Source organism: Halomonas sp. AOP27-A1-41 (assembly GCF_052378605.1).
GTDB classification, from domain to species: domain Bacteria; phylum Pseudomonadota; class Gammaproteobacteria; order Pseudomonadales; family Halomonadaceae; genus Vreelandella; species Vreelandella citrativorans.
In genome coordinates this window covers 57,181-113,853 of sequence record NZ_JBQSXT010000012.1, presented here as the reverse complement: position 1 = coordinate 113,853, position 56,673 = coordinate 57,181, and the positions used below count along the sequence as shown (strand labels likewise).

Below are 56,673 nucleotides of genomic sequence, written 5' to 3'. Positions count from 1 at the left end.
AACCGTAGGCTCGAACCGCGATGAGTTCGTGCTGGTACGCAAGATGAAGCATATCGAATGGCTGGATGGTGAAGGCCAGGATGACGTTCAGGAGGCCGTGAAATGAAAATTCGCTCTCAGGTAGGCATGGTCCTCAACCTTGATAAGTGCATTGGTTGTCACACCTGCTCAGTAACGTGCAAAAACGTCTGGACTAGCCGCGAAGGTGTCGAGTATGCCTGGTTCAACAACGTTGAGACCAAGCCGGGTATCGGCTATCCCAAAGAGTGGGAAAACCAGGCCAAGTGGAAGGGCGGCTGGATGCGCAGCCGTGATGGCAAGATCGAGCCACGCATTGGCGGTAAATGGCGTGTATTGGCCAATATCTTCGCCAACCCCGACTTACCCGCTATTGATGACTACTACGAACCTTACACCTTTGATTACCAGCACCTGCACACTGCCAAGCCCGGCCAGCACCAGCCGGTAGCCCGCCCGCGTTCACTGATCTCTGGCGAGCGCATGAAGAAAATTGAATGGGGCCCTAACTGGGAGGAAATTCTGGGCACCGAGTTTGCCAAGCGTCGCAAGGACATCAACTTTGAACAGGTGCAGGCAGATATCTACGGCCAGTTCGAAAACACCTTCATGATGTATCTGCCACGCCTGTGTGAGCACTGCCTTAACCCTACCTGCGTGGCAAGCTGCCCCAGTGGCGCCATTTATAAACGTGAAGAAGACGGCATCGTACTGATTGACCAGGATAAGTGCCGCGGCTGGCGGATGTGTATTTCCGGTTGCCCCTACAAGAAGATCTACTACAACTGGAAAAGCGGCAAATCCGAGAAGTGCATTTTCTGCTATCCGCGTATTGAGTCGGGCCAGCCAACCATCTGCTCAGAAACTTGCGTGGGGCGTATTCGCTATTTAGGTGTCCTGCTTTATGACGCCGACCGCATTGAGGAAGTCGCAAGCTCCGCCGACGAGCAGGACTTGTACCATCGCCAGCGCGACATCTTCCTGGACCCTCACGACCCTGAGGTCATTGCCCAAGCCAAGAAAGACGGTATTCCCGACAACGTCATTCAGGCCGCTCAGGCATCGCCTGTCTACAAACTGGCCATTGATTGGGAGCTGGCGCTTCCGCTGCACCCTGAATACCGCACGCTGCCCATGGTCTGGTACGTACCGCCGCTGTCGCCCATTCAGTCTGCGGCCGAAGCGGGTAAGGTCGAGTTCGATGGCGTGATGCCAAAAATTGAGTCGCTGCGCATCCCGGTGAAGTACTTGGCCAATATGCTGACCGCCGGGGAAGAAGCCCCCGTTGTGCTCGCGCTTAAGCGTTTGATGGCGATGCGCCTTTATATGCGCGGTAAGCATGTTGAAGGAGAAGCGGATATCAGCGTGCTGGAAGATGTGGGTCTAAGCGTTGCTCAGGTGGAGGACATGTACCGCTATCTGGCAATCGCCAACTATGAAGATCGGTTCGTGATTCCAACCAGCCACCGCGAGATGGCGCGCGACGCCTTCCCGGAACGGGGTGGGTGCGGATTCACCTTTGGTGACGGGTGCAACGGCGAGAGCACAGCGAACCTGTTCAACGGTCGGCCTGTTGAGAGCACGATGGTGAAGCCGGTCAATGTTTTTGATCCGCAGGCGCAATCCGAGGAGGCTCGTCATGAGTAATCTGGCAGAACCGCTCTTGACCCCAGAGCAACAGACCATGCGCAGCCTGCGTGTACTGTCGCGGTTGCTTGACTACCCAACAGCTGAATTGCAGCAGGCCGTAGGGGAGCTTGTCGAGATCGTGGCCGCGGAGAATCGCTGGCCCGCTTCGTTACGCCAACGTTTGATGAGTTGGTGTCAGCAAATTGCCGATAGCGAGCTTTTAAGCCTTCAAGCCGAGTATGTCGCGCTTTTCGAACAGGGTCGGGCTACATCGATGCTGCTGTTTGAACACGTACACGGAGAGTCACGAGAGCGTGGCCAGGCCATGGTGGATCTCATGGATGAGTATCGAAAGGCGGGTTTTGAGCTAGACGCCCGGGAGCTTCCTGACTATTTACCGCTGTTCCTGGAGTATCTCTCCACGCGAAGCGATGCGGAAATGGCCCGCTGGATTGGCAATATTCGCCATATTCTGGCGTTACTTGCCGCTCGCCTGGAAGAGCGTGATAGCGACTATGCCCTGGTGACCCATGCGCTGCTGGCGCTCATCGGCGCCGAAGCGGACATAAACGCGCATCGCCCCGTTGTGAAGGCGGAAAAGCCTGACAATACCCCCGAAGCGCTGGATGCCGTATGGGAAGAGGAAGCCGTACGCTTTTCTGCGGCATCCGACGAGGACTGTGCGTTGCAATCTGCCGAAGGGCGTCGCTTGGCTGAACGCAAGCAGGGTGTTCAACACGATGCCGTTCGCATTCTCTCTCCCGGAGCCCAGCCTCCGGCAATGGGTCGTTAACAGGAGAATCTCAATGTCCGCTATTACGACTTACCTCGAGCATTTTATCTACGGCTACTATCCCTATCTCGCCGGTACCGTATTTCTGTTTGGGAGCCTGGTGCGTTTTGACTACGGGCAATACACCTGGAAGACCGGCTCCAGCCAGATGCTGTCGACCAAAAACATGCGCCTGGCCAGCAATCTCTTCCATATCGGCATCATTACCATCTTTTTTGGCCACTTGGTTGGTCTGCTTACTCCACACTGGATGTATGAGCACTTTCTTCTCCCTAGCACCAAGCAACTGCTTGCCGTGGTGATTGGTGGTATTGCCGGCGTGTTGTGTGTGATCGGCGGGGCGATGCTGCTTTATCGGCGGATGTTCAATCCACGTGTGCGCGCCTCATCGAGTAAAATGGATACGCTGATTCTGGCTATTTTGCTTATTCAGGCATGCCTTGGGCTGACGACCATTTTCTTCACGCTGGGCCATATGGATGGCGAAATGATGCTGACATTGGCAAGCTGGGCACAGGCCATTGTGTTCTTTAACGGCGGCGCAGCGAACTATCTGCAAGATGTTTCCTGGATATTCAAGCTGCATATCTTTTTGGGGCTAACCATTATCCTGTTGTTCCCTTTCACTCGGCTAGTGCATGTATGGAGCGCGCCTTTCGGTTATCTGACCCGGCGCTATCAATTAGTGCGTAAACGCGGCTAAGCGCTAATTTATCAGGAGAGTTGTTATGCAAATGATTGATATCGAAGCGCTGCCAAGTGAAGCCACGCTACCATTGATACAGGTGGGCAGCCGCGCTATTGAAGAAAGCGACATTGCCCATGAAATGCAGTATCACCCGTCAGACAGTGCGGGGAGTGCCCAGCTTAAGGCTGCGCGGGCGTTGGTTGTCCGTGAGCTGCTGTGTCAGCAGGCCCAGGCGCAAGGGTTATTGGCTGATAATGAAACAGCGGATGACAAGGTGATTGCACAGCTTCTAGAGCAAGCGCTGAACGTGCCGGAGCCCAGCACCGAAGATTGCCAACGCTTTTATGCGCACCACCCCGAGCGTTTTAGTGAGCCCACACGCTTAAAGGTGCGTCATATTTTGCTGGCTGCGGCGCCTGAAGATGCTGTGGCTCGGGATGCACACTATCAGCAAGGCGTAACACTGCTGGAAACATTGAAGGACGATCCTGCGCGCTTTACGGAGTTTGCCCAGCGCCACTCAGCGTGTCCTTCCAACACCCAAGGTGGGGAGCTCGGCTGGTTGGCCCAAGGGCAAACGGTTGCTGAACTTGACCGAGTGCTACACCACTTACCCAACGGCCTCCATGAGCGGCCCATTGCCTCCCGCTATGGTTGGCACTTGGTGGTGGTTGATGCCCGCGAGGAAGGGCAGTTGCTGCCTTACGAAGCCGTTACCGAACGTGTTCGCCATCACCTGGAGGAACAGGCAACGCGGCGCGCATTGCGCCACTACCTGTTGTCATTAGAGGCGGAGATAGGCGTCCAGGGAATCGCGCTTGACGACGACGCGGGCGGTAGTCTGATGCAATAGGACCACTCTGCGTGGTTATCGGCTTGCCCGGACTTTATGGAACCATTTCTTTCTTCTAAGGTTGAAGTGATATAGGAAAAAGGAGAACGGTCATGGAACATGTCGATAAGTGTCAGAAATGTGGTAAGGAATATATCGCCGACGCAAACGATACGGAAAATGCCCTCCCAACGTGTGGCACTTGTGGTGCAGAAATATACAGCGGGGGGGCGAACTCAGAGTTTAGCGTGACAGGTGATAATGATGATGAGCATCCGATTGAAAGGGGATTGCGAAAAGTCACCGATGAAATTACCGGAGATAAAAAGAAAGTTTGATTGAACCGCTTGTGGCTGAAAACTCTCATAGACTCCGCCACCCTTGGCCTAGACGTCGTTACGGCTAGCCAAGGGTCGCAGAACTAAATATCACGCTACATCGTTATAAGCTGGTTGATAACCAAACGCCGGTAAATAGCTGAAAACGCAATTTTGGTACCCTGATGAACAGCGATCATCACTTTCTCCTCCATGAGTTATGTATCAACCCGAATACAGGTGATGAAAGACTATAGGCCTTTTTTCATCTAATGTTACATACTATTTTTAAATCAAAAGAACGTTTCTTATTGTTAATTTGTATTAGAGTGCATGGCGTCCTCAATAAGTATGATAAATAAGATTATAGTTATAACTACTTATGGCTAAGTTTCTACTACTTAACCCGAAGTGGATTAGCAGGTGGCCTCATTGTTTGGCTAGTTGGCTAACTAACAGAGTTACTGCAGGTTAATAAATAAGTGCGTTTTTACTATCAATTATACTATGTTACTTACAGGCTATTTTTAGTGTGGCAATCTCAACCCACTGGACAAGGATGTTCAGCAAGGAGTAGTGAGTCAGGAAGACTCCCTAAGGATGGGCAGGCAGGAAGCTTGCGGAGTGTACAAGGATGCAACGTTAAAGCCCGGCCTCTGGTCGGGCTTCTTGCTTTAAGCGTAAAAGTAAATAACGTATAGCTAGATTATATCGTCGGTTACGTTGGGTTCGCCTTGCCCAAGTGTAAAATAGTTGGCATTGAAATCACTAAATTCTTCTCAGGTGCGAGGCATACATTTCGTTATGGTGGGTAATCCATGAGAATTAAAAAATGAACATGACCGTTTAGCAACCAAACTAGCCTACTCTACAGGTTGTTGTTTAATAATAATTAACAAAAAGCCCTGCCAAGTTGACCTTTGCTGATACCCGTATCTATACCTATAGGCCTAGTGAACATTTATATGAAAGTGACGAGCTAAGGCGTAGCTTTGCCATGGAGGCTTGAATGAGTAAGCAGCTGGTAGGTGATTTTCTGGTTCAACGTTTGGGTGAGTGGGGTGTTAAACGTATTTTCGGGTATTCGGGGGATGGCAGCAACGGCATCATGGGGGCATTACAACGAGCGGGTGACCAGTTCGAGTTCGTGCAAGCCCGTCATGAAGAGATGGCGGCATTCATGGCGTGTGCTCATGCCAAGTTTACGGGGGAAGTTGGTGTGTGTACCGCGACTTCCGGGCCTGGTGCCATTCATCTGCTTAATGGCTTGTACGATGCCAAAAAAGATCATCAGCCAGTCGTTGCCATTGTTGGCCAGCAAGCACGTGCGGCCCTGGGTGGTGAATATCAGCAGGAAGTCGACCTGGTGTCGCTTTTCAAAGACGTCGCCCATGAATTCGTGCATATGGCGACCAGCCCAGCTCAAATACGCCACCTTATTGACCGCGCTATCCGTATAGCACTGGCCGAGCGGACCGTAACGGTTATCATCATTCCCAATGACCTTCAGTCCCAGCCAGCGGTTGAAACACCTGCGCATGCTCACGGTACTGTGCATTCGGGCGTGGGCTACTCAAGCCCCATTACCGTGCCTCATGACAATGATTTGCGCCAAGCCGCCCAAGTGTTAAATGAAGGAAAGAGAGTGGCGATGCTAGTGGGTGCTGGGGCTCTGAATGCGACCGATGAGATTATTCAGGTGGCTGACAGGCTAGGCGCTGGTGTCGCTAAGGCGCTACTGGGGCGTGCAGTGCTTCCTGACGACTTGCCTTTCGTTACCGGATCTATCGGGTTACTGGGTACTAACCCAAGCTGGGAGTTAATGGCCAACTGCGACACGCTATTGATGATTGGCTCAAGCTTCCCCTATTCGGAATTCTTACCGGAGGAGGGGCAGGCCCGGGGTGTACAAATCGATATTGATGGGCGCCAGGTGAGTATGCGTTACCCAATGGAGGTGAACCTCGTGGGTGATAGCGCGACTACTTTACAAGCGCTGTTGCCCTATTTAGAGCAGAAAACAGATCGTGGTTGGCGTCAAGATATTGAGAAAAGTGTTGCCCAATGGTGGGAAGTGCTTGAAGAGCGTGCCATGGCGGAGGCTGACCCGGTTAACCCGCAGCGTGTTTTTTGGGAGCTGTCGCCGCGCCTGCCTGATAACTGCATTCTCACCACCGATTCCGGTTCCGCTGCTAACTGGTACGCACGTGATCTCAAATTACGCCGTGGCATGATGGCATCGGTTTCTGGCGGACTTGCCACGATGGGAAATGGCGTTCCCTATGCGATAGCCGCCAAGTTCGCTTATCCCGAACGGGTGGCCATTGCATTGGTTGGGGACGGGGCCATGCAGATGAACGGTAATTCGGAGTTAATTACCATTGCCAAGTATTGGCAGCAGTGGGCGGACCCACGCTTGATCGTTATGGTGCTTAATAACCAGGACCTTAATCAAGTCACGTGGGAGATGCGGGTAATGGAAGGCGACCCGAAGTATGAAGCCTCGCAGGATCTCCCTGACTTTCCTTATGCCGAATATGCTGAGCTTATTGGGCTCAAGGGCATTAAGGTCAGCGATCCCGAGATGCTAGCGAATGCTTGGGAGCAGGCCTTAAGTGCTGACCGCCCCGTTGTGCTGGAAGTTATAACTGACCCTGATGTTCCGCCGATCCCGCCGCATATAAAGCCCGAGCAGGCGAAAGCCTATATGTCAGCGCTTTTGCACGGCGACCCCGACGCGCTGGGTACGGTTAAAGCCTCGTTTCGGCAGTTCGCCCGGCAGGTAACCCCCAAGCTTCGCAAGCACTGACACCCCAAGCCGCATAAAAGGAGAGTCTCATGCCGTTAAAAGCCTTGGCTATCAACTGTACGCTTAAAGCGTCACCCGCAGCGTCTTCTTGTGATCGACTTATATCCGAGGCCTTGGCAGCGCTTGAGCGCCATGGCGTCACTGGCGAGAAAATCCGTGCTGCGGATTTTAATATTAAGCCCGGTGTGACATCGGATGAAGGTGAGGGTGATGATTGGCCGCAAATACGAAAGCAGATTCTGGATGCCGATATCTTCATCCTGGGTAGCCCTATCTGGTTGGGCCATCACTCCAGTATCTGTCAACGTGTATTAGAGCGACTGGATGCGTTTCTTGGCGAAACCGATGAGCAGGGACGAATGGTCTCGTATGGTCGGGTCGCCGGTGTCGTGGTGGTAGGTAATGAAGATGGCGCTCATCATATTGTTGCCGAGCTGTTTCAGGGGCTAAACGACGTTGGTTTTACCCTTCCTGCCAACGCATGCACCTATTGGGTGGGTGAAGCCATGCAGGGAGTCGACCTCAAGGATTTTGAGAAGACACCAGAAGCGACTCAGAGCGCTACGGCAGGCCTGGCGCTTAATTGTGTTCACTTGGCCACGTTATTAAAGCAGAACCCGTATCCACCACAAGAGAGCTAGGCGCTGAATGTGCTATAGGTGCACATACGCAGTTAATTCACTTCTCAGCTAAGCTGTAAAGGTATGTCGCACACAACACAAGGAGTAAGTTTAAATGGCATTTCCGAAACGATGTGCCCAATGTGGCAGCGAAGACTACCGTTTCCCTGAAAACACAGACGAAGATGACAATATCTACTGCAGTGCCTGCAATGCCGTCGTGGGAAATAAAAAAGAGCTGGCGAAAGAGGAGTTGGATAATGAAGGCGAGGGCGACCACCAGGTTGAGACGCTGCTTAGATCGTTAACGGGTAAAAAATAGCGGCCTCCTTCTGCTTGCTACATTATTATCGTCCACCAGCCTGTTAGCTGTCAGGCTGGTGGATGTTCAGCCGTCGTACTGTTATCGATACTACTAAGTCGTTGCATATTTTTTGTTAAGTTCATTAACGGCTTCATCGGCTTCAGGCTTGGTCGCACAACGTTTGCGTACCAAATCGCCATCTCTTTCTTCCTCCTCACGCAAGTCTACGACCCACCACTCAGGCTGGGCATCAATTTCAGCGCCTTCCTGAACCGCTCGATACACCATAAACGTCGCCATCATCCGCTCCCTGGTTTGAAATCCTTTTATAACGTAGCTGATGGCGTGCGGCTTGAATACGATGTCAGCCACCTGCCAATCAGTTTTAAAAACCTTCTTAACATGTATTAGGTCACGGGCTGTTAGCTTGGAAATACCGGTCAGGCGAGCTAGCTTGAAATGGAGCTGGCGGCTCATGGATTCTGAATAAGAGGGAGAGAAGGGTATGGATAACCACACGCAAGGCCAGACAGGAAACGGGTTGGACGTCATCAATATTTTAACGACTGACCACCAGGAAATGCTGGAGCTACTTGCCCAAGTAGAAAGCAGTAACGACCCCGAGCAACGTCGAGTCTTGATAGACGCCGCTATTGCCGAAGTGATGCGCCATGCCGTTGCTGAGGAAATGTATGTTTACCCTGCTATGGAGAAACATATTCCTAATGGGCGTGATGAAGTTGAGCACGATAAGAGAGAGCATGATGAATTGGTCAACGTGATGAAGAAGCTAGAGGATGTCGATGCGTCAGACCCCACGTTTATGCCGTTGACTAAAGAGATGGAAAAGCAGCTTCGCCACCACATTGATGATGAAGAGTCCGACCAATTTCCCAAACTACGTAATCATATACCCGTTGATGAACTTATCGACTTGGGGAATAAAGTCGACGCTGCCAAAAAGCTAGCGCCGACACGGCCGCACCCTAGCGCACCTCATTCTGAGCTATTTCATAAGAGCGTCGGGCCGGGCGTCGGCATGGTTGATCGGCTACTGGATAAGCTTCAAGGCCGTCATACCGGTTAATAGGCTTTTGAAAACCTGCCATCTGAAATTTATGGTTCGTTGCCGAAAGCCCCATGGTGTGCCGTGGGGCTTTCGTTCGTTGAGTTGTTAACTATTATACGGCATAACGGTACTGCAGAAATTTTCTTTCAGGGAATGCCTATGTCGATGTTTTTCCAGCGTCTTAAAGAAGTGTCTTCGCCTGCTGTTGGCCTTGGTTGTATGAACTTGTCTCATGGTTATGGTCAGCAGGTATCTGAAAAAGACGCCCTGCGAGCATTGCATGAAGCGTTTGAAATGGGGTATCGGCACTTTGACACCGCGACACTGTATGGGGCCACGGCGAATGAGCGCTTACTGGGCAATGCCTTAAAAGACAAGCGCCAAGCGCTGTTGTTGGCCAGTAAATGCGGTATGGCGATTGATGCTGAGACGGGAAAGCGGGTTATCAATGGTCGACCAGACATACTACGCCAACAGTGTGAGGCAAGCCTGACACGTTTAAAGACCGATCATATCGATATCTATTACCTGCACCGGCTTGATCCCGGCGTACCCGTCGAGGAGAGTGTCGGCGAACTGGGTAAGTTGGTCGATGAAGGCAAGATAGGCGGTGTGGGGCTGTCGGAGGTTTCAGCAAAAACGCTTTCCAAAGCGCATAAGGAGTATCCCGTAGCAGTAGTGCAGTCAGAGTATTCCCTCTGGACACGCAACCCCGAAATTGCGCTCATTAAAGCCTGCCAAACACTGGATGTGGCGATGGTTGCATTTAGCCCCTTGGGTCGTGGTTTTTTGGCAGGAGCGATTCAGGTCGATACAGTGTTTGGTGAGGGCGATATGCGGGCTAACATGCCTCGTTTTAACGCTGACAATCTGCCTAAAAATCTAGCGGTGCTTTCACGCTTTCAGGCGCTAGCCCAAGCGCTTGACGTGACTACCGCCCAATTGGCACTGGCCTGGGTAAAAGCACAAGGTGGCCATATAGTGCCCATTCCTGGGACTTGCTCAATCGCTCATATGCGTGAAAACCTGGCAGCCGATAGTTGGGTGCTCGATAAAAACTATCTCAGTGACCTCAACTCAATGATGACACCTGATCAGGTAGCCGGTGAACGGTATAGTCCAGCGCAGCAAGCGGACATCGATACGGAAGAGTTTACTCAGTAGACTAGAGATAGGGCGCTATTTTTCATGGCAGGTTTTTATCGAATACCGCTATTGCTTTCAGCCTGCTTTAAGCTAGCATTCAGCAAAAGGCTGGCTATCGCCAGCCTGGTTCAGGAAAGCCGCCATGATCAAAGCTTTAATCATCTGTTTTGCAGTGCTTTTCGTACAACTTGCGGTGCTGCATGTGGTTGATGCCCGGTTATATGCCTCGCAGGATATTCGCCAAACCGCCAGCAGCGCGGTGACTCCGCTGAAAAAAGATGAAGAAATAGAGAGCTAGAAATCGAGCATTAAACACCACGACTGGCGATGACAATATCGTCAGTCGTGGTTTTTTCTGCAAGATGCCGCTATTCAAATCCGTCAATTCTTTCGTTAGAAGAAAGTTGAGTACTTTACATGAACGAAGCGATAAGGACTTGCGTCTGGAACTTGGTAACGGCATGCTGGTCTATTGTTAGCACTATTATTTGGGGAGCATACGTAGATGGCTTATAACGATCTAAACACGGCACAAACACGATCCAGTGGTGTTGCCAACAGCGTCAGCACCAATAAGGTACTGCGCAATACCTACGCATTATTGGCAATGACACTGCTTTTCTCAGCAGTGACCGCTGGCGCATCAGTGGCTATGGGTATCCAACAAATGAACATCTTTGTGTTCTTTATTGGGGCCTACGGCTTGATGTTCCTGGTGCATAAAACGGCAAATTCTGCGGCTGGTTTGCTGGCCACCTTCGCTTTTACCGGTTTTATGGGATTCACACTGGGCCCCATCATTTCAGCCTATTTAACGCTCCCTAACGGTGGCGCGCTGATTATGAATGCGCTGGCAATGACAGGCCTTACCTTCTTTGGCCTTTCAGCGGTTGCGTTAACGACCAAGAAGGATTTCAGCTTCTTAAGTAACTTCCTGCTGGCTGGCGCTATTGTGCTAGTGCTTGCGATGGTTGCTGGCTTGATCTTCAACATTCCTGCCCTGTCACTGATGGTATCAGCAGGCTTTGTTCTGTTCGCCTCAGCGGCCATCCTGTATCAAACCAGTGAAATCATTCATCGCGCTGGTGAAACGAACTATATTCTGGCAACCGTTACGCTGTATGTTTCTATCTACAATCTGTTTATCAGCCTGCTTTCAATTTTAGGTATCATGAGCAACGACTAACCAATAGCGTTGTCAGCTGGTAACCGGACAGACCCTACTTGTAGGGTCTGTCTTTTTTTGGCTATCCGATTCGAGAGACGATAATGGAGTATGGTTTATTGGTGATGGGTGCGCCGTATACCAGCCCCGCACCACACTCTGCTTTAAGGTTTGCTCGTACGCTGCTGGCACAGGGGCACCACTTGTCGGGCGTATTTTTTTATCATGAAGGGGTGCACAACGCGTCTTCACTCATGGCCCCACCCCAGGATGAGCTTAACCTGCGCGATGCCTGGGTCGAATTACACCGCGCGCATAACGTTCCCCTGGACGTATGCATAGCGGCGGCACTAAGGCGTGGCTTGGCAAGTGAAGCGGAAGCGCTGCGTCATGGTAAAGCATCGTTTAATATAGATGCGCCCTTTGAGTTAACCGGGCTAGGGCAGTTGTTAACCTTACAGCAGCGCTGTGATCGTTTTATTACGTTTGCCTAACAGGAGAGCTAATGGCTGAGTCAAACAGCTTGCTGGTTATCATTCGTCATGCTCCTTACGGCTCCAACCTGCTGCGAGAAGGGCTGGATACAGCGCTGGTAGCAGCCGCATTTGGACAGCCTGTAGACCTGCTGTTCCTTGGGCAGGGCGCTATGGCGTTATTAAAAGAGCAAGGCAGAGGGGCGCCAGGGCAGAAAGCCAGCCTCCCCACCATCGATATGCTGGAGATGTACGATATCGAGCAGCTTTGGACCACCGAAGAGACCTTGGTTACTCTAGGAGTGCCCGCATCCACGTTGCGAGACGATGTGCAGTTTTTGAAAGCTAAAGTACTACCCGGGTTTCTTCAGCAGTACGCGCAAATACTTAATTTTTAGTGGGATGCTCAGTATGTTGCATATTTTAACCAAGGCGCTAAATAGCGACGCTGCGCAACAGATGCAGCAAGCCGTTGGTGAAGAGGATATCGTAGTACTGACGGAAGAAGGTGTACAAGCGGCGCTGAAAACGCACTGGGAAGGTTGGCAGGCGTATCAGTCACGCATCTATCTGTTAGCCGAAGATGTCGCGGCGTGGGGCTTAAATGCTGCCGTTACAGCGAATGGCTTACCTACGGTTGATATGAACGGATTCGTTACGTTAACTGGGCACCACCCTCAAATCGTTACGTGGTATTAATATGTCGGATTCAAAAATATACCGTTATCTTGATTCAGATAAAGAAATTGGATTAGACCCTGAGGGATACTTGGTAGAGCAGTCGAAATGGTCAAAAGCTGTAGCTGAAATGCTGGCCAGTGATGAAGGGCTCGTATTAACTGAAGCACATTGGGAATTAATTGGTGTAATGCGTGATTTTTATAACCGCTATGAAATGGCGCCGGCTATGCGTCCCTTGGTAAAAGCCACGAAGAATGCGCTGGGAGAAGAGAAGGGCAAGTCGATGTATTTAATGTCACTTTTCCCCGGCAGCCCTGCGAAACGTATAGCGCGGCTTGCCGGGTTGCCTAAACCCACCAACTGCCTGTAGAAGCGGTAAGTTGAAGATTAAGCCAAATCGCCTCGGGTACAAACGGACAGAACAACCGCATCATCAGCACTGGTAGACACCAGTGCATGCCCCATATCACTATCAAAATAGATGCTGTCACCTTCAACAAGCAGCAGCGGAGCATAAAACTCGCTGTACAGCATGATATCGCCATGAAGCACCATCAAAAACTCTTCGCCATCATGACGCACCCATTGGTGGTATTCGTCAAAGTTGCGTGCGCGCACAATGGTCTTAAAGGGAATCATGCGCTTTTGAGCCAACTGGTGCCCCAGTAACTCATGCTCGTAAGTAGGCGTTGGATGTAGCTGCCCTTTGTCTTTACGCGTTAAGTCGCGTCGTCCCATGGTATAGCGTTCACGTTTGGGCGGCGTAAAGAGCTGGGGCAGGTCGATATTAAGACCAGTGGTGAGTTTTTGAACGACGCTAAACGTAGGCGAGACTTGATCATTTTCAATCTTTGAAAGGGTAGAGCGCGCTAGCCCGGTACGCTGGCTGACATCTTCCAGCGTCCATTGGTTAGCCAAGCGAATCTGCTTGAGCCGCGCACCCAAGAGAAGCGGTTCTACAAACGGTTTGCTGCCGGAGGCAATACGCAGTGCGGCATGTTCTTCAGAAGTGGCGGTCATAATGGTCACATAAGAGACAGCAATAGGGACCATAGTAACATAGCGTTAGCGTCTGCCAGGGTATTCGCGAGTACAGAATATTTAACCTTCTTCTGAAAAAGGTAGCCCCAGCAAGGCTCTAATATGCGCCTCCACACCTCTTCCTAATGATTTAGGGTCGTAGCCACCTTCCAGTACAGAGACAACGCGGTTATCCGCATAAAGCGCCGCGATCTCCATTGCCAAATGTGTTATCCAATAATAGTCTTCATCATCCAGGCAGATATCGGCCATCGTATCGTCGCGATGAGCATCAAACCCTGCCGATATCATCACCAGGTCCGGTTTAAACGCATGAAGGGCGGGTAGCCACTGATGCTCAATGAGGCGTCGAAATTCAGCGCTGTCAGTGCCTGATTCTAGCGGCGTATTAACAACGTTGTGCCACTCACTACGCAGATAACGCCACGGGTAAAACGGGTACTGAAAGCTTGTACAGATCAGGACATCTGATCTGCCCTTAAAAATATCGATAGTTCCATTACACTGGTGGACATCAAAATCGAGGATAGCGATACGCTTGGCACCATATACGTCACGTGCATGGGCGGCACCTACGGCGATATTGTTATAAAAGCAAAAGCCCATCGCCTCGCTTGCTTCGGCATGATGGCCGGGAGGCCTAACGGCACAAAAAACATTATCAGCGTGACCCTTAAACACCTGATCGACTGCTTTTATAGTGGCCCCGGCAGCAACCCGGGCAGCTTTTAAGCTATCCGGATTCATGAGTGTTTCGCTGTCCAGGGCGACAATGTCTTCAGTAGGCACACATTTCTCTAAAGCATTAAGGTGCCGGGGCGGGTGTACTTTTGCCAACGCCTCAAAACTGGCTTCTTTGGCATCAGACTGCATGGTCTGCTGTAATAAACCGGCAAGTGAAAGGCGAGCGCGAATTGCTTCCAGACGCTGTGGACTTTCAGGATGTTCTGGTCCCATATGATGCAATGAGCAGTCTGGATGGGTAAGGTAAGAGGTGATCATTCAAGCGCTCCATTGTATTGAGGCCACCTTAATCGCCTCTGGGGCTTGCGCGACAGTGTCAATAAGTCGTACACCGTCGTTATTTACTTCAGGGGAGGCTCAATTTTGAGTACGCGCTTTTTGCATCATTTTTTTGAACCTCGCACGCTAGCCGTGTTTGGCGCCTCTGAAAAACCGGCCTTGCTGGGTGGGTTAGTGCTGAATAACCTGCAAGAGGGGGGCTTTAAAGGCACCCTGTGGGCGGTCAATCCAAAAGGTTATGACCAAGTATTCGGCGTGCCCTGTTTCAGCAGTGTAGCGGATTTGCCCGAAGTGCCGGACCTGGCGGTTGTTTGCTCGCCGATTAAAGGCGTTCCAAAATTAATTAAACGCTTGGGCGAGTCTGGTGTGAAAGCCGCGTTGGTGCTTTCCGGAGGCGCCTACCTGGACCGCGATAGCGACAATACCGGTTCTATTCGTGAGCGGATGTTAAAAGCCGCCATCGCCTCAGGTATTCGAGTGTTGGGCCCAGAGTGCATGGGTGTCATCGTCCCAAGCAAGCGTTTGAATGCCTCTTACGCCAGCCAGCCTGTCAAAGCGGGTCGTGTTGCATACCTGGGGCAATCGGGCATGCTTGCCAACGCCATGATTGATTGGGCCGCTGGACGCGATGTGGGGTTCTCTCACTTGATTACGGTGGGGGATAGCGTCGATGTTTTGTTGCCGGATTTAATCGACTACGTGAACCAGTTTTCACCCGCTCAGGCCATCTTATTACACCTGGAAAGGGTGAATGACGCACAACATTTTATGACCTCTGTGCGCGATGCTTCGCGTAACCGCTTGGTACTTGCCATTAAAAGCGGCCGTACGCCGCAATCCGATATTTCGGGGATGGCACCTACGCCGGGTATTGCTAACCGTGATGTCGTTTTCGATGCGGCGTTTGCACGCGCTGGGGTGGTAAGAGTCGATGATTCCGATGAGCTATTGGATGCTCTGGAAACGCTCTCGCGCATGAAGCCACTACGCGGTGATCGGTTAGCCATTGTTTCTAATGGCTTGGGTCCAGCCATGCTGGCGATTGATAAGCTGGTTAGCGCAGGTGGTAAGCTTGCCGTGTTTAGCGAGGAAACCCAAGCGGCGCTACATAAAAGCCAAGTCGATATAAGTAAGCCCGGCGAAAACCCGGTTGACCTGGGTGGCAACGCAACCCCTGCACGCTTTGTTGAGGCGCTGGAAATTGTGGCCGCCGATGCCAATGTCGATGCGGTGCTGGTGGTCCATGCTCCAACACGGTTGGCACCTTCAGCGATGACGGCTCAAGCACTAATTGATAATCGCAAAAAATTTCGGCGTAACTTGCTGACCAGTTGGATGGGGCTGAAGGAAGCCCTTAATGCACGCCACCTCTGCAACATCGCGGGTATACCGACCTATATTTCCCCGGAAAAAGCCGTTAAGGCCTTCATGCACATGGTAATTTACCAGCGTGTTCAAGCCTTGCTGCATGAAATTCCACCTAGCCTGCCATTTTCAACGAGCTCGGAAATACGTGCCCAGTGTCGGTCACTGATCACCCAGGCAAAAGAGCAGGGGAGAAAGACACTCAGCCACTCAGAAACAGCCCAGGTACTTAAAGCATATGGTATTCCTACGGCGCCAAGTGTGTATCTGAGCAACCCTGAAGAGGCCGAATCCGCAGCTCAAAAAATCCAAGGACCGATGGCTCTGAAAGTGGTTCATGAAGGTAATTGTCGGCCTTACCGATACCGTAAACACCCCCATAAAATGTCTGCCGGGCTGCTACAAGACCTGGAAACGCCTGCTGAAGTGGCGCTAGGGGTACGTCAGCTGGGTGATAAAGTACATGAGAAATTTCCCCAGTACACTATTCGCGAGTTCTGCTTACAGCCTATGCAGCGGGGTAAGCACTCCATGCAGATTTGTGCCGGAATTACCCGCGACCCGGTTTTCGGCCCGCTGATTGTGTTTGGTATTGGCGGCTATAAAGTCAATATTTTGGCAGACCGCCAGGTCGCTCTGCCGCCGTTGAACATGAGCCTGGCGGCCGACGTCGTCGGCAGGACGCACGCAGCCTCTTTAATTCGTGAGCACTCCGCTGAACCTGAGCGCGACATTCAGCGGCTATGTCAGCTGTTAGTCAAGCTTTCGCAAATGGCATCTGATTTGGGGGATCTGCGAGGGTTGGAGATCAACCCGTTACTGCTTAATCGTGATGGCATGCTGGCGGTGGATTTTGCGATGGATTTAGGCACGCCTGCGCGCTTTGCCATCATGCCATACCCGGAAGAGTTGCGAGAGTGGGTAACGCTGAAAAACGGCTGGCAGGTAGAAGTACGCCCCATCAGAGCCGAAGATGCGCCTTTAATTACCGCCTTTCACCGTCAGCTATCGGAAGAGAGTATTCGTTTCCGATATTTCCACAATAAGTCCAACCTCACTCAACGCGATTTATCGGTTTTGTCACATATTAATTATGATCGACAAATGGCATTTATCGCCGAGCACCAGCACGCAGATGGGAGTAAAGAGATGTTAGGCGTTGTGCGTGTGTGGAACGACCCTGACAATATACGCACCGAGTTTTCGGTGATTATCCGTGATGATTTACAAGGGCTTGGGATTGGCAGCCTGCTGATGAAGAAGATGGTCAATTACTGCACGCATATCGGTACGCTCGAAATGATAGGCAAAATCATGGTCGATAACCACCCAATGCGGGCGTTAATGAAACACTTGGGGTTCACGTGCCGCTATAACATGGAAGAACAGGTGATTGATGCTGTCCTGCGCTTAAATGAGCCCGAAAGCGAGTGGCAGCGCCTTCGCCTGAAAAGTCTGCCCGATTAACCCGGCCAAGTGCATCACCACACATCACCACTACAGCAGGCCTGCCTAATTAACGTATCACCGAAACAGACCTGCGCTGAACAATAATGAGCGATCTTTATAGGGGTTATGGGGCCAAGCGGAACTGGCTCCACTCTCCACCATCGCGACGCTCGAAACGTATACGGTCATGTAGTCGGCTGGGCTGGCCCTGCCAAAATTCAATCATGTCAGGTTGCAGGCGGTAGCCGCCCCAATGGATGGGCCGCGGGATTTCTTGCCCCTCATAGGCCTGTTCAAAGCGTTTCTGACGCTCCTCAATCCAGTTACGATCAGGAATGACAACGCTTTGCGTTGCAATCCAGGCGCCTAACTGGCTACCGCGAGGGCGGCTGGCAAAGTACTCATCCGATTCATCCGGCGCAACCTGTTCGACGGAACCTTCAATACGCACTTGGCGAGCAAGTGATGGCCACCAAAACGTCATTGCCGCAAACGGCACGTTGCTCAGCTCACTACCTTTATGGCTATGATAATTGGTGTAAAACACCATACCTTGCTCATCAAATCCTTTCAGCAATACAACGCGTGCATGCGGCCGCCCTTGGCTATCCACTGTTGCCAGCGTCATGGCATTGGCGTCTTTGTCCTCCTTCTCCATGGCCAGGCTAAACCACTCATCAAACAGCACGAAAGGCCCTTGAGTGACATGGGTTTCATCAAGCCTGCCACCTTCGTAATCACGCCGAATGTCGGCTATGTTGCGAGTCATTAGCGGAACTCCCTAAGTTTTAATAACGCCCTGAATTTTAATAATGTTCGTCACTCTTTAGATAACGCCCAAAACATTCACTTACCTGTTTGGCGCTGTTGTTGGCTACGAAAACGTGCGTACCCCATGCAACCTACAAAAAGCGCCAGCGATACGAGCGCTTCCACAATGCCATGCACCGTTTGCCCGGGTACAGCGGCTAGCATGACACCTTGTGTAACGTAGAGAAGGCTGACAAAGGCGAGCCAGGCATGGCCACGTGCACGCTGGCCAAGAATGGAAGGTAAAAAAAGCACCAGCGGTAAAATAAAGGCCACCACAGGCCGCCAATCAAACGTATCGCTTTGCAATGTAAAGCCACGATAAATAACCAGCAGCAAGAGCAGCGTAAAACTGATCAATACACACTGCCTAGCACGCAGTGTTAACGTATTTATGCCGTGGCGCTGCTCCAGGCTAGTTAGCCACTGCTTCATGATGTCCCCTGGCGCATGGCATTAAGCGCTACTGCTAGTTTAGCCAGTCGTTTGCCTTGTGCTACGCATAGTGCTCGTTCATGTTCATCTACCGAACGGTCGCTACGTGGGCCTGCCAAATGGCTGGCACCGTAAGGCGTGCCTCCGCCTTGGGTGCTTAACAGGGCCGTTTCACTATAGGGAATACCTGCATAGACCATTCCGTGGTGCAACAAGGGCACTAACATGGTCAGCAACGTACTTTCCTGGCCGCCGTGTAGACTGGAGGTCGATGTAAATGCACAAGCTGGTTTATCGACCAAAGCACCGTTCATCCATAAGCTGCTTGTGCTATCCAGGAAATACTTTAAGGGAGCGGCCATATTGCCAAAGCGCGTGGGGCTGCCCAAGGCAAGCGCGCTGCAGTTACGCAGGTCATCAAGTTCAACATACACCGCTCCCTCCTCAGGGATTTCCGGCGCGACGGCCTCGCAAGTTGTTGAAACTGGAGGCACCGTGCGTAAACGCGCTTTAATACCTGCAATGCTTTCAATACCTGCAGCCAATTGACGGGCCATGTCGGCCGTCGCCCCTGAGCGAGAATAATAAAGAACCAATACGTAAGGGGTGGTGTTACTCATAAATTTTCCTTGGTCCTGGAAGAACGCCGATAAAAGCCCTGCCTGATACCTTATGGTATCAGAGCTATGTACTTGGCAGGAGATGGCTTTAAAAGATGGTAGCTGGTTTCGGGTAACCTGACGTAAACCCAGACGTCGCTTCCATCGGCTAACCGTTTTTTAACGCGCTCGTACCGAACGCCCAAGCGTTCATAGCGATCAAGCCGCCTTAACGCTTCCGGCGTCACGGTTAATTTTAGGCCTTCGACGTGGCTACCTGGCTGGGGAGCGACGTCCAGATCGTGACGCTGATACCCTGGAAGAACCGCCGGTTCTGGACTGCCTAAACTGCCAGCGACTAACCAGCGAATCAGTGGATAACGTAGCGTTCCATACACAAACAGCTGATGTGTGCGTTGCTCTACCGTTTGTACCTCATCAGGCGGGGAATAGAGCCAGGGACTTAACAGGGTTAGCCATAGCCATGTGGCCGCTGACAGCAGTAATAAACCTGCCAGAGCGACTGTTTTTTTAACCCAGCCCATCCGTTGCCCTTTTAAAAACGTGAGTGGGATAGCCTGGCGTGCCGTTCTCCCTTAAGCAAGTGTTGAGCAATCTGCTTAAGCAATACGATATGGTTTGCTAGGATAGAGGTAGACCTTATCGGAGGAGCCTGCAATGAACCAGCCACTTCGTGATGATATGGATTTCCGAGCCTCTGTGGGTGATGTAACGCCGTTGGCACGTAGTAATCAGGCCGACGCAGGTAATCACCGGAGGAAGCCTTCTGCAGCACAGCTTGCACGCAGAGAAAGCGCTCAAGAAGAGCTTAGTGAACGTAATTTTCTATCCGATGACTTTGTTGATTTACTGCCCCCTTTTGATCCTATCGAATACCGTCGAGAAGGCATTCAGCAGGGCGTTGTCGATAAATTAAGGCATGGAGGATATAGCGTACAGGCACAACTTCATTTATTGTGTCGGCCGTTGGCTGAATGTCGCCGCATGCTGTTTCCGTTTATTCAGGAAGCCTATGCGCATGACCTGCGTTCGGTCATGATTGTGCATGGAAGAGGGCGCGAACTGGACAGCCCAGCCAACGTGCTGCGCTCTTACCTGGCCAAGTGGCTTGACCAGTTTGAAGAGGTCCAGGCGTATGTCTCTGCCCAGCCTTCCGAAGGCGGGCTTGGCGCTACGTGGGTGATGCTGCGCAAAAGCCAGCGGGCGAAAGCCAATAACCGTGAGCGCCAGCAAAAAAGGAAAGGATAACAACAAAAATGCCCCTGAAAGCAGGGGCATTCACTGTGTGTCTCGCTATCAAGCGTAAGAAGCTACCTTATTGGTTGCCTGTTGGCGCAAGTGAAACAGCGGCTCGGGTTGATCGGTCGCAGGCTGATAAGCGCGACTAAAAATATGCAGATTTCGCAGAGCATCTTCGACCCACTGGTCTTCTCGAAGCGAAAGTCCGTCAAATCCACAGCGGGTCATAAAAAACAGCTGGTCAACCAGCACATCGCCAATGGCACGCACTTCACCCTGGTAGGCATAGCGCTCCCTTAGTAGGCGCGCCAGGCTATAGCCACGGCCGTCAGTGAATTTTGGAAAATCGATTGCAATTAATGGCGCGCTTGAAAGGCGTTCAGCCAACTCTGGTGTCAGCTCGGTATCCGCAGGCAACCAGGGAGCTGTCAGCTTGCCCTCTGAAGTGCTATCAAGCCAGATTGAGAGCGGCACGATGGTATGCGCGTCAGATACTGTTGCGTTTGTTTCAGTATCGCGTACTAACGTCCAGCTATCCTGCGTTTCTTGGCCGCGAAACAGGTAAGGACGTTGGCGTTCTACCAGATCTGTCTCGAATGGCAGGTTCTCTTCAGAAGAAGGCTGGTTAAGCATAAACGCGCTCCTTAAAAGGCTTCAGGCCGATACGACGGTAAGTGTCCAGGAAAGTCTCGCCACTATGACGCTCACCCACGTAAACGTTTAGCAGCTTATCAATCACATCAGGCACATTTTCACGGCTAAAGGATGGGCCAAGAATCTTGCCCAAAGCGGCACTGTTGCCTTGATCACCACCCAGCGAAATCTGGTACCACTCTTCACCTTTCTTATCGACGCCTAGTATGCCGATGTGGCCTACATGGTGATGTCCGCAGGCATTCATGCAGCCTGAAATATTAAGATCCAGCGGGCCGAGATCATACAGGAAGTCCAGGTCTTCAAAGCGTTCTTGAATTGACTGTGCCACAGGGATTGACTTCGCATTAGCAAGCGCGCAGTAGTCCCCCCCCGGACAGCAGATAAGATCTGCCAGTGTACCGACCGTGGGATTTGCCAAGCCTAGAGCTTCCAGATCGTGCCATAGTGCTTCCAGTTGATCGGCAGGTACATCACCAAGCACCAGGTTTTGTTCGTGAGTTACACGAAGCTCGCCGAAGCTATATTTGTCTGCCAGGTCTGCTATCTGGTGCATTTGTTCCCAGGTAACGTCACCCGGTGAATGGCCGCTGCGTTTTAGTGACAGCGTCACCGCTTTATAGCCTTTAACTTTATGCCCCTGAACATTGTTGGTCATAAAACGGCCAAAAGCACGATTTTCCTGGCGCAGTGCATCAATAGCCGCGATAGCGTCGTCACTTACCGGGCGGCGGTCAGGATCAACAAAGTATCCTGCAACCCGCTCAATACTTTCAGGCGTTAAGGTTTGAGGGCCATCTTTAAGATGCGCCCACTCCTCGGCTACTCGGCGGCTAAACTCTTCGACACCTAGCGCTTTGACCAGTATCTTGATCCGTGCTTTGAACTTGTTGTCCCGGCGGCCAAACTGGTTATAAACGCGAACCAGAGCCTCCAGATACGTAAGCAAGTGCTGCCAAGGCAAGTCTTCACAAACAACTTCACCGATTAGCGGTGTGCGGCCCAGACCGCCGCCCGCGAGAACTTTTACGCGCACTTCACCCGCATCATCACGCCATAGGCGTAACCCTACATCGTGAACCTGAATGGCTGCACGGTCTTGCTCAGCGCCGGTCACGGCAATTTTAAATTTGCGCGGCAGATAAGCGAATTCAGGATGAAATGTCGACCATTGGCGTATCAGCTCACACCAGGGGCGAGGATCTACTTCTTCGTCTTCCGCAATACCTGCAAATTGATCAGTCGTGGTATTACGAATGTCATTACCACTTGTCTGAATTGCATGCATTTGGACAGTTGCCAACTCCGCCAGCATATCCGGCACCGTCTCAAGCTTAGGCCAGTTCAACTGCAGGTTGGTACGCGTTGTAAAGTGACCGTACCCGCGGTCAAAGTCACGCGCTAGGTCCCCCAACTTACGCAACTGATAGGAAGCCAGCATGCCGTAGGGAATGGCGATCCGCAGCATGGGAGCATAGCGCTGAACGTATAAACCGTTCTGTACCCGCAAAGGAAGAAACTCTTCTTCGCTGAGTCGACCCGCCAGATAGCGGTTCATCTGATCGCGAAATTGAGCAACGCGCTCATCAACAAGCGTTTGGTCGTGAATATCGTAACGGTACATGTGGCACGATCCTGCTAAAAAGCGAAATGGTCACGTCAAGGCGGACATTAATGTAGTGTTACCTTAACGCGTGTTTCATATTCTACAAAAGAATATATAATTATCTTTTTATCGCTAAACGATATTTAAAACATTGGGAGCTAGCCAGCGCTTACGCTGCCAAATCCATAAAAAACCCGCCGAGTTGGCAAGTCGATAAACTATCTGTACCAGCCAAACCCCAAGCAGGCCTTGTTGTAAACCAACCCCAACCCACCAGGCAAGGGGCAGAAACAAAAGCCACTGCATGCTTAAGGTCAGCAGCATCACCGTACGCTGCGCGCCAGCGCCCATCAATGCCTGAGCCAGCACCAGCGCCGCCGCATCCAGCACAATCATTGCACCGGTAATTTGTAAGGGCAGCGAGCCCAGGGCGATAAGCTCGGGGCTGGAAAAGAAAATGCTGAGTACCTGCATCGGGAATACGAGCATTGGCAGTGCCAAGAGGGTGAGCAGCACACCGGCAACGCCCAGCGCATCCAGCCCCCACCGATGGGCCGCCCTTTGATCATCCTGGCCTAATGCTTCGCCTACCAGACTCATGGCAGCAACGCCCACACCCACGCCCGGCAGGATTAGCAATAATGACAAGTTAACCAACACATGCCCAACCGCAACGCTTGCGGTCCCCATACGACTTAACAACCAAAAAAGCACCACATAGCCCGCCGCAAAACATATCTGCTGTAGGGAATGAGGCAGAGCAAGTGCTAGCGTTGTGCGCAGCGTATCGAACGTCGGTAGGCTGAACAAAAATCCATTCTGGTCGTGCTGTCTTACAGTGACCCAAAGCCAGATAAAAAGGCCTAAAAACATCGAGAGAGTTGTACCTACGCCTGCGCCGCTTGCCCCCATACGAGGTAGCCCAAACAGGCCATAGATCAGCCCGCTACTGGCCGCTACGTTAAACAGCTGAACGACAATAATAATGCGCAGATAAAGGTGGGTTTGTTGGCGGCCATTCCAATAACCACGAAAACATAGCGTTAATGCAATAGCGGTAAGCGCAACAACGCGCCAGCGAAAGTAATCAACCGCCACGTGCTGAATCTCAGGCACCTGCGTTATCAAATGCAGCAGGGCAGGCGCTTGCCACCAGGCCAGCAGCGATAGCGGCAGCCCAACTACCAAGCCAACCGCAACGCCTGCCTGTAAAGGCTGAGCCGAATACTCACAGCCCGCTCCAAGGCGCTGGGACGTTTGCGATTGAACGCTTGAAGAGAGACCAAACACCAGGGCGGTGAGCATAAACATGGCGTAACCACCCACACCCACACCCGCCAGCGCGACCTGGCCTAAATGCCCCACCAGTGCGGCATCAATGATGTTGAGCATGCTCTGAGAAAGCATGCCCAACATGATCGGTAGCGCCAAGCGAACGACCTTGCCATGGCGTCGAGTTGCTAACGCCATATCAACTGGGGTCGTAAGAGAGTACCGGCGATAGCCAGCGCTCCATTTCCTCAAGCGGCATCTGTTTACGCTCAGCGATTGCTTCTACCTGGTCACGGGTGATTTTGCCTGTCGAGAAATACTTTGACTGCGGATGAGCAAAATACCAACCCGCAACGGCAGCGGCCGGCCACATGGCGTAGCTTTCGGTTAGCGCAAGGCCGGTATTTTCTGTGGCGTTTAGCAGCTTGAACAAGGTGCCTTTCTCGGTGTGATCCGGGCAGGCAGGATAGCCGGGGGCGGGGCGAATGCCCTGATATTTTTCTGCTATCAGCGCGTCGTTATCCAGTGTTTCTTCTGGCACGTAACCCCAGAACTCTTTACGTACCCGCTCGTGAATGCGCTCTGCAAAGGCCTCTGCCAAACGGTCGGTAAGTGCTTGAACCAAAATCGCGTTGTAGTCATCACCTGCCGCTTCATACGCCTTGGTAAGTTCGTCAACGCCATGGCCGGCGGTGACCGCAAACCCGCCGATCCAGTCGGCTTTGCCGCTCTCTTTAGGCGCAATAAAGTCCGCCAGGCTGTAGCAGATACCGTCACGACCCTTGGTGGTTTGCTGGCGAATATGGTGAAGGCGCTCGATGACCTCACTGCGCGATTCATCGGCATACACTTCAACGACGTCATCATCCACACTGTTGGCCGGCCACAGGCCGATAACGCCCCGAGCCTGAACGCGCTTTTCATCGACAAGCTTGCGCAACATGACTTGCGCATCGGCAAACAGGTTGCGCGCCGCTTCGCCCACGACCTCATCGTTAAGAATTTTTGGGTACTTACCCGCTAACTGCCAGCTCATGAAGAAGGGCGTCCAATCGATACGCTCGATCAGCTCTTCAAGGTCATAGTTATCGAACGTTTTGAGGCCCAGGAACTTGGGTTCAACCGGCGTCTGGGTGCTCCAGTCGGTGCGGAAACGACGTTTGCGCGCCTGAGTGTAATCCAGGTCCGCCGCTTTAGGACGGCGCTTGGCGTTACGTTCGCGCACCTTGACATACTCTTCACGAATTTCCGCGACATACGCCGTTTTTAGATTGGGGGCGAGTAATCGGCCGGCGACACCTACCGCGCGAGAAGCATCGGTCACATAAATGACCGGTTGCTCGTACTGTGGCTCAATTTTAACGGCCGTATGCGCTTTGGAGGTCGTCGCGCCACCAATCAGCAGCGGCAGGTTCATGCCTCGGCGCTGCATTTCCTTGGCTACATGTACCATTTCATCAAGCGACGGCGTAATCAGCCCCGAGAGGCCAATAATATCGGCGTTGTGGTCAATCGCGGCTTGAAGAATTTTCTCGGCAGGCACCATTACGCCAAGATCAATAACTTCGTAGTTATTACACTGCAGCACCACGCCGACAATATTTTTGCCGATATCGTGAACGTCGCCTTTAACCGTGGCCATGACAATTTTGCCCTTGGCCTGAGTGCCTTCGTTTTTTTCCGCTTCGATATACGGGATCAAATAGGCAACCGCCTGCTTCATGACCCGCGCGGATTTCACTACCTGGGGCAGGAACATTTTACCGGCGCCAAACAAGTCGCCGACCACGTTCATGCCATCCATCAGTGGCCCTTCAATGACCTCGATAGGGCGCTCGGCCTGAACGCGAGCTTCTTCGGTGTCGTCTTCGATATAGGCCGTGATGCCTTTCACCAGCGCGTGTTCGATGCGCTTATTAACGGGCCAATCACGCCACTCAAGGTCCTCTTTCTTGGCCGGGCCGCTACCGTCACCCTTGTACTTGTCTGCCAGCTCCAGCAAGCGCTCGGTGCCGTCGCTGCGCTTATTCAGCACAACGTCTTCCACGGCATCGCGAAGCTCGGCGGGTAAGTCGTCGTATAGCGCAAGTTGCCCGGCGTTAACGATCCCCATGCTCAAACCCGCACGGATGGCGTGATACAGGAACACCGAGTGGATCGCTTCACGTACCGGGTTATTGCCCCGGAACGAGAAGGAGACGTTGGAAACGCCGCCTGAAATCATCGCATGGGGCAGGTTTTCGCGAATCCACTGAGACGCCTCGATAAAGTCGACGGCGTAGTTGTTGTGCTCTTCGATGCCTGTGGCAATGGCGAAGATGTTGGGGTCGAAAATGATATCTTCGGCCGGAAAGCCGATGTCATCGACCAGTAGGCGGTAGGCGCGCTCACAGATTTCCGTCTTGCGTGCGAACGTATCGGCCTGACCATCCTCGTCGAAGGCCATGACCACGATAGCCGCGCCAAAGCGACGACATTTGGTGGCCTGCTCACGAAACGCCGCTTCGCCTTCTTTTAAAGAAATCGAGTTAACAATGGCCTTGCCCTGAACGCATTTTAGGCCAGCTTCGATAATGTCCCATTTGGACGAGTCGATCATGATCGGCACGCGGGCAATATCCGGCTCGCCAGCAATCAGATTCAGAAAGCGCACCATGGCTTCCTGCGACTCCAGCATGCCCTCATCCATATTGATATCGATGATTTGCGCGCCGTTCTCGACTTGCTCAAGCGCTACTTCCAGGGCCGTGGTGAAATCTTCTTCAACGATAAGTCGCTTGAAACGCGCCGAACCCGTTACGTTAGTACGCTCACCCACGTTGACGAATAACGAGTCTGCATCAATGTTGAAAGGCTCAAGCCCGGACAAACGGCAAGCGGAGCTACGCTCAGGAATCTGACGCGGTGCCATGGGACGCACCGCATCTGCAATTGCACGAATATGTTCAGGCGTCGAGCCACAGCAGCCACCAATGATATTAACCAGCCCGCTCTCGGCAAACTCGCTAACAATCGCCGCCATCTCCTCCGGCGTTTGGTCATACTCACCAAATTCGTTAGGCAAGCCAGCGTTAGGGTGTGCGGAGACAAACGTATCGGCTTTGGTGGATAGCTCTTCAAGGTAAGGACGTAGCTCTTCAGCCCCTAGCGCACAGTTAAGGCCTACTGACAGCGGCTGGGCATGGCGAACCGAGTTCCAAAACGCCTCAGTGGTTTGCCCGGAAAGCGTCCGGCCCGAGGCATCGGTGATCGTGCCTGAAATCATGACCGGCAGACGCTTGCCAAGGTCTTCAAACAGCACTTCAAGTGCATAGATCGCGGCTTTGGCGTTAAGCGTATCGAAGATGGTTTCGATCATGATCAGGTCAGCGCCGCCCTCGATCAGCGCCTGAGCAGCTTCATAATAGTTTTCACGCAGCTCATCGAAGGTCACGTTACGCTTGGACGGGTCGTTCACATCCGGCGATAACGAAGCAGTGCGTGAAGTGGGTCCCAATACGCCAGCAACGAAACGCGGCACGCCGGTTTCAGCCGCGACCGCATCGCACACTTCCCGAGCTAGGCGCGCAGACTCACGGTTAAGCTCGACAACAATGTCTTCCATGCCGTAGTCGGCTTGAGAAAGGCGCGTACTGTTAAAGGTATTGGTTTCAATAATGTCCGCGCCCGCTTCCAGGTAGCCGCGGTGAATACGCGACACTACGTCGGGGCAGGTGAGCGCCAGCAAGTCATTATTGCCTTTTAAATCTGACGGCCAATCGCTGAAGCGTTCGCTACGAAAGTCTTCCTCGCTCAGCTGGGCATTTTGCAGCATGGTCCCCATACCGCCATCCAGAATTAGAATGCGTTGGGTAAGCGAGGCGTTCAAATCACTAGCGGCCATAACAGGGAATCTTCTCCAGCGTCTTGATCGAAAATATTTTATTAAAATACGTTTTCGAAAAGGGGTATGAGCGGCGTTTTACAACATATCAATAACCAAACGGACATTATGATACCAAAGGCCGCCAAGCAGGGCAGCTATACAATGCAGCTGTTAAAAAATCATTAGCCCGTTAGCCATTTAAATAGCCTACTAAAACAGTCGGGATTGTGTCGACGCGCTGTTTTGCTTACCATAGCAATAAAATGACATGTGAAGTGGTATTGCCACTGTTCACGGGAGGGAAAATAGCCTCATGACCACGACTACCGAAGCACCAGGTATCGACATTACCGATAGCGCCCAAGAGTACCTTGCGGAATTGCTTGAAAAGCAAAACGTTGAAGGTATCGCTGTGCGTATTTTCATTACCCAACCGGGCACGCCGTATGCCGAGACATGCCTTGCATACTGCCGTCCGGGCGAAGAAGAACCCGCTGACGTTACGCTTGAACTTGAAAAAATCAACGTATTTCTTGATAAAAACAGCTTGGCGTTTTTAGAAGAAGCCGTGGTCGATTTCAATGCTGATCGTATGGGGGGGCAGCTGACCATCAAGGCACCCAACGCCAAGATGCCCAAGGTAAATGCTGACAGCCCGCTTGAGGACCGTATTAATTACGTGCTGTATAGCGAGATTAACCCTGGCTTGGCAGCGCATGGCGGTGAGATCAAGCTGATTGAGTTAACCGAGCAAAAAATGGCTATTCTGGCGTTTGGCGGCGGTTGCCAAGGGTGTGCAGCGGTAGATTTAACGCTTAAAGACGGCGTCGAAAAAACGCTGATGGAGCGCATTCCTGAACTTGCCGGTATTCGTGATGTGACAGACCATACCGATAACACCAACGCTTATTACCGCTAGATAAAGCCGTGTTTTGATTCGAGCCCAGCCTTATGGCTGGGTTTTTGCGTTTTATCCAAGCGTATACGGGATACGTGTTGTACAAGGATAAGGAGTCTTTAAGATTCGTTACGCGGAATGCTTTATTCGTTGGCGTACCTTGGGCAACATGCGCGATATGGCCGGAATGCGCAGGCACATCAGCAGTGCGCCTGCCATCGCGTATAAAAACCACTCCTGCATGTCGGCGCGTACTATCCACAAGAAATGCAGCAACACCAGCACCAAAATAACGTAGCTAAACTTATGGAGCGTTTTCCAGCGCTTGCCCAGTTTACGCATGGCCCAACGGTTAGACGTAGCGCCTAACGTTACCAAACCCAGCAGGGCAAGCATGCCCACAATAATATACGGCCGTTTAACGATCTCACTGCCTAGCTGCGTCCAATTAAGTCCCAGAATAAATAACGCGTAACAAACGAAATGCAAAAATGCATAGGCCAGCGTCCACAGGCCCAGCTGGCGACGAATAACGCTAAAACCTTTCCAGCGTGTCAGCCGGGTCAGAGGCGTAAGACTTAAGGTAAGCAACAATAGCCATAGTGCGCCTTGGCCAATATTTAACAGCAAATAGCGCCCAGGCTCTGGGCCCGCCAGGTTGTTAGCTACTTGCAAACTCCACCAGCCCAAGGGCGCCAAGGCGAAAATGAAAACGCCTATACGCCATAGCGTCATAAAATAAGCCGGCATCAGTAGTGAACCCGAAGATCCATGCCTGCGTATAAGTCAGCGACTTCATCGGCATAACCATTAAACATACGCGTATCGATGATATTGGTATTGAAGAGGCTGTTCGGTAAACGGCGTTCGGTAGCCTGGCTCCAGCGAGGATGATCGACTTCAGGGTTCACGTTGGCGTAAAAGCCATATTCATTGGCAGCGATTTGCTGCCAGGAATTGAGTGGCTCTTCTTCAACCAATGAAATGCGCACAATCGATTTAATGCTTTTAAAGCCATACTTCCATGGCACCACTAGGCGAAGCGGTGCGCCGTTTTGATTAGGCAGCTCTCGTCCATACATGCCCATCGCTAGAAAGCTTAGCGGATGCATTGCCTCATCAAGGCGTAGCCCTTCTACATAGGGCCAGTCGATTAGGGCAAAAGCGGAGCCTTGCCCAGGCATTTGTTCAGGATCGACTAGCGTTTCAAAGCGCACGTAATTGGCTTTTGACGTCGGCTCTGCACGTTGAATAACCTCGGCAAGCGAAATGCCTAGCCAAGGAATAACCATCGACCAGGCTTCAACACAGCGTAGCCGGTAAATGCGTTCTTCAAACTGGGAAGGGTTGACGAGATCTTCAAGGGCGAAGCGCCCACCCTTATTGACCTCACCATCAATCACTACGCTCCAAGGCTTAGTCACCAGCGAACCCGCTTTGCGTGAGGGGTCGCTTTTGCCGGTACCAAATTCAAAAAAATTGTTGTAGCTGCTGGCATCCGCATAAGGGGCCATTTTGTCCTGGCTCGGGTCAGTAGGCACAACTGCCCGCCACTCGGCCGCATCGCGTTTGGCCTTAAACCATTCAGGCGCATCGCCTTCGGGAACATCGTTGTAGTCAGGCATTTGCTCACTGGCTGAGGTGTGGCCTGCTAATGCCAGCCCTGCTCCGAGGCCCGCGAGTCCGCCCATAAAACGTCGGCGTGATAAGTAAATCGACTCAGGGGTGATCTCTGATTCATGTAAGTCACCAGGTTTAGCAATTTTAATCAGCATGGTGATGCTCCTGCCGGTCAACAACCATCGGCTGGTTAAATGATGTCGGCAGGCTAGCCGGTGTCGGTGTCGACGTCATTCAATCATTCTCGTTCAACTGCCTTTCTCTGACGTTTATCGAAGCAGGTAGTTCAGAAAGTTGCTGCTGTAACGCCGTCATTTGTTGACCCATGGTGGTTTGCCATTCGCGCTCACGTTTCATCTGCTCTCGCTGCTGTTTGTTGTTTTCCTGAGCATCTTCCAATTGCTGAGCTAGCGATGCAACGCGCTCTTCCTGGGTGGCGATGTGCTGCTCCTGTTCTTTTGCCTGAGTCTGCTGTTTTAGTAGATCGCCGCGATTTTGCTTTAGCTCCTCCGTTAACGCCTCGATGCGTTGCTGCTTCTGCTGGAGCCGCTTTTGCGAGGCTTTTTCTTCCTGAGCACGCTCCTGGCGAGCCTCATCCAGCATCGCCATCAATCTTCCCTCGGCATTTTCATTGCGCTGCTCTTCTTGGGCCAGGCGTTTTTCCCATGCGCTCTGTTGCTCTTTTAACGCAGCGGTATGTTGCTGGCCAAGGGCCTCATTATGCTGGTGTAAGGCTTCATTCGCTTTTTTTAACTGCTGGTTTTCCTCATGCGCCTCAGTGGCAGCCTGCTGCCAATGCTGCTCTTTGGCCTGGCTTGAGGCCAGCTCACGGTTAAGCGCTTCAAGACGCTGCTCGGTATGGCGGAAGTGTTCCGCTAGGGCGCTTTCTCGCTGTTCGGCGTTCGCGGCTAACTGTTCGGCATTCTCAGCCAGCTGTTGGGCTTCTTCGACTTGTCGATTCGCCTCTTCGCGGTAGTGCAGCAGCGCCTGATTGGCGACTTCTTGCGCTTCACGCCATAGCTCACTGGCGACATTAACAACTACCTCAGGGACACCTTTAGGTGGAGGAACGTCGCGATTCTGTTCGCGCTCGGTGCGCCAATAGCGGAAGTGCTCGCTAATCGTCGTAAAGCTGCCGGTACCCAACACCTCGCGGATTCGTTGCACGCTGGGCGTATCGCCACGGGCAAGAAGCGTATCGATTGCGTGCTGTACGTCACTGTACTGAATGCCACTGCGCGCCATGCTGTCTCTTCCTGATATTGCCTATTGAATCGTTCTATTTTCCGCGTAATGGCTTATAAATACAATAATTACGTTATATGTATTACGTAATTTTATTTATCATTAAGCACATAAATTCAAGATTACTATTATAATCTTGAATTTATACACGTTTGGCATCACACTTATCCCTTAGCAAACAGCGGCATAGCGATGCAGGCTAAAATAGAGCCAGATAGTGTTATCGAGATAGGTATCAGTATATTTATGATCAAATGGACGTAATTGCCGGACAGAAGGGCGGTATGCAGGCGTCAAGCGCTGTAGTGGAGCTGCCGTTTCAGTCATCACGCATTAATGCGCATACAGATGCTCAGGCCGTTGCTGCATGGCTTGCCGAGTATCAGGACAGCCCGCAAACCTGGAAAAGCTACCGGCGTGAAACCGAGCGACTGTTGCTTTGGCTTGACCACCAGCACTTAACGCTGGAAGCTATGGACCGGGAAACGCTGCGCCAATTTGAAGCATTCCTGGCAGACCCGCAGCCTGCCCAGCACTGGGTTGGGCCTTCAAAACCTCGTTACCACCCGGAGTGGCGGCCATTTCGTGGAGCGTTATCACCCGCCAGCCGCCGACAAAGTTTGATTATTTTGCAGGGGCTGTTTAGCTGGCTGGTAGAAGCAGGATGGGTCAGCCATAACCCGTTTCGGTTGATGCGCGATAAATCTCGCCGCTTAAATAATCAGACACCGCGTATTGAGCGCTATCTGGAACGTGAGCTATGGGAGTGGTTTTGGTGCTGGCTTAATAAGCCAATGAGTGACGGGAAGGGAAGTCGCGCCGGGTATGAACAGGCCCGACGCCGGTTTATTTTTGGCTTTGCCTACTTATTAGCACCGCGTATTAGCGAAATGGCGGGTGCCCGCATGGGCGATTTTTCCCAATCAGAAGGGCGCTGGTGGTGGTCCGTGGTGGGCAAAGGCTGCAAGCTTGCTCGCGTCCCTGTGCCTGATGATATGCAGGCATGTTTGGCTGATTGGCGACAAGCGCTTGGGCTTGATGGATTGCCCATGCAGTTTGACGAGACGCCTGCTATCCGAGCGCTGGATGGAAAGCGGGGTATTGGTGACAATCAGCTTTACCGGCTGATCCGTGAAACCTTTGCAGAAGCGGCCGACGTGCTTGAAGCTGAAGAGGGGGCGCCCGCCTATGTGGCTGCGCTGCGCAAGGCAACACCGCACTGGCTGCGGCACACCTCGATCACACACCAGGCTCAAGCGGGTATTAGCTTGCGTCACTTGGCAGAAAGCGCCCGCCATGCACGGTTGGACACCACGTCGCGCTACCTGCACACCGAAGATAACGAGTGGCACCGTGAACAGCAACGTCACCGGCTTACGCCATAAGGCACGTCAGGCTGACAAAGCTATCCACGCAAGCCACCTTGAACCCGTATAATGGTCTGACGCTTTTAAATCGAATATGAAAAGGAACGAGTATGAGCACTTCCGGCGCCGAGCAGGCCCAGCAAGAGCTAATCGAAGAGTTTGAAATGTTTGATAACTGGATGGACCGATATCAATACATTATCGATATGGGCAAGCAGCTTCCTGATTTTCCAGAGGCCTGCAAAACTGCGGAGTATAAAATTCAGGGCTGCCAATCCAATGTATGGATGCGCCATGAACAGCAGGGCGACACGCTGGTCTTTAGCGCTACCTCTGATGCGGCAATTGTTTCTGGGCTGATTGCGGTGCTGTTACGCATCTATAGCGAGCGCACAGCGGCTGAAATCCGCACTACCGAACCGCACTTTTTAGCGGATCTTGGGCTGGATAAACATCTTTCCCCCACGCGCAGCAATGGCCTCCACGCCATGCTTGAGCGTATTTACCAAGTGGCGCAGCAAGCCTAATACGGCATTAACGTTGATGTTGATGACAGCATGAAGGAGAGGGCGGCGACTCGTCGTCCTCTTTACAAAGTTGCTCACTACGCCCTCCGGGAACAGGGTCCATGCCACCAGGGTTGCCAGGATGGCATTTTAGGATTCGCTTGATAGCCATCCAGCCACCTTTGGCAGGGCCATGCACCTGAAGGGCTTCAATGGTGTAGGAGGAGCAACTTGGCCAAAATCGGCAGCGTGGCCCGAGCAGGGGGCTAATAAGGTATTGATAGGCACGCACCGTGCCAACCATTACTAAAACCGCCAGCTTGCGTAAAGCACGTAATATGTAATGCACCCAGCGCATGACTAACGGTTACCGTAAAGCTCATCCGGGTGAATAAGCGGTTCACTATTAATGGTGGCATCGGCGCTGGTTAGCGAAAGATAAAAGCAGCTTCGGCGACCGGTATGGCAAGCAGGACCTGTCTGGTCTACCTGTAGCAGCAATGTATCGCCATCACAATCCAGAGCCGCCGACTTAAGATGCTGCTGTTGTCCGGATGACTCGCCTTTACGCCAGAGCTTGTTGCGTGAACGCGAATAGTAGCAAACGCGATGCGTGCTCAGCGTTTCCTCTAGTGCTTCACGCGTCATCCAGGCCATCATTAACACTTCTTTGGTGTCATACTGTTGAGCGATAGCAGGCAATAAACCTTCCGCGTTAAATCTAACAGCATCCAATAACGTCGTGGTGGCGGGTAATGTATCTTGTGGCGTTGCCGCCTCAAGTGCCTTGAATAACGTATCAGCCGGTAGTTGATCAAAACGAGACATATCTATTATTCACTCTTGGCTCGACAGTTTTGACAAAGGCCTTGCAGCTCAATCGTCTGTCGTTCAACACTAAAGCCTTGCCGGCTGGCAAAGGCTGACAGCTGATCGCTAACTTCATCCAAATGCAATTCTTCGACGTAACCACATTGACGGCAAATCAGCAGTTGGAACCCATGAATATGTTCAGGACAGGCGCATGCCACATAGGCGTTTAGCGACTCGATACGATGCACCAATCCTTGGTCAATCAAGAATTCCAGCGCTCGATAAACCGTAGGAGGGCGGGCAGCTGCATGCTCGGTTGAAAGTTTATCCAACAGGTCATAGGCTTTTAAACCGCCGCCATTGTGAGCAATCAATTCAAGCACGCGGCGTCGAATGGGGGTAAATCGAACGCCGCGGCTGTGACACTGTGATTCCGCTTGTTGAAGTAGCGTATTCGCTTCAGTCATTGGTGCACTCAGTAAACGTCATCAGCTTAGTCTACGCGCTTGCGATAGTTGTGTCAGGGCTTTCTGTTAGCTCACTCTTGCGAGCAAAGTGGTGCTGAGCAAACGCTACACGCTCGGCAACTGGCACCCCTTCTGGTTGACGCTCGATGAGATCAAGCCGGCGACGCAAACCCTCTCCGTTGGTCATTTGAATAGCAAGGCCCGGGCGTGCATTCAGCTCAAGCAGCATGGGCCCATGTTGCCTGTCCAACACCATATCGGTTCCCAAATAGCCTAATCCGGTCATTTCATAGCAACCCGCCGCCAGGTTTAGCAGGGTATCCCACTGGGGGACCTCCAGGCTTGCCAGGTCATGCCCGGTATCCGGGTGGTTGAAGCAAGGGCGGTCAAACTGCACGCCGCGAAGGGCTTCTCCGGTGGCAATATTCAAACCAACACCGACTGCTCCCTGGTGCAGGTTGGCTTTGCCATCGGAGGCCGCCGTTGATAAGCGCATCATCGCCATGACGGGGTAGCCCTTGAAAACGATGACCCGAATATCCGGCACGCCTTCGTAGGTATACGCCATCAGACTTTCTTCAAAATTAATCAGCGTTTCAATGACGGCTACATCCGGAGAGCCGCCCAGGGAGTAAAGCCCTGAAAGAATATTAGAGACATGACGCTCTACAGCCTCAAGCGTTAAATGCGCTCCGCTGGGTTTAACAAACTGATTATCAACTACCTTTTCGATAACCAGGATACCCTTACCGCCACTGCCCTTGGCAGGTTTGATAACAAAACCATCATGACCTGTCAGCATATCGCCAATATGCTGAACGCCAAACTGCGTGGTTACCGTACCAATAAGCTCTGGTGTGGTAATGCCATACTCTTGCGCCAAAAGTTTAGTCTTGAGCTTGTCATCCACCAACGGGTAAAGGCGCCGTGAATTATACCGGCCAATATAGCGAATATTACGCCGGTTCATGCCGATAATGCCTTTGTCGCGCAGGCGGCTAGGCCATGTCCAGTTGTTGAGCCAGCTCATGACGGCTTCTCGTCATCAGTAATCGGCTTGAAGCGGCGTAACTCAAGCAAACGATAGCCGGTGTAGTTACCCAAAATCAGAATGAGCGCCATCAAAATCAGCTGAACACCCAGGAAGTTGAAGGTGATGTGACGCACCCAAGGGTTGTTCATGGCAAGGTATGCGAGCACGGCTGTCAACAAGCTGCCGCCCCCCTGAATAATGACCTGTTTTGGGCCTTCTTCTTCCCAGAGGATCGACATCCGCTCAATCGTCCAGGCCAGGATAATCATGGGGAAGAAGGTGACAGTGAGCCCCGCGCTTAGACCCATACGGTAAGCCAATACGGTAAAGATCGAGATAATCGCGATGACCGTTATGATAACCGCCGATACTCTCGCCACCAACAATAAGTTCAAATAAGACAGATAGTTACGAATAACCAAGCCTACAGCCACGATCAGCAGGAAGCCAATCAAACCCGTCAGCAGGGTGGTTTGTATAAAGGCGAGGGCGATCAGAACAGGCATAAAGGTGCCTGATGTTTTCACCCCGACCAATACACGCAAAAACACAACGACCAAAGCGCCAATGGGAATCAGCAGAATCGTTTGGAAAAGTGCTTGTTCTTCAAGCGGTAAGCTATGGATTGAGAAATTCAGCAGCGTATCATCAGAAAAGTGGTTGCGCACAGCAGCAGACGCTGGCTGATGGTGCGTTAGCATAGAGAAGCTAACCCGCGAGTTTGTACCACCTTGAACTTCAAGCACCGCCCGGCCACTTGTTTCCCAGAGCAGCAGGTTCTCGGGCTGGCCTTCCTCGCCCGTTGCAGGGTCGAATATATTCCAGCTTTCTGCAGGCTCATCAAATACCTGAATCCAACTGCTTAATAGTTGACGCCGGCGCCCATCTTCCAGTAGCAGTCCGCTTACTTCTCGCGCTTGTACACCCGCTTGATTTAGCAAGCGCACGATGAGTGCTGACGGCGTTTCCTGGGTGAGCAGTAAGCGGGCATTTTCACCCTGACGCTCACCATTTACATCAAGAATTAGCTCACGCGCAAAGGTCGCATTATTTGCACTTCTGGCCCACGCTCTATCAATTAGCTGGGTAGCTGCTGAATCATAAGGACTTTCCCAAGGCGTGCTCGACGCCAGCCCTGGCGGTGCTTGTACCGGCGGGCGGGAATCAGGTGATACCAGCATTTGCACCGAATAATAGAGCTGCTGGCTGCCAGCAGCATTCCGAATGGTCCACTCCGCTTGGCGCCCGAAATCATCCGTCTGGTAGGCTAAACCATAGCCAGAAGAAGCGGTATTTTCGGTCAGTACACGAAAGCCTGCCTGATGGGAGGGCAGCGCTAAGTCCACTTTTACGGGGCCATTCTGGGCATTGAAATTGATAACGGCCTCAATTTCCCATACCTGACGCTGCTCGCCTGGTACCCACGGAATTTCAAAATGAAGATGTCTATGCACACTGGTGGCAATACCTGCCACAAGAAGTAGACCTACAATGATATAAAACGGAAGGCGTGACATTAAAATTCCTTTCAGCGAAAAGCGGCAGGGGAGCTTTTACTCTTCGATATCGTCTTGGTCGACCGCTTCATCTTCAGCGGCTTGTTCAGCAGGGTCCCCGCCGGGGAATTCTGGACGCTCATGTAAGTAGGTTTGCGCCACATCAACAATAGCAATATCCATTAAGAAACGGCGGCCTAGCAATACGGGGAAATCGAGGTGGGTACGATCATTCAGCGTAAATTCGACGTTTTCACGAATAGGACCGAGCGTCATTAATAGAGAGACAACGGGGCGAGACTCTTCACCAGACGCTTGAACAATGCGTACACGCCGTTGAACAGGTGCCTCTATCCACTCGTTACGCAATGACTCCACGACACTATCATCCTCAGTCAGTGCCAGCTTGAAGCGCACCCAATCTTCGCCATCGCGCTCAAAGCGCGTAATGTCGGAGGCTGATAATGATGATGTCTCTGCACCGGAGTCCACGCGTGCTTTTAAATAGGTACCTACACTCGGCAGGCCAACCCATTCGCTACGTCCCAGCATGGTTTTCATATCTAGCGTGGTATCCACTTCACACTCTTCGCGGATAATGATGGGCTCGTCACCCCGAGCTTCAAGCTCCTTTATATCACCGCGTAAAAGGCGTAGCAGGCTACCCACTTCACGAACATCAGCGGTAAGCACCTGCTGATGGCTGAGTTGTTGCGCCTGATGCTGAGCATTAGCACTGCATTGTTGCCCTAATGCATCCTGTAGCTCGAGCATTCGGGTATTGAATGCTACCTCGTTCAATAACGGTGGCTCATTAGAATCTGGTTGCTGAAGGGCGCAGCCAGAAAACAGAAGTGATAAACCAGCCATCAGCCACAAAACACCTGGGCGCATAACGAGAGACATCCTTGAAAATTAAAAAGGAATAATAAGGAGAAGCTAGACCAGTTGTCCAACGCCGTATTAACTTTTTAGAAGCTATCTGAATCTGTAATTTAACATAATATATATTATGCGAATGCCGGGGTCTTGATTTTCACACAGAACAATTAAGATGGCGTATACCCACCTAACTGGCTGATTTTTGGACCCCAATGGCTTTAACGTGTTCATTCTTACATAACCAGATTCCGATTGCTTCCTCTTGGACCAATTCCGATCGCGGAGATGACATTTATGCTGCAGACAAGCCCAGACAGGTCATCTTAGTCATCAGGCACTAAAAAGCAGCCTGCGTTAGCAAGGCTGCTTTTAAAAGCGGTAAATAACTAAGGTTTACTCATCGGCCGGCGCATAGGATCCATCTTCGCGGTGCACCTCATTGCCACTCAGTGCCGGTGTAAAGACACAGGCCACGGTCATGCCTTTTTCTTTGCCGCGCAGGAGGTGCTCGTCATGCTTGTCCAGTAGATAAATATCGCCCGCTTTGATTGGCCAGATTTTGCCATCCGCGAGGGTTTCGACTTCACCTTCGCCTTCATAGCAAAAAACGGCTTCGTAATGATGCTTATACTGAATGTGAGTCTCTGTGCCCGGGAAGATGCGTGTGATGTGGAAAGAGAAACCCGCATTATCCTCGGCAAGCACCAAACGGGTACTGTCCCAGTTACCATTTTCAGCAGTTACCAGTCGGCTTGTTTTACGTGCTTCTTCAAGACTACGGACGATCATAATATGCTCCATGCCTGAACGGCTGGCGATACCAGCCGTTGAGTTTATCGTTAAGGTTCGTTAACTACCCAAAGTAACGTCAGGTTATCCGTTGATAACCGTGTTGACAGCCGCTTCCAGAATATCCAGCGCTTCAAGCAGATCTTCGTCGCTAATCGTTAACGGACAGAGGCATTTAACGACTTCGCCGCCTTGGCCGCTTGTCTCAATAATCAAGCCGTTTGCAAACGCTTCGCTGGTAATCTTGTCGGCGATGTCACCCGAAACAACGTCGATACCACGCATCAGGCCGCGGCCGCGCTCGGTAGCTGGGATACCATTTTCAGTCAACAGCGCCGCTAGCTTCTGGAAACGCTCTTCAACGATGCGGGCTTTGCGTTGTACGTCGCGCTCAAACGTATCGTTTGCCCAGTATTTTTTAAGCGCGGCAGTCGCCGTTACCATGGCAAGGTTAAAGCCACGGAAGGTGCCGTTATATTGGCCAGGTTTCCACACGTCCAGCTCTGGACGAATCAATACATGAGCAAAGGGCAAGCCAAAGCCAGACAGTGACTTCGAGTTAGTGACGATGTCCGGCTTGATGCCGGCGTGTTCAAAACTGAAGAACTTGCCGGTACGGCCACAGCCTGCCTGGATATCGTCCACGATGAGTAAAATATCGTGTTCACGGCAAATACTTTCAAGCCGTTTTAACCAGTCCAAGCCTGCTACGTTGATACCGCCCTCGCCTTGCACGGTTTCAACAATAACCCCTGCGGGAATATCCAAGCCGCCTGACTGGTCGCCCAGTAATTTTTCAAAGTAATCAAGCGTATCGGCATGCTCTCCCATATAGCCATCATAGGGTAAAAAGCTTGCCCCTTGCGTCGGAATGCCGCCGGTTGCTTCACGGAATTTACGGTTGCCGGTGGTGGCCAACGCCCCCATGGTCACACCGTGGAAACCGTTAGTGAACGTCACAATATTGTGGCGACCTTTGGCTACGCGTGCCAAACGAATAGCCGCTTCAACTGCATTCGTCCCGGTCGGGCCAGGCAGATGAACTTTATAATCCAGCCCACGCGGTTTAAAGATGAGTTCTTCGAGTGTTTCGAGATATTCCCGTTTAGCTGCCGTCCACATATCCAGACCGTGGACAATACCGTCGCTAGACAGGTAGTCAATCATGGCTTGCTTGAGATGCGGGTTGTTATGGCCGTAGTTAAGCGTTCCGGCACCCGCCAAAAAGTCGATATATTCGCGACCGTTTTCGTCGGTTAAACGAGCATTTTGCGCTTTGGTAAACACAACGGGAAATGAACGTGAATAGGTACGAACATTAGATTCCATACGTTCAAGCGATTGGGTCTTCATTGGCGACCTCCTTGTGTCATCGTTAAGCCGAGAGATGTCGAGAGCATCGAGGCAATACGGATAGAAAAAGAAAAATCAGATGTGATCAGTTTGGAATGGGCCGATGCGAACCAGGTTCTCTGGGTCATGCTCCCCACCAAGCTGTTCGGTAGAGAAATATTCACGGCTATTTAACGGCGCATGCCAGCGAGTGGCTAAACGTCGAAACAGTCCCCAGGAAGCCAGGTTGTCAGGTGTAATAGTGGTTTCCAGGTGGTGAACATCGGCGAGTTCAGGGCGAGAAAGAATGGCTTCAACAAGGCGGCGGGCAAGCCCTGTACCGCGTGCTTTTTCACCTACGGCTACTTGCCATAAGAAATAGGTATCGGGGGCATTGTCTTTTACATAGCCAGACACAAATCCGACTATTTCGCCCTCTTCGTTGGTGGCAACAGCGCAGGTATCACGAAATTGGGTGGCTAACAGCAAGTAAGCGTAAGCAGAGTTAACGTCCAGAGGAGGACACGCTTTTACCAGCTCGTATATTCCCCAACCGTCCTCTGCATTTGGCTTTCGGATATAGAGAGGCGCTTCTGAAAACCCAACGACCGCGTCGGCAACGGTGGGTCGTGCGAGCTCAGATGAAGGGGTAAAAGGTTGCATTGGCGTATTCATGGTTATGCTTCGCTGTAGCGAATTTGAGCATCATTATAACAGCTGATTATTAGCAATTCAAAAGCCATATTATCCACCACCCTGTTTTCCATAATTTATGGTTATATTAGGCTTGGTTTTTTAATACTGACATCGCCACTGGCGAAATAAAAATATGAGTTTAGTCCAACTTTTAAAAAACGGTGATATTAAAAAAGCGAGCCACTGGCTCGCTTGATGTACTGCACATTAGGAAGCTGCTGGCAGGTTATTGCCGAGTAACGGTCCGCATGGTGACAAACTCTTCAGCACCGGTTGGATGAATACCAACGGTGAGATCAAAATCCTGTTTGGTAAGACCAGCTCTAACGGCGATGGCAATGCCTTGAATAATCTCCCCGGCCTCTTCGCCTACCATGTGCGCTCCGACGACAATATCCGTTGCATCATCAACAATAAGCTTCATCAACGTGCGCTCCTGGCTTCCCGACAAGGTGTGCTTCATCGCCCGGAACTCCGTGGAGTAAACCCGAATGTTGGTAAACTTTTGGCGGGCGCCCTCCTCGCTTAAGCCAACCGTGCCAATATTGGGCTGACAAAAAACCGCGGTAGGCACCGTAGTGAAATCAAGCCGTGTCGGCGTGGTGTCTTTGAAATGATAATCCACCAACTGCATGGCTTCAGCCAGCGCCACTGGAGTGAGCTCTGGACCAGCCGTTAGATCTCCAAGCGCTAACACAGATGGGACCAGTGTTTCATAATGTGCGTTAACCGGAATTTTGCCGTTGCCATCCAACTGAATACTCAGCTCTTCAAGGCCCAGGCCCTGAATATTGGCTTTACGCCCTGTTGCTGCCAGTACAGCGTCTACCTCTAACGTCTCGCCGGTCGTCAGATGAACGTTGTAACCGGATTCAATGGCTTCAATACGCTCTATATTGGCGTTGAAATGGAGATTGACACCTTTTTTATCCATTTCCTTACGAGTGAATTCACGCACTTCATGATCAAAGGGTTTCAAAAATAGATCGCCACGATAAATCAAATGCGTTTCGCTGCCCAGGCCATTAAAAATACTCGCAAACTCAACGGCGATGTACCCGCCGCCCAGGACCATAAAACGCTTGGGAAATTCGTCCAGGTCAAACACCTGGTTAGAGTCCAGCGCATGCTCATTACCCGGGAAGTCAGGCACCCATGGCCAGCCACCGGTGGCCAATAGTATTTTTTTTGCGCTCACGTGAGTAACGCCGTTTTCATCTTCTAACGCCACCGTATGCGCATCGACCAGTCGACCGCGAGCGCTAAGCAGGGTGACGTCTGCTCCTTCCAGCATGCGTTGGTAAATATTGTTTAAACGCTTAATTTCACTTGTTTTATTGTCTCGCAATGTGGCCCAGTCAAAGGTGGCCGGCTCGGATAGCTGCCAGCCAAAACCTGCAGCGTCATCAAAACTGTCATGAAAATGTGCGGCATAGGCATAAAGTTTCTTGGGTACGCAGCCTACGTTGACACAAGTCCCCCCGAGATAGCGGTCTTCCACAATAGCGACGTTGGCACCCGTTGCTGCAGCCATGCGTGCAGCGCGAACGCCCCCTGAACCTGCGCCAATCACTAATAAGTCATATTGATACTCAGAATCGGCTACCATTATTTGCTCCTAAAAATTGGCATGCGCGTTAAGAAACCGACGGCACATGCTTATTGACCTTAGTCGCGATGAAGGTTAAAACCTTCATCGCTTGCTTGATTTCGCCTTAACCTGACGATGTAACGATACGGAGACTCAATGTCTGACCCTATTGCGACGCTCCTCGAAAATAATCGTGCCTGGGCTGAACGCATGTGCGAAGAGGATCCCGAGTATTTTAAGCGCCTGTCTAATCAGCAAAACCCTGATTATTTATGGATAGGCTGTTCTGATAGCCGGGTTCCCGCTAATCAGATTATTTCATTGCCACCGGGCGAAGTATTTGTTCACCGCAATGTCGCCAACCTTTTACATCACACCGACATGAATGCGCTCTCTGTTGTGCAGTATGCGGTCGATGTCCTTAACGTGAGCCACATCATGATTGTGGGGCACTACGGCTGTGGCGGTATTAGAGCGGCAGTGACGGGGGGTGAGTGCGGTGTCGTTGATTACTGGCTGCACTCCGTCCGTGAGCAATATAACCACCATCGCCACTCGCTTGATCACCTTCCGTTGGATGAGCAAATTGACCGTATGTGTGAGCTTAATGTTAAAGCACAGGTTAAAAGCTTATGTCGCACTAAAATCTTGCAACGCGCCTGGCAAAGCGGCCAGAATATTTCAGTACATGGCTGGGTCTACGGCTTAAGCGATGGTCGTGTTAAAGACCTTAAATGCACCGTCACTGGGCTGGATCAGGTAGAAACGCTTTACCGCATTGATCGAGTGCAGCCAACCGATTAAGCCCCAGGCGACTATTGCCCGAAGCAATAGTCGCCTTTGCCTGCTAATACCGCGTTACCTACCCGCCAATGGGGCATGTTACCCCTGTCCCTTTTAAGCCACAGTATCCGTTAGGGTTTTTGTCCAGATATTGCTGATGGTACGCTTCTGCAAAATAGAAAGTATCCAGCGGCTTTATCTCGGTGGTAACAGTACCTTTACCTGCCGCCTCTAACGCCTTTTGGTACGCTTTGGCACTCTGCTCAGCCGCCTGCAGCTGTTCATCGGTGGTTGTATAGATAGCAGAACGATACTGCGAGCCTATGTCATTTCCCTGCCGATTGCCTTGGGTTGGGTCGTGTTGCTCCCAAAATATCTGGAGCAAGGTGTCAATATCGGTCTTGCTGGGGTCGTACACCACGCGAACCACTTCAGCGTGCCCGGTCCGCCCCGAGCAGAGTGCATCATAATCGGGGTCAGGCGTTTGGCCACCCGCATAGCCTGCGGCAGTCACGTATACGCCTGGTTGCTGCCAAAAGAGCCGCTCGACACCCCAAAAGCACCCCATTCCCAGAACGATTTCCTGATAACCCTCAGGATACTGCGCTTGTAGCGAGTGTCCGCTAATAGTATGAACATAGTTCTCGGTTAATCGTGTCATATCACTCTCTATTCGTTTCGTGCTGAATCACTGGGTTGCCTTGGCGAGTAAAAGTATAAATCAAATCGATCGCCTGATTAGTACCCGATACAGCCTGCACGTATAAGTTACGCCATAGCGTATAGCGAACGGTTAGTTCTGCAATGGGTGAGAAAATTCCCACACCATAGCTAATTCTAATGTCTTCGGTCAGCTGACCGCTAAGGGCAACCTGACTTTCATCCCCGGCGCCGGTTGTATCCAGCGCTAGGTCATCAATGCCAAACGATTGACCAATAGAGCCGACAGCCCCCCCTACACGGCCTAGCGACATTCCGATCAACGCGGTTGTCAGTGCGCTGTCCATCCCACCACCGGAATCCTGACTACGCCCGCGCAGTAAGTAGGAAAGCGCTTGTGTTTCACTCATGGAAGGCTCTGAGAAAATCCTTACGTTAGGCTCGACAGCACTTCCAGTCACGCGGACCCCAGCAATAACGTTATCTTCTGTTCTATCAGGATTACGTATTGCTTCAAAGTCCAGTGTGGGAAGCGATGGTGGACCACTAAACAGTAGTCGGCCACGGCGAACCAGCAAGTCTTGCCCAAAGGCCTGGAAACGCCCGTCAACCAGGTTTACATCCCCAAAAAGCTGAAGTCCACCGCTATCCTGGCGAACTTGAAGTGTCCCGCCCAAATCGGATTCCAGACCATAAGCGGAAATATGCATATCGCGACCTAGCGTCAGGTCAATCAATACATCAAGCGTCATGCCCGTTTGGCCTAGCTCCTCCGAATTGCTAATCCCCCCATTTGCCGCGGCCCTTAGCGCGGCCTCTTCTGCCATGCGGTCGTCGCGCTCAGTAATGACGACCTCATCAGGGCTTGGCTCAATAGCGGACGAGGATCTGGCACCAATAACAAGCCGGGACCACGGTAAATTAACATTACCGCGCACCTGTAAATGCTCGGGTGTAACACGTACCCGAATATCCGGGGCGACTTCTATACGACCAAATTGGGGCAGCACCAGAAGGACGGGCTCCTGAACGGCTTCAAGATCGACACCGATACGCCAATCATCTAGCGCTGGCCAATAGCTGTCGCCGGTAATGTTAAGCCGACCTTTTTCGGCTTCCACAAACCCATTGATATTCCCCTGCTCTCCATCAAATAAAAGCGTAAGTTCGCCATCACGGACGTCAACAGGGATACCTGGCCCATGAACATGCAGGTTGCGCAACGCTAACGCACCCTGTAAATCTGGCTGGCTTGTGGTTCCGCCAATGAGCACCCGCCCATCAAACTCGCCTTCAAGACGGTCTAAGCCGATGGCCATGGGTAGATAAGGTTCAAGCAACAGTTTATTCGCGCGTAGATCGCCTTCTAGCGTGCCCCGACCCATCGGATCATCGAGGGTAAGATCCAGGGTTAGGTCTCCCGCCTCAGAAAACGAGAGTACGATGTTGGCGTCCGCTTGCGCTTGATTCGCCTGCACCTGAACATTGAGGTCAATAGCAGGAAGCTGAACCGGCTGACCATAGTCGTTAACAGCGGTAATGGCGAGATTGCTTAGCAGTTCTACATCAGCCTGCCAGCGCGCTCCACCTTGACGCCAGTCAACAACCATATCGGCCGTTGTATCACCCTCAAACGTCCACTCTTCAGGCAGGAAAGGCTCGAGCATTTCCATAGGTACTTCGCGTACGCTTACCACCGCACGGCCCTGGTTAGCCGAGGCGTTAATCGGCTCTTCAGAGCACACCAGCCCGCCTTCCTCACGGCGCAAACAAAACGCGGAGAGACGCGCTTGACCATTGGCGAGGTTGTAGCTTAGGTCCAAGGGTTCCTCCAGGCGAATAGTGCCCGCCTCGGAATCAATTTCCAGCGGTGTCAAACGGCCTTGGTAGACTTGGCGCTGTTGATCAAAGCGACCATTCAACGCCACTACCACACGGCTTAATGGACTCTCTGGTTGACCTTGCACAGTCGCTTCAAGCTGGTGCTGAGAAAGTCGGCCAGTTAGGTTCAGGTCAACGGCCTCAAGATCCTGCCCGCCTGCAAAAATTTCTTTCAAGCCTAGCTGAACATCAAGTCTTGGATCCTCAAGCCCCCGCACATTAGCGTTAAGCGAGAGTTGCTCCACGAGGCTGTCGGTGAAGCGCAGATCACTGCCTGACAAGTCAGCAACAAGAGTAGGTTGCTCAAAACTACCTCCGGCCTGCAGGTTACCCGTCAATGTACCGCCCAACTCAGGCGAGAGCGTATTGAGTTCACTCAGGTCAATATCAGCCTTCAAGGACATTGCTCGCTCGCTTAGCTGGCCTGACGCGTGAAGCCGGTTGTTGCCCTGAGCGAACTGAAGTTGATGAATATCGATTTCCAGATTACTGTTAGCATCCAGTGCCGCCTGCAAGGTCAAGGGATAATCGCGAAGCTTGCCTTCAATATCGATGTTTGCCACGTTAACCGACCATACATCGTCTAGCTGGCGCACGTTGAGATCAATATCGCCGGTTAAGCTACCTTCCATTTGGTCAACAAAATTGCCGGGATTAAATTGATCCAACCAGACCTGTGCATCGACCGTTAGCGGCGCTAACCAGTGGATACGCCCTTCGCTGCGCAGCCTGCTTTCTTCTACCTGAAGAACCAGCGGCTCCCAACGGAAATGATTAGCATCGCCATCGCCTGTCAGTGTAACGCTGGCGCGAGGCAACTCAGGGCCATGCGCCTCAAGGCTAACCTCCGCATGGTAAGCCTCCATGCTGCCTTCCACCGTCAGGTCGACCGCCTCAGCCACATACGGTTGAGTAGCGTGCACGCCGTCGGCCGCAGGTTCGTCTACCAAGGGCCATTGCAGTCGTTCACTTTGTACACGCGCCTGGAAGGATAAATCGGGTGTTGACCAATCGACATGCCCCTCGCTACGCAGCGTGTTTTCCCCCAGTTGCAGAACTAAAGGCTGCCACTGGTAATGGCCAACGTCTCCATCGCCAGTAAGTGTTACCTGAGTCGGTGGTAACTGAGGGCCCTGCGCGCGTAGGCTAATCTCGGTGCGGTAAGCCTCAAGACTGCCCTCTACCGTAAGGTCAACGGCTTCAATCACATAAGGCTCAAGAGCACTCTCGCCCGCTGGCGGCGTTTCCTCTACCAAAGGCCATTGCAACCGGTCGCTTTGTAGCCGCGCATGGAAAGGTACGTCGGGTGCTAATGCATCTACGCTTACTGCAAGGGATGCGGTTACCACCTCTGAGGCACTAAGCTCAGCCTGTAGATTGTTTAGCGGACCGGACAGCGTAAGAGCCAGTTTTTCCCCCCTTAATTCTGGATAAAGTTCGGGTAAAAACAGCTCGGCATTTAACTGCGCTTCCAGCGGATAACTACCGGTTAAGCCCACATTGCCTACAAGAGTGGCTTCAACATCCTTGGTCACCACATCAAAAGATGTGATATCTACCTTACTTTCCTTCGTGCTACCCGCTAACTGCAAGCGCTCGACAGTATATTCAAAGGCACCTGTCAGTTGAACATCGGTTACTGTCAGGTCGCTCACGCTTATATCGACAGGTAAAGCGATCTCAGGCAGCTCAATACGCTCTCCGTCAGCCAAGCGTTGCTCGGGCGACGGAGCAGGTAAGGCATCCTCTTGAGGCTGAGGCGTGGCCACGGCAATGGCGCCGTCAATGCCCTCAGCCGTTAGTGAGGTTTGAGCACCCTGCGTAAGCTGAACACCCGCTGAGGGCGGTAAATAAATGGTCAACTGATCAAGATGTGTTGGCGCTAAATCAACGTTGCTCCACGCGGCACTAGCAGATGATTCAAATGATGCCCATTGGATACGCGTACCATCCGCAAGCTGCACATTGCTATTATTGACAACCACCGAGCGCAGCTCGATAGGAAATGGCAGATGTAGCCGGAAAGGCTCGCCCGACGCTTGTGGCTCTTCAGGCGTGTCATCTGCACTCAAGCGCACATTTAATCCATCAGCGTGCAATGTATCCAGGCAGAGTCGTCCAGAGAGGAGGCAATCATCGGCCCAGGCAATCTCAAGGTCAGCAATGCCGATCGTTAGGTTACCTAGATCAAGATGAAAGCCTTTTAACGTAAATTGTTCCAGTAATGCGCCGTCTTGTTGCTCGTAAGAAAAGTATCCTCGCTTTTCCCCTTGTGAGAATAAAAAATCAGTCCCCCAAGGTGATAATGCCGTACCCAGTAGCAGTGCGACTAACCCAAATAACCAAAGTGGCAGAACAATAGCCAGCCGTATAAGGCTCCAGATCAATAACCACGCCCGGTGTCGGGATGAGTATGGTTGGCGCGTCGTAGAAGTAGAAGATTCAACCTGGGACAAAGCGTACTCCTAGAATTCCGGGCCGATGGAGAAATGCACACGATATGCATCGTCGTTATCGAAGGGGTGCGCTACATCAAGGCGAATTGGTCCTACCGGCGATACCCAGCGGACACCCACCCCGGCGCCGGTTTTTAAATCGTGTGGCCCCCAGTTATCGAACGCATCACCGGTATCCACGAACGTCGCCGCCCACCAGTCGCCCCTAACACGACGTTGATATTCAAGCGTCGAGGTAATCATTTGACGCCCGCCCTGCAAGCGTCCCTCGTCGTTTCGTGGCGACAGGCTCTCATAGGAGTATCCGCGCACGCTGCGATCGCCCCCTGCGAAAAAACGCAGCGAGGGTGGAATTTTGGAAAAATCATCTGTTTCGATAGCGCCAATGCTTAGCCGTGCTAAAAAGCGATTATCATTGTTGATAGTGCGGATAAATTCGGTATCACCGGTTAAACGCAAAAACTGGGCGTCTGATCCCCACACTGTGTCGGAATACTCAATCGAGAGCTGCTGACGGTCGCCCCAAAGAGGGAATCGCTGTGGCCGTGTCCGCGTTCGGGACCACTGGATGCCTGGATAAAAGAGCCAGACTTTGTCTGCCTCTCCCCCTTGGGTAAAGTCTTCATACGTTGTTCGAAAATACACCGACTGGATCCAGTCGTTGTCAAATTGCCAACGACGAGCCAGCTCAACAGAGCCTTGCATCGACCGGGTATCGCTATTATCAATATTGCGAACCCCGTACTGCAATCGATAGCTATCGCGGAGCGGGTCTTCAAGGGGAACGTTGTACACACCGGTAAAACGCTGTTCCGGCGCAGAAAGATAAAGGTCATGATCCAGGCTGTGACCTAAACTATTAACCCATGGCTGGTGCCAGCTAAAGCGTAAACGGGGGCCTACATCTGTCGCATAACCGATACCCACCTCAAACTGGTGACGGTTCGCAGGATCAACGTTCACATCAATAGGCAAACGAATATCGTCATTTTTATTGATAGTCAGTACGCTCGCCAGTGCCGCACTACTAATCCGCGGGCGCTTCGGCTGGGAAGCTGTGGCTGACTCCCACCAAGGCGAGGCTCCCCCCTCAGGAGGCGCAACAACCAGCTCTTGGGCCGTTGTCAAACGAGGGCGAATCGAAACGGATCGAAACCAACCGGTTTCAACCAAGCGCTGCGTATAAGTAGCAAGCGACTCCGTGAGATAGGGATCGTTATTCTCATACGTCTGCATGTTATGCAGGCGATCAAGAACAATGTGGCTCCCTGTGATATTGGTTTCACCAAACCGAAAGCGTGGGCCGCTATCAAAATCCATATAGAGGCGCGCACTTCGTAAATAAGGGCGCACTTCCATACGCCGTTTGGTAAAAGCCCAATCAAAGTAGCCACGTTCGATAGCTAACCCCGAAAATTGCGAACGCAATTGATCCCAGGGCGGCTGAACTAACGGGTCGCCTACTTTTAAGGGAAAGCTATCCAGGGCGTCTTTAAACGTAGGATCATCTTTGGCATCGCCATCAACATTAATCGCAAGCTCCTGAATTTCGACTCGAGGACCAGAATCAATATTGAGTACAACGGCAGGGTCAATTTGAACCTCAACGGTGGGCTCATAATAACCATAGACACGCATTGCCACTCTTGTACGGCTACGTATCTCACCCTCTAAACGAGTTTGGGTATATAGTTCTTCATCAATGCTCTCTAAATAGGCGCTGATATTATCTTCAACGTCGCCGTCAACCCCGTTAATAGTAGCCGTTAACGCCAAAACTGATGGAACATAGGCAAAACTCAGAGGGAGCGCAATCAAACAAGCCATCCGAGTAGCTGAAAGCCAACGCCACTGTCTTCCCATACAATAAACTCCCTAACAAACTCTTTTGTTGGCGGTTATAGCCTGTTCCACTACTACTATCTAAGCATTTCTATTTGGGCACTAAAAGCGAGTTGGGCCTGGCGAATTTGCCGTATATCACTTTCAAGGGTAGACAAACGCTGAGTCCACTGCTCTTCAAATGCCGCAATTTCATCACTTGGAGAGGATGAGTCTAACTGTAGCGTATTTAGCTGAGTGTCCAATTGATTAAAGCGCTCGCTCAAAGCAGCGATTTTCTCTTCCAACGGCCCTGTTACTGTTTGGTTTAACTGATTGACCTGCTCTTCCAGTGACGTGAGCTGCTGAGCGGTGGTTTGCTCCAAATGATTAACCTCTTCAACAAGGTTCTGCCGACCGGATATGCCCGCCTGTTCCAGCGCATCCAGGGAGGTGCTAAACGCTGCCAAGCGGCGATCACGTAAGGCAGCCTGCTCTTGGTACTGGGAAAGGCGCTGATTAAACGACGTTATCATCTCATTGGATGGGCGCTCTTCGTCATCTGTCAGCGCACCATAGAGCTCTTCACGCGTATTGATTAACGCAACAGACAGCTGCTCCTGCTCTTGGAACAGCGTTGTCATCTGAGCCTGCACTAGCGCAATTGTATCCTGCACATCAGTATCACCTGAGTCCAACCGAGCATGAACGTTAGAGACCTCGCCACTGACGCGGTGGAGTTCGGTTAATAAACGCTCGCGCTCAAACCACAGCACGACAGCGGCGCCTGCGAGTAGCACACAGAACAAGAGCATTCCAAGCCATAAGGGCCATACGAGAGGCCCTTTTCGGTGGCGCAGATGCTGAGCCGTTAAGCTTTGGCCTACATCGGGAACAATACGTTGGGAAGGCGTCGGATTAGGCATGGCATTTTCTCAAAAAGACGTAGGGTCGGCACGACGACCAATACCACGGTACTTTAAGCCGCAGTTGGCAACAAATGTAGGGTCGTAAATATTTCGACCATCTAACACCAGCTTAGCGCTGAGTAGCCCTGCAAGTCGATGCCAGTCCGGGTTCCAGTATGACTTCCACTCCGTAACCAGCATTAGCGCATCGGCACCTTCACACGCCTGATATGGGTCTTGATCAAATGTTTGAAGGTCATCGCGCTGCCCAACAAGCTGATGTAATGCGCTAGTAGCGGCGGGATCATGAAGCTTTACCTTTACACCTTGTGCCCACAAAGCGTCTAAAAGCGTCAATACCGGCGCATGGTCGATACGTGCTGTGCCAGGCTTGAACGCGGCCCCCCAAATAGCGATCGTTTTACCCGCTAACTCGCCTTCAAAATGGGCCCAAAGTTTACGGAACAGCGTCTCTTTTTTCTGCTCATTAATGTCCATGACCTGTTCAAGCAACGCGGAGTAACGGCCGCTTTTTGACTGAACATCTGCCAGGCGCATTAAGTCCCGCGAAAAGTTGGGGCCACCAAAACCACAGCCGGGATACAAATACTCAAAACCGATACGTGTGTCGGCCCCCATACCTTGGCGAACATGCTCAACATCCACGCCTAGTGTATCGGCTAAACCGGCAATTTCATTCATGTAGCTAATTCGTGTGGCCAGCATGCCATTGATGGCAAGCTTGGTAAGCTCTGCCGCCCTGCGCGGCATGGGCTGGAAAACTTCTTGGCGGCGATTGAATGCGCGTAAAAGCTCGCGTGCAACGTGCTCTCCGTGGGCATCATCACATCCAAGCAGCCAACGCGTGGGGCGAGTAAACGACGCCCAGGCACGCCCTTCTTCAAGCGTATCAGGCAAGGCCACGCTGCTATGTTGGCCTCTCATTAAATCATCCAAGCGCTCCGTTTCGCCGACCGGAAACGTAGAGTTATTAATTAACACGGCACCTTGCTGCAGACATAGTTCCGACTGTTGAAGCAGTGTGCTGGCGTCGTTACGCTGGCTTGGCGAAAGTGCAAGCCAGACAACATCAGCCGAAGACGCCTGTGATACATCATCAATCAGTACTAACGTGCCATCGGCCAGTCCCTGCTCGATATGCGGCATTAGCTCCGGCTCACTGCGCAGCCAATCCACCTGCGAAAGAACCGTCCAGGGCGCACTCTGATGAGGTAACCACTCTACTTGATGACCTACCCAGGCTAATGCGGACGCTGCTGTCACCGCACTTAGTTCACTGCCGTAAAGAAATACTCGCATTTACCGAACTCCTTGTACGGCGGAAAAGCGAGAAAATATAGCCATAAGATTCATACAATGGTCCTTTTCATGCGTTCTGACCTGGGAGTGGTTAGAATGTCCATAATACTGAATGATTGAGTGGATGCCACTCGCACTTGATGCTAATAACCAGGCTGGATAGGAAAACACTATCCATTGCTGACTGACGATGGGAGTCAACACATGCAAGCGACACCTCAGGATAGCACTGCTGATCGCTACCAAGGCAACGTCGATGCAGCGGAAGTTGCTAAATTTGAAGCACTTGCTAGCCGCTGGTGGGACCCAAAGAGTGAATTCAAGCCGCTACATGAGATAAACCCCCTGCGTCTGAATTTTATTGACGCACGCGCCGGTTTAGCCGGAAAACAGGTGCTGGATGTGGGCTGCGGAGGCGGTATCCTGAGTGAGTCCATGGCACATCGTGGTGCCAAGGTAACGGGCATTGATCTTGGCGAAGCGCCGCTTGGCGTTGCCAGGCTGCATGCAGAAGAGAGCGGCGTGTCCGTTGACTACCAAAATATTAGTGTTGAAGCGTTGGCTGCTCAAACCCCGGGGCATTTTGATGTCATTACCTGCATGGAAATGCTGGAGCATGTACCTGACCCCGCCTCAGTGATTCGGGCCTGCTGTGCGTTGGTACGCCCTGGCGGCTATGTGTTTTTTTCAACGCTCAACCGTACGCCAAAATCCTACGCATTTGCGATATTAGGCGCCGAATATGTCCTTAGGCTACTGCCCCGCGGCACCCACGACTATGCCAAATTTATTCGTCCGTCTGAAATGGCGGCATGGTCCCGCCAAGTGGGCTTGGAAGTACGTGAGCAAACAGGGCTGACCTACAACCCTCTTACTCGTCGCTACCGCTTAGTGGCTGACGATGTCTCTGTAAACTACATGATGTATTGCCGCAAAGTGAGTCAATAGATGCCAACAACGCCACCGCTTGCCATTCTGTTTGATCTTGACGGAACCCTGGTGGATACCGCGCCCGATCTTGCTCAAGCAACAAACGCCCTACGCGCCCACCACGGGCTGGCGCCCCTGGCCTACGAGCAGATTCGTCGTCAGGTTTCCAATGGGGGGAGCGCGCTAGTCACCTTGGCGTTGGATCTTGATCACAAAGCCCCAGGCCATGATACCGCCCGCCAGTTTCTGCTCGATGCCTATGAACAAGCCGTAGCGGTGCATAGCCAAGTATTTATCCCGCTTGACCAATGGCTTATTGAATGGCACGGAAATCAACGGCCCTGGGGGATTGTCACCAATAAGCCGCGCCGCTATGCCGAGCCTTTACTCGCCGCATTAGCGCTGGAGCCCGGTGCGTTGCTGTGTGCCGATGACCTGAGTGTTAAGAAGCCCGACCCGGAACCTTTGTGGGAAGCGGCCCGTCGTTTGGGCGTCGCGCCGGAACAGTGCTGGTATGTCGGCGACCACGTACGTGATATGCAAGCAGCGAAAGCCGCTGGCATGACAGCCGTTGCGGTCGGATATGGTTATATCAGTGAAGAGGATGATTATCAGCAGTGGCCCGCCGACCTGTGGTTTGAAGAGTGCTCAATGCTGGTTGATGCATTAAACGCTTTTAATGATGCGGCGTAGTTAGCAGCTTTCACTACAGCTGGCGTAACAACCACCGTTAGGGCCTTGCTTTAAGGCTCTTCTTAAAGGCTCTTCTTAAAGGCTCTTTTTTAAAGGCGCTGCATTCAAGCCCTAACGGTAGAATTAAGAATCAAACACGCGGCGGTTGCGCATCAAACTTTTGGCCGCTAACACCGGCACTATCGGGGCCCATTAGCCATAAATAGGTCGGCATAATGTCATTGGGCATTCGAAGTGTGGCAGGATCTTCACCAGGGTAGGCGCTTCGCCGCATTTGAGTGCGGGTAGCTCCCGGGTTAAGGGTATTCACCCGGATATTGGTTTGATGCTCAAGCTCGTCGGCCAGCACTTCAACAAACCCTTCGGTGGCAAATTTGGAAACCGAGTAGGCCCCCCAATACGCGCGCCCTTTGCGTCCCACACTGGATGAGGTGAAAATAATGGAGGCGTCGTCTGATTGCTTAAGCAACGGTAATAACGCTTGAGTCATCCATACTGGGCCATTGATATTCACCTGCATGACCTGCTCCCATAGCTCAGCATCGTACTGCTCGAAGGGAGTAATCCGGCCCAGCAATCCAGCATTATGCAAAAGCCCATCCAAACGACCAAATTCTTTATCGAGCGTTTTTGCCATATCATCGAAGTCACTAAGCGTTGCGCCTTCAAAATTAAGCGGAAAAATAGCGGGCTGTGGCCCACCTAACGCCTCAATTTCGTCATAGACCCGCTCCAGCTTTTCGATAGTACGGCCTAGCAAGATAACGGTCGCACCGTGTTGCGCATACTGCAACGCTGCCGCACGACCAATCCCATCGCCGGCTCCAGTGACCAATACGACACGGTTTTCAAGCAATTGCGGCGATGCTTGATAGTCGATTTTGCAACTCATGATACTTCCTGCAAACAAACATTTAACGTGATATTACCCAGCCGACTGGCGAAGAAAATCATTGGCAAGCCCAGCCGCACTACTTTGCGGATAGTCGTCACGCACTTGCTCTAGCAGCTCACGGCTGCGCTCTGCATCGCCTTGACGTGCTTTAACCAAACCAAGTTTATAAAGGGCATCGGGCACTTTACTGCTGCTATCAAAGTCGGTAATAACCCGGCTAAAGGCCGCATCGGCATTATCAAGCTGGCCTTCAGCGGCATACAATTCACCTAACCAGTAATAGCCATTAGAGGTCAAGCTGGTATCAGGATGAGCAGTGACGAATTCATCAAACGCTTGAATTGCCTCTTCAAATTGGCGTGCCTGAACATGGGCAAAGGCAGCCTGATAGTCCGCCTGGGCATCATCACTCACGTTACGTGCTGAGGGTGCACTGATAACTTCTTGAGCGGCCTCAGGTTCAACCTGTGGCGTAGACTGCTCTATGGGCGTAGATCCACTGCTCATTAGGCGGTCTTCGATATCCAGATACTGCTGCTGCGATTGGCGACGCAATTGTTCAAGCTGATGGCGCAACTCTTCAATTTGGCCACGCAACTGTTGGATTTCCTGCGTGTGCGCTTCCACCTGGTTGAACAGCACAAGGTTGCCACCGGATGCTTCCTGACGCTGAGTCTGCTGATAAAATCCGCTGGAATTACCGGAAGAAAGATCCTGGACCAGCGGCTGCTGGGCAATAGCTGCAAGGGGCAATACGGACAGCGGGAGCACTAAGGCTCCCGCACCGCACAGCCTCTCAAAACAGCGTTTGAGACTGTGATTCATGACGACTCCGTAGACAAAGTCGGCGTGCCGTTTACACGCCGTCAATATCAGTAATTAAATACAACGCGACGGTTTTGGGCATAAGCATTTTCGTTATGACCATTTACTGCCGGACGCTCTTCGCCATAGCTTACAACAGTCATTTGTGAAGGAGAAACGCCTTGGATATTCATGAAACGCTGAACAGCGCGTGCGCGACGCTCGCCCAGTGCCATGTTGTACTCCCGGGTACCACGCTCATCGGTATGTCCCTGTAACACAACCTGGGCACTCGGATTAGCACGCAGGTAGCGTACATGAGCCATTACCGCAGATTCATACTCGCTCTTGATAGCATCGCGGTCATAATCGAAGTAAATCGTGCGTACTTCAGGAATGCGAGAGTCAGCTTGTTGACCAGCGCCTGTACCTGAGCCGGTAGTAGAGCCATATTGACCACCGGTACCCGCACCAGAAGTGCCAGCGCCCGTGCTGCTGCCATTCTGGCTTCCGTAAGAATCCCCATCCTGGGTTCCGCCGGTGCTGGAGCAACCAGCAATCGCTACGATAGATAACGCTACGGCCAATGAGCGAGCCAACGGCTTAAGTTGCATAATCAGACTCCTTGCCTGAAAAAAATAACACGATAGATCATTAGTTTAAAAACGGTGACCATGCGGGGTCACGTACTTCGCCTTGAGCAGCAGGAAGCCGGAATGACGATCGCCCGTCGGCAGAAACGGCACTTAGCACCCCATTGTTACCCTCTTGGTTAGCGAAGATTACCATGGTCCCGTTCGGCGCAACACTAGGAGATTCATCTCTTATCGAATCGCTTATTACGACCAGCCGCCCTCCATCCAA

General features: G+C 51.9%; 58 protein-coding genes (2 of these 58 cut by a window edge). 25 read left to right on the top strand and 33 right to left on the bottom strand.

What is annotated here, in order from left to right; translation table 11 throughout:
• The 9 genes from ACT3TC_RS10045 to ACT3TC_RS10005 form a co-directional block, all read left to right on the top strand.
• A protein-coding gene (locus tag ACT3TC_RS10045; RefSeq protein ID WP_444639915.1) for a nitrate reductase subunit alpha crosses the window boundary here: on the top strand, positions 1-106 show its 3' end. It extends 3,665 nt beyond the left edge of the window; the window shows 106 of its 3,771 coding nt (coding positions 3,666-3,771); its start codon lies beyond the left edge, outside the window; it ends in the stop codon at positions 104-106.
• Positions 103-1,665: a nitrate reductase subunit beta gene (gene narH / locus ACT3TC_RS10040; protein WP_193056418.1), complete on the top strand. Its 1,563-nt coding sequence runs from the start codon at positions 103-105 to the stop codon at positions 1,663-1,665. The genes ACT3TC_RS10045 and narH overlap by 4 nt, the downstream gene beginning before the upstream one ends.
• Positions 1,658-2,440 (top strand): nitrate reductase molybdenum cofactor assembly chaperone, encoded by a 783-nt coding sequence (narJ, locus tag ACT3TC_RS10035; protein WP_193054578.1) that lies wholly within the window; start codon positions 1,658-1,660, stop codon positions 2,438-2,440. Before narH ends, narJ begins: the two co-directional genes overlap by 8 nt.
• A gap of 13 nt (positions 2,441-2,453) precedes the next feature.
• Positions 2,454-3,143 (top strand): respiratory nitrate reductase subunit gamma, encoded by a 690-nt coding sequence (gene narI / locus ACT3TC_RS10030; protein ID WP_441679318.1) that lies wholly within the window; start codon positions 2,454-2,456, stop codon positions 3,141-3,143.
• Between the two features lie 25 nt (positions 3,144-3,168).
• A complete protein-coding gene (locus tag ACT3TC_RS10025; protein ID WP_444621628.1) occupies positions 3,169-3,981 on the top strand; it encodes a peptidylprolyl isomerase in 813 nt (270 codons plus the stop codon).
• Between the two features lie 92 nt (positions 3,982-4,073).
• Complete coding sequence (locus ACT3TC_RS10020; RefSeq protein ID WP_172116663.1) at positions 4,074-4,298, top strand: hypothetical protein; 225 nt, start codon at positions 4,074-4,076, stop codon at positions 4,296-4,298.
• Positions 4,299-5,286: 988 nt separating this feature from the next.
• Positions 5,287-7,086: a thiamine pyrophosphate-requiring protein gene (locus tag ACT3TC_RS10015; protein WP_444639913.1), complete on the top strand. Its 1,800-nt coding sequence runs from the start codon at positions 5,287-5,289 to the stop codon at positions 7,084-7,086.
• A 29-nt stretch (positions 7,087-7,115) separates the two neighbouring features.
• On the top strand, positions 7,116-7,727 hold the full coding sequence (locus ACT3TC_RS10010) for a flavodoxin family protein (RefSeq protein ID WP_444639911.1): 612 nt from the start codon (positions 7,116-7,118) through the stop codon (positions 7,725-7,727).
• A 94-nt stretch (positions 7,728-7,821) separates the two neighbouring features.
• A complete protein-coding gene (locus tag ACT3TC_RS10005) occupies positions 7,822-8,028 on the top strand; it encodes a hypothetical protein (RefSeq protein ID WP_193056413.1) in 207 nt (68 codons plus the stop codon).
• Between the two features lie 93 nt (positions 8,029-8,121).
• Here the strand turns inward: ACT3TC_RS10005 and ACT3TC_RS10000 are convergent, their stop codons facing one another.
• Positions 8,122-8,487, bottom strand: coding sequence for a hypothetical protein (locus ACT3TC_RS10000; protein WP_444639910.1), 366 nt, complete (start codon positions 8,485-8,487; stop codon positions 8,122-8,124).
• A gap of 28 nt (positions 8,488-8,515) precedes the next feature.
• Here ACT3TC_RS10000 and ACT3TC_RS09995 point away from each other — a divergent pair, with 28 nt between their 5' ends.
• The 8 genes from ACT3TC_RS09995 (at position 8,516) to ACT3TC_RS09960 (ending at position 12,914) form a co-directional block, all read left to right on the top strand.
• The gene (locus ACT3TC_RS09995) at positions 8,516-9,097 is read left to right on the top strand and encodes a hemerythrin domain-containing protein (protein ID WP_444639908.1); all 582 of its coding nucleotides are present in this window, start codon (positions 8,516-8,518) and stop codon (positions 9,095-9,097) included.
• Positions 9,098-9,238: 141 nt separating this feature from the next.
• Complete coding sequence (locus ACT3TC_RS09990; protein ID WP_444639907.1) at positions 9,239-10,243, top strand: aldo/keto reductase; 1,005 nt, start codon at positions 9,239-9,241, stop codon at positions 10,241-10,243.
• Between the two features lie 124 nt (positions 10,244-10,367).
• A complete protein-coding gene (locus tag ACT3TC_RS09985) occupies positions 10,368-10,523 on the top strand; it encodes a hypothetical protein (protein WP_444621632.1) in 156 nt (51 codons plus the stop codon).
• Between the two features lie 207 nt (positions 10,524-10,730).
• On the top strand, positions 10,731-11,411 hold the full coding sequence (locus tag ACT3TC_RS09980) for a Bax inhibitor-1/YccA family protein (protein ID WP_193053578.1): 681 nt from the start codon (positions 10,731-10,733) through the stop codon (positions 11,409-11,411).
• 83 nt (positions 11,412-11,494) lie between these two features.
• Complete coding sequence (gene tusD / locus ACT3TC_RS09975) at positions 11,495-11,884, top strand: sulfurtransferase complex subunit TusD (protein WP_444639905.1); 390 nt, start codon at positions 11,495-11,497, stop codon at positions 11,882-11,884.
• A gap of 11 nt (positions 11,885-11,895) precedes the next feature.
• A complete protein-coding gene (gene tusC / locus ACT3TC_RS09970; protein WP_444639903.1) occupies positions 11,896-12,261 on the top strand; it encodes a sulfurtransferase complex subunit TusC in 366 nt (121 codons plus the stop codon).
• 13 nt (positions 12,262-12,274) lie between these two features.
• Positions 12,275-12,562 carry a sulfurtransferase complex subunit TusB gene (gene tusB / locus ACT3TC_RS09965; RefSeq protein ID WP_444639901.1) on the top strand — a complete coding sequence of 96 codons (288 nt, stop codon included), beginning with the start codon at positions 12,275-12,277 and terminating at the stop codon, positions 12,560-12,562.
• 1 nt (position 12,563) lies between these two features.
• A complete protein-coding gene (locus ACT3TC_RS09960; RefSeq protein WP_172116651.1) occupies positions 12,564-12,914 on the top strand; it encodes a TusE/DsrC/DsvC family sulfur relay protein in 351 nt (116 codons plus the stop codon).
• 17 nt (positions 12,915-12,931) lie between these two features.
• Here ACT3TC_RS09960 and ACT3TC_RS09955 read toward each other — a convergent pair whose 3' ends face one another.
• Together ACT3TC_RS09955 and ACT3TC_RS09950 are read right to left on the bottom strand one after the other, a co-directional pair.
• Positions 12,932-13,564, bottom strand: a complete 633-nt coding sequence (locus ACT3TC_RS09955; protein WP_172116650.1) for a helix-turn-helix domain-containing protein — start codon at positions 13,562-13,564, stop codon at positions 12,932-12,934.
• Positions 13,565-13,645: 81 nt separating this feature from the next.
• Positions 13,646-14,587, bottom strand: coding sequence for a histone deacetylase family protein (locus ACT3TC_RS09950; RefSeq protein WP_193053574.1), 942 nt, complete (start codon positions 14,585-14,587; stop codon positions 13,646-13,648).
• A gap of 105 nt (positions 14,588-14,692) precedes the next feature.
• Here ACT3TC_RS09950 and ACT3TC_RS09945 point away from each other — a divergent pair, with 105 nt between their 5' ends.
• Entirely contained in the window at positions 14,693-17,440 is a 2,748-nt protein-coding gene (locus ACT3TC_RS09945; RefSeq protein WP_444639899.1) for a bifunctional acetate--CoA ligase family protein/GNAT family N-acetyltransferase, read from the top strand.
• A gap of 106 nt (positions 17,441-17,546) precedes the next feature.
• On the opposite strand, the gene pdxH is transcribed toward ACT3TC_RS09945, so the two are convergent.
• From pdxH to ACT3TC_RS09925, 4 genes are all read right to left on the bottom strand, one after another.
• Positions 17,547-18,191: a pyridoxamine 5'-phosphate oxidase gene (gene pdxH / locus ACT3TC_RS09940; protein WP_172116647.1), complete on the bottom strand. Its 645-nt coding sequence runs from the start codon at positions 18,189-18,191 to the stop codon at positions 17,547-17,549.
• 77 nt (positions 18,192-18,268) lie between these two features.
• Positions 18,269-18,667 carry a DUF2069 domain-containing protein gene (locus ACT3TC_RS09935; RefSeq protein ID WP_444639897.1) on the bottom strand — a complete coding sequence of 133 codons (399 nt, stop codon included), beginning with the start codon at positions 18,665-18,667 and terminating at the stop codon, positions 18,269-18,271.
• Positions 18,664-19,287 carry an NAD(P)H:quinone oxidoreductase gene (wrbA, locus tag ACT3TC_RS09930; protein ID WP_444639896.1) on the bottom strand — a complete coding sequence of 208 codons (624 nt, stop codon included), beginning with the start codon at positions 19,285-19,287 and terminating at the stop codon, positions 18,664-18,666. The genes ACT3TC_RS09935 and wrbA overlap by 4 nt, the downstream gene beginning before the upstream one ends.
• Positions 19,288-19,337: 50 nt before the next feature.
• Positions 19,338-19,811 (bottom strand): gamma-glutamylcyclotransferase family protein, encoded by a 474-nt coding sequence (locus ACT3TC_RS09925; RefSeq protein WP_441679312.1) that lies wholly within the window; start codon positions 19,809-19,811, stop codon positions 19,338-19,340.
• Positions 19,812-19,944: 133 nt separating this feature from the next.
• Between ACT3TC_RS09925 and smrA the strand changes: the two genes are divergently transcribed.
• Positions 19,945-20,535, top strand: a complete 591-nt coding sequence (gene smrA, locus ACT3TC_RS09920) for a DNA endonuclease SmrA (RefSeq protein WP_444639895.1) — start codon at positions 19,945-19,947, stop codon at positions 20,533-20,535.
• 48 nt (positions 20,536-20,583) lie between these two features.
• Here smrA and ACT3TC_RS09915 read toward each other — a convergent pair whose 3' ends face one another.
• The 4 genes from ACT3TC_RS09915 to metH all read right to left on the bottom strand — a co-directional run bounded on the left by ACT3TC_RS09915 (position 20,584) and on the right by metH (position 27,941).
• The gene (locus ACT3TC_RS09915) at positions 20,584-21,159 is read right to left on the bottom strand and encodes a DUF934 domain-containing protein (RefSeq protein WP_172116642.1); all 576 of its coding nucleotides are present in this window, start codon (positions 21,157-21,159) and stop codon (positions 20,584-20,586) included.
• Complete coding sequence (locus ACT3TC_RS09910) at positions 21,152-22,804, bottom strand: nitrite/sulfite reductase (protein WP_172116641.1); 1,653 nt, start codon at positions 22,802-22,804, stop codon at positions 21,152-21,154. Before ACT3TC_RS09910 ends, ACT3TC_RS09915 begins: the two co-directional genes overlap by 8 nt.
• A 114-nt stretch (positions 22,805-22,918) precedes the next feature.
• Positions 22,919-24,256, bottom strand: coding sequence for an MATE family efflux transporter (locus ACT3TC_RS09905; RefSeq protein WP_444639894.1), 1,338 nt, complete (start codon positions 24,254-24,256; stop codon positions 22,919-22,921).
• A 1-nt stretch (position 24,257) separates the two neighbouring features.
• Complete coding sequence (gene metH / locus ACT3TC_RS09900; RefSeq protein WP_444639893.1) at positions 24,258-27,941, bottom strand: methionine synthase; 3,684 nt, start codon at positions 27,939-27,941, stop codon at positions 24,258-24,260.
• 295 nt (positions 27,942-28,236) lie between these two features.
• On the opposite strand from metH, the gene nfuA reads away from it, so the two are divergent.
• Positions 28,237-28,842 (top strand): Fe-S biogenesis protein NfuA, encoded by a 606-nt coding sequence (gene nfuA, locus ACT3TC_RS09895; protein WP_172116638.1) that lies wholly within the window; start codon positions 28,237-28,239, stop codon positions 28,840-28,842.
• A gap of 108 nt (positions 28,843-28,950) precedes the next feature.
• Here nfuA and msrQ read toward each other — a convergent pair whose 3' ends face one another.
• The 3 genes from msrQ to ACT3TC_RS09880 form a co-directional block, all read right to left on the bottom strand.
• Positions 28,951-29,556: a protein-methionine-sulfoxide reductase heme-binding subunit MsrQ gene (msrQ, locus tag ACT3TC_RS09890; protein WP_444629873.1), complete on the bottom strand. Its 606-nt coding sequence runs from the start codon at positions 29,554-29,556 to the stop codon at positions 28,951-28,953.
• A 14-nt stretch (positions 29,557-29,570) separates the two neighbouring features.
• Positions 29,571-30,596 (bottom strand): protein-methionine-sulfoxide reductase catalytic subunit MsrP, encoded by a 1,026-nt coding sequence (msrP, locus tag ACT3TC_RS09885; protein WP_444639892.1) that lies wholly within the window; start codon positions 30,594-30,596, stop codon positions 29,571-29,573.
• Positions 30,597-30,675: 79 nt separating this feature from the next.
• On the bottom strand, positions 30,676-31,686 hold the full coding sequence (locus ACT3TC_RS09880; RefSeq protein ID WP_444639890.1) for a DNA-binding protein: 1,011 nt from the start codon (positions 31,684-31,686) through the stop codon (positions 30,676-30,678).
• A gap of 284 nt (positions 31,687-31,970) precedes the next feature.
• Between ACT3TC_RS09880 and ACT3TC_RS09875 the strand changes: the two genes are divergently transcribed.
• Together ACT3TC_RS09875 and ACT3TC_RS09870 are read left to right on the top strand one after the other, a co-directional pair.
• A complete protein-coding gene (locus ACT3TC_RS09875) occupies positions 31,971-33,071 on the top strand; it encodes a tyrosine-type recombinase/integrase (protein WP_444639920.1) in 1,101 nt (366 codons plus the stop codon).
• Between the two features lie 92 nt (positions 33,072-33,163).
• Positions 33,164-33,580 (top strand): SufE family protein, encoded by a 417-nt coding sequence (locus tag ACT3TC_RS09870; RefSeq protein ID WP_193053557.1) that lies wholly within the window; start codon positions 33,164-33,166, stop codon positions 33,578-33,580.
• Positions 33,581-33,587: 7 nt separating this feature from the next.
• On the opposite strand, the gene yidD is transcribed toward ACT3TC_RS09870, so the two are convergent.
• The 10 genes from yidD to gorA all read right to left on the bottom strand — a co-directional run bounded on the left by yidD (position 33,588) and on the right by gorA (position 42,676).
• Positions 33,588-33,917, bottom strand: coding sequence for a membrane protein insertion efficiency factor YidD (yidD, locus tag ACT3TC_RS09865; protein ID WP_444639888.1), 330 nt, complete (start codon positions 33,915-33,917; stop codon positions 33,588-33,590).
• A 2-nt stretch (positions 33,918-33,919) separates the two neighbouring features.
• Complete coding sequence (gene hisI, locus ACT3TC_RS09860) at positions 33,920-34,387, bottom strand: phosphoribosyl-AMP cyclohydrolase (RefSeq protein WP_444639887.1); 468 nt, start codon at positions 34,385-34,387, stop codon at positions 33,920-33,922.
• A gap of 5 nt (positions 34,388-34,392) precedes the next feature.
• Positions 34,393-34,839 carry a Fur family transcriptional regulator gene (locus ACT3TC_RS09855; RefSeq protein WP_172116630.1) on the bottom strand — a complete coding sequence of 149 codons (447 nt, stop codon included), beginning with the start codon at positions 34,837-34,839 and terminating at the stop codon, positions 34,393-34,395.
• A 31-nt stretch (positions 34,840-34,870) separates the two neighbouring features.
• Positions 34,871-35,869, bottom strand: coding sequence for an alpha-L-glutamate ligase-like protein (locus ACT3TC_RS09850; RefSeq protein ID WP_444639885.1), 999 nt, complete (start codon positions 35,867-35,869; stop codon positions 34,871-34,873).
• Positions 35,866-37,389, bottom strand: a complete 1,524-nt coding sequence (locus ACT3TC_RS09845; protein ID WP_444639884.1) for an inactive transglutaminase family protein — start codon at positions 37,387-37,389, stop codon at positions 35,866-35,868. Before ACT3TC_RS09845 ends, ACT3TC_RS09850 begins: the two co-directional genes overlap by 4 nt.
• 36 nt (positions 37,390-37,425) lie before the next feature.
• Complete coding sequence (locus ACT3TC_RS09840) at positions 37,426-38,262, bottom strand: ATP-dependent zinc protease family protein (RefSeq protein WP_444639882.1); 837 nt, start codon at positions 38,260-38,262, stop codon at positions 37,426-37,428.
• Between the two features lie 381 nt (positions 38,263-38,643).
• A complete protein-coding gene (locus ACT3TC_RS09835; protein WP_172116624.1) occupies positions 38,644-39,039 on the bottom strand; it encodes an ectoine synthase in 396 nt (131 codons plus the stop codon).
• Between the two features lie 84 nt (positions 39,040-39,123).
• Complete coding sequence (gene ectB / locus ACT3TC_RS09830) at positions 39,124-40,392, bottom strand: diaminobutyrate--2-oxoglutarate transaminase (RefSeq protein ID WP_444621647.1); 1,269 nt, start codon at positions 40,390-40,392, stop codon at positions 39,124-39,126.
• A 75-nt stretch (positions 40,393-40,467) separates the two neighbouring features.
• Positions 40,468-41,046 carry a diaminobutyrate acetyltransferase gene (ectA, locus tag ACT3TC_RS09825; protein ID WP_172116622.1) on the bottom strand — a complete coding sequence of 193 codons (579 nt, stop codon included), beginning with the start codon at positions 41,044-41,046 and terminating at the stop codon, positions 40,468-40,470.
• Between the two features lie 247 nt (positions 41,047-41,293).
• The gene (gorA, locus tag ACT3TC_RS09820; RefSeq protein ID WP_444639878.1) at positions 41,294-42,676 is read right to left on the bottom strand and encodes a glutathione-disulfide reductase; all 1,383 of its coding nucleotides are present in this window, start codon (positions 42,674-42,676) and stop codon (positions 41,294-41,296) included.
• 138 nt (positions 42,677-42,814) lie between these two features.
• Between gorA and can the strand changes: the two genes are divergently transcribed.
• Positions 42,815-43,462, top strand: coding sequence for a carbonate dehydratase (gene can / locus ACT3TC_RS09815; protein WP_087105449.1), 648 nt, complete (start codon positions 42,815-42,817; stop codon positions 43,460-43,462).
• Between the two features lie 58 nt (positions 43,463-43,520).
• Here the strand turns inward: can and msrA are convergent, their stop codons facing one another.
• Genes msrA through ACT3TC_RS09790 form a run of 5 tightly spaced genes read right to left on the bottom strand, consistent with a single transcriptional unit; the run spans position 43,521 to position 52,487 of the window.
• Positions 43,521-44,102: a peptide-methionine (S)-S-oxide reductase MsrA gene (msrA, locus tag ACT3TC_RS09810; protein ID WP_444639877.1), complete on the bottom strand. Its 582-nt coding sequence runs from the start codon at positions 44,100-44,102 to the stop codon at positions 43,521-43,523.
• Position 44,103: 1 nt separating this feature from the next.
• Positions 44,104-48,438, bottom strand: coding sequence for an autotransporter assembly complex protein TamB (gene tamB, locus ACT3TC_RS09805; protein WP_444639875.1), 4,335 nt, complete (start codon positions 48,436-48,438; stop codon positions 44,104-44,106).
• Between the two features lie 9 nt (positions 48,439-48,447).
• The gene (tamA, locus tag ACT3TC_RS09800) at positions 48,448-50,301 is read right to left on the bottom strand and encodes an autotransporter assembly complex protein TamA (RefSeq protein WP_444639874.1); all 1,854 of its coding nucleotides are present in this window, start codon (positions 50,299-50,301) and stop codon (positions 48,448-48,450) included.
• Between the two features lie 56 nt (positions 50,302-50,357).
• On the bottom strand, positions 50,358-51,185 hold the full coding sequence (locus ACT3TC_RS09795) for a hypothetical protein (protein ID WP_444639873.1): 828 nt from the start codon (positions 51,183-51,185) through the stop codon (positions 50,358-50,360).
• A 9-nt stretch (positions 51,186-51,194) separates the two neighbouring features.
• Entirely contained in the window at positions 51,195-52,487 is a 1,293-nt protein-coding gene (locus ACT3TC_RS09790; RefSeq protein ID WP_444639871.1) for a nucleotide sugar dehydrogenase, read from the bottom strand.
• Positions 52,488-52,691: 204 nt separating this feature from the next.
• Between ACT3TC_RS09790 and ubiG the strand changes: the two genes are divergently transcribed.
• Together ubiG and ACT3TC_RS09780 are read left to right on the top strand one after the other, a co-directional pair.
• Positions 52,692-53,435, top strand: a complete 744-nt coding sequence (ubiG, locus tag ACT3TC_RS09785; protein ID WP_444639870.1) for a bifunctional 2-polyprenyl-6-hydroxyphenol methylase/3-demethylubiquinol 3-O-methyltransferase UbiG — start codon at positions 52,692-52,694, stop codon at positions 53,433-53,435.
• On the top strand, positions 53,436-54,110 hold the full coding sequence (locus ACT3TC_RS09780) for an HAD family hydrolase (protein WP_193053545.1): 675 nt from the start codon (positions 53,436-53,438) through the stop codon (positions 54,108-54,110).
• A 130-nt stretch (positions 54,111-54,240) separates the two neighbouring features.
• On the opposite strand, the gene ACT3TC_RS09775 is transcribed toward ACT3TC_RS09780, so the two are convergent.
• The 4 genes in view from ACT3TC_RS09775 to tolB are tightly spaced (at most 47 nt apart) and all read right to left on the bottom strand, a layout consistent with a single transcriptional unit that may run on beyond the window.
• Positions 54,241-55,002: a YciK family oxidoreductase gene (locus tag ACT3TC_RS09775; protein ID WP_444639868.1), complete on the bottom strand. Its 762-nt coding sequence runs from the start codon at positions 55,000-55,002 to the stop codon at positions 54,241-54,243.
• A 33-nt stretch (positions 55,003-55,035) separates the two neighbouring features.
• Positions 55,036-55,830 carry a tol-pal system protein YbgF gene (gene ybgF, locus ACT3TC_RS09770; RefSeq protein ID WP_172116613.1) on the bottom strand — a complete coding sequence of 265 codons (795 nt, stop codon included), beginning with the start codon at positions 55,828-55,830 and terminating at the stop codon, positions 55,036-55,038.
• Between the two features lie 47 nt (positions 55,831-55,877).
• The gene (pal, locus tag ACT3TC_RS09765; protein WP_172116612.1) at positions 55,878-56,423 is read right to left on the bottom strand and encodes a peptidoglycan-associated lipoprotein Pal; all 546 of its coding nucleotides are present in this window, start codon (positions 56,421-56,423) and stop codon (positions 55,878-55,880) included.
• A 40-nt stretch (positions 56,424-56,463) separates the two neighbouring features.
• Positions 56,464-56,673, bottom strand: the final stretch of a protein-coding gene (gene tolB / locus ACT3TC_RS09760; protein WP_444639867.1) for a Tol-Pal system beta propeller repeat protein TolB. It continues 1,083 nt past the right edge of the window; only the last 210 of its 1,293 coding nucleotides appear in the window; the start codon falls outside the window, past its right edge — the gene reads right to left on this strand; its stop codon occupies positions 56,464-56,466.

Coding starts and splice junctions, on each gene's coding strand:
- narH (WP_193056418.1), top strand. CDS start 103: ATGAAAATTCGCTCTCAGGTAGGCATGGTCCTCAACCTTGATAAGTGC.
- narJ (WP_193054578.1), top strand. CDS start 1,658: ATGAGTAATCTGGCAGAACCGCTCTTGACCCCAGAGCAACAGACCATG.
- narI (WP_441679318.1), top strand. CDS start 2,454: ATGTCCGCTATTACGACTTACCTCGAGCATTTTATCTACGGCTACTAT.
- ACT3TC_RS10025 (WP_444621628.1), top strand. CDS start 3,169: ATGCAAATGATTGATATCGAAGCGCTGCCAAGTGAAGCCACGCTACCA.
- ACT3TC_RS10020 (WP_172116663.1), top strand. CDS start 4,074: ATGGAACATGTCGATAAGTGTCAGAAATGTGGTAAGGAATATATCGCC.
- ACT3TC_RS10015 (WP_444639913.1), top strand. CDS start 5,287: ATGAGTAAGCAGCTGGTAGGTGATTTTCTGGTTCAACGTTTGGGTGAG.
- ACT3TC_RS10010 (WP_444639911.1), top strand. CDS start 7,116: ATGCCGTTAAAAGCCTTGGCTATCAACTGTACGCTTAAAGCGTCACCC.
- ACT3TC_RS10005 (WP_193056413.1), top strand. CDS start 7,822: ATGGCATTTCCGAAACGATGTGCCCAATGTGGCAGCGAAGACTACCGT.
- ACT3TC_RS10000 (WP_444639910.1), bottom strand. CDS start 8,487: ATGAGCCGCCAGCTCCATTTCAAGCTAGCTCGCCTGACCGGTATTTCC.
- ACT3TC_RS09995 (WP_444639908.1), top strand. CDS start 8,516: ATGGATAACCACACGCAAGGCCAGACAGGAAACGGGTTGGACGTCATC.
- ACT3TC_RS09990 (WP_444639907.1), top strand. CDS start 9,239: ATGTCGATGTTTTTCCAGCGTCTTAAAGAAGTGTCTTCGCCTGCTGTT.
- ACT3TC_RS09985 (WP_444621632.1), top strand. CDS start 10,368: ATGATCAAAGCTTTAATCATCTGTTTTGCAGTGCTTTTCGTACAACTT.
- ACT3TC_RS09980 (WP_193053578.1), top strand. CDS start 10,731: ATGGCTTATAACGATCTAAACACGGCACAAACACGATCCAGTGGTGTT.
- tusD (WP_444639905.1), top strand. CDS start 11,495: ATGGAGTATGGTTTATTGGTGATGGGTGCGCCGTATACCAGCCCCGCA.
- tusC (WP_444639903.1), top strand. CDS start 11,896: ATGGCTGAGTCAAACAGCTTGCTGGTTATCATTCGTCATGCTCCTTAC.
- tusB (WP_444639901.1), top strand. CDS start 12,275: ATGTTGCATATTTTAACCAAGGCGCTAAATAGCGACGCTGCGCAACAG.
- ACT3TC_RS09960 (WP_172116651.1), top strand. CDS start 12,564: ATGTCGGATTCAAAAATATACCGTTATCTTGATTCAGATAAAGAAATT.
- ACT3TC_RS09955 (WP_172116650.1), bottom strand. CDS start 13,564: ATGACCGCCACTTCTGAAGAACATGCCGCACTGCGTATTGCCTCCGGC.
- ACT3TC_RS09950 (WP_193053574.1), bottom strand. CDS start 14,587: ATGATCACCTCTTACCTTACCCATCCAGACTGCTCATTGCATCATATG.
- pdxH (WP_172116647.1), bottom strand. CDS start 18,191: ATGACTCGCAACATAGCCGACATTCGGCGTGATTACGAAGGTGGCAGG.
- ACT3TC_RS09935 (WP_444639897.1), bottom strand. CDS start 18,667: ATGAAGCAGTGGCTAACTAGCCTGGAGCAGCGCCACGGCATAAATACG.
- wrbA (WP_444639896.1), bottom strand. CDS start 19,287: ATGAGTAACACCACCCCTTACGTATTGGTTCTTTATTATTCTCGCTCA.
- ACT3TC_RS09925 (WP_441679312.1), bottom strand. CDS start 19,811: ATGGGCTGGGTTAAAAAAACAGTCGCTCTGGCAGGTTTATTACTGCTG.
- smrA (WP_444639895.1), top strand. CDS start 19,945: ATGAACCAGCCACTTCGTGATGATATGGATTTCCGAGCCTCTGTGGGT.
- ACT3TC_RS09915 (WP_172116642.1), bottom strand. CDS start 21,159: ATGCTTAACCAGCCTTCTTCTGAAGAGAACCTGCCATTCGAGACAGAT.
- ACT3TC_RS09910 (WP_172116641.1), bottom strand. CDS start 22,804: ATGTACCGTTACGATATTCACGACCAAACGCTTGTTGATGAGCGCGTT.
- ACT3TC_RS09905 (WP_444639894.1), bottom strand. CDS start 24,256: ATGGCGTTAGCAACTCGACGCCATGGCAAGGTCGTTCGCTTGGCGCTA.
- metH (WP_444639893.1), bottom strand. CDS start 27,941: ATGGCCGCTAGTGATTTGAACGCCTCGCTTACCCAACGCATTCTAATT.
- nfuA (WP_172116638.1), top strand. CDS start 28,237: ATGACCACGACTACCGAAGCACCAGGTATCGACATTACCGATAGCGCC.
- msrQ (WP_444629873.1), bottom strand. CDS start 29,556: ATGACGCTATGGCGTATAGGCGTTTTCATTTTCGCCTTGGCGCCCTTG.
- msrP (WP_444639892.1), bottom strand. CDS start 30,596: ATGCTGATTAAAATTGCTAAACCTGGTGACTTACATGAATCAGAGATC.
- ACT3TC_RS09880 (WP_444639890.1), bottom strand. CDS start 31,686: ATGGCGCGCAGTGGCATTCAGTACAGTGACGTACAGCACGCAATCGAT.
- ACT3TC_RS09875 (WP_444639920.1), top strand. CDS start 31,971: ATGCAGGCGTCAAGCGCTGTAGTGGAGCTGCCGTTTCAGTCATCACGC.
- ACT3TC_RS09870 (WP_193053557.1), top strand. CDS start 33,164: ATGAGCACTTCCGGCGCCGAGCAGGCCCAGCAAGAGCTAATCGAAGAG.
- yidD (WP_444639888.1), bottom strand. CDS start 33,917: ATGCGCTGGGTGCATTACATATTACGTGCTTTACGCAAGCTGGCGGTT.
- hisI (WP_444639887.1), bottom strand. CDS start 34,387: ATGTCTCGTTTTGATCAACTACCGGCTGATACGTTATTCAAGGCACTT.
- ACT3TC_RS09855 (WP_172116630.1), bottom strand. CDS start 34,839: ATGACTGAAGCGAATACGCTACTTCAACAAGCGGAATCACAGTGTCAC.
- ACT3TC_RS09850 (WP_444639885.1), bottom strand. CDS start 35,869: ATGAGCTGGCTCAACAACTGGACATGGCCTAGCCGCCTGCGCGACAAA.
- ACT3TC_RS09845 (WP_444639884.1), bottom strand. CDS start 37,389: ATGTCACGCCTTCCGTTTTATATCATTGTAGGTCTACTTCTTGTGGCA.
- ACT3TC_RS09840 (WP_444639882.1), bottom strand. CDS start 38,262: ATGCGCCCAGGTGTTTTGTGGCTGATGGCTGGTTTATCACTTCTGTTT.
- ACT3TC_RS09835 (WP_172116624.1), bottom strand. CDS start 39,039: ATGATCGTCCGTAGTCTTGAAGAAGCACGTAAAACAAGCCGACTGGTA.
- ectB (WP_444621647.1), bottom strand. CDS start 40,392: ATGAAGACCCAATCGCTTGAACGTATGGAATCTAATGTTCGTACCTAT.
- ectA (WP_172116622.1), bottom strand. CDS start 41,046: ATGAATACGCCAATGCAACCTTTTACCCCTTCATCTGAGCTCGCACGA.
- gorA (WP_444639878.1), bottom strand. CDS start 42,676: ATGGTAGCCGATTCTGAGTATCAATATGACTTATTAGTGATTGGCGCA.
- can (WP_087105449.1), top strand. CDS start 42,815: ATGTCTGACCCTATTGCGACGCTCCTCGAAAATAATCGTGCCTGGGCT.
- msrA (WP_444639877.1), bottom strand. CDS start 44,102: ATGACACGATTAACCGAGAACTATGTTCATACTATTAGCGGACACTCG.
- tamA (WP_444639874.1), bottom strand. CDS start 50,301: ATGGGAAGACAGTGGCGTTGGCTTTCAGCTACTCGGATGGCTTGTTTG.
- ACT3TC_RS09795 (WP_444639873.1), bottom strand. CDS start 51,185: ATGCCTAATCCGACGCCTTCCCAACGTATTGTTCCCGATGTAGGCCAA.
- ACT3TC_RS09790 (WP_444639871.1), bottom strand. CDS start 52,487: ATGCGAGTATTTCTTTACGGCAGTGAACTAAGTGCGGTGACAGCAGCG.
- ubiG (WP_444639870.1), top strand. CDS start 52,692: ATGCAAGCGACACCTCAGGATAGCACTGCTGATCGCTACCAAGGCAAC.
- ACT3TC_RS09780 (WP_193053545.1), top strand. CDS start 53,436: ATGCCAACAACGCCACCGCTTGCCATTCTGTTTGATCTTGACGGAACC.
- ACT3TC_RS09775 (WP_444639868.1), bottom strand. CDS start 55,002: ATGAGTTGCAAAATCGACTATCAAGCATCGCCGCAATTGCTTGAAAAC.
- ybgF (WP_172116613.1), bottom strand. CDS start 55,830: ATGAATCACAGTCTCAAACGCTGTTTTGAGAGGCTGTGCGGTGCGGGA.
- pal (WP_172116612.1), bottom strand. CDS start 56,423: ATGCAACTTAAGCCGTTGGCTCGCTCATTGGCCGTAGCGTTATCTATC.